The 57671-nt window shown below is 69.1% G+C and carries 49 protein-coding genes and 1 tRNA gene (2 of these 50 running past the window's edge); 36 read left to right on the top strand and 14 right to left on the bottom strand.

Going from position 1 to position 57671, the window contains the following annotated elements:
* The 11 genes from JM664_RS14575 to JM664_RS14525 all read left to right on the top strand — a co-directional run.
* Positions 1 to 1360: the end of an efflux RND transporter permease subunit gene (locus tag JM664_RS14575; protein WP_227420648.1), read on the top strand. Its footprint begins 1757 nt before the window's first position; only the last 1360 of its 3117 coding nucleotides appear in the window; the start codon falls outside the window, past its left edge; the stop codon is at positions 1358 to 1360.
* The gene (locus tag JM664_RS14570; protein WP_227420647.1) at positions 1357 to 2523 is read left to right on the top strand and encodes an RsmB/NOP family class I SAM-dependent RNA methyltransferase; all 1167 of its coding nucleotides are present in this window, start codon (positions 1357 to 1359) and stop codon (positions 2521 to 2523) included. Before JM664_RS14575 ends, JM664_RS14570 begins: the two co-directional genes overlap by 4 nt.
* Positions 2524 to 2649: 126 nt before the next feature.
* On the top strand, positions 2650 to 4926 hold the full coding sequence (locus JM664_RS14565; protein ID WP_227420646.1) for a hybrid sensor histidine kinase/response regulator: 2277 nt from the start codon (positions 2650 to 2652) through the stop codon (positions 4924 to 4926).
* A 133-nt stretch (positions 4927 to 5059) separates the two neighbouring features.
* Positions 5060 to 6139: a recombinase RecA gene (recA, locus tag JM664_RS14560; RefSeq protein WP_319637545.1), complete on the top strand. Its 1080-nt coding sequence runs from the start codon at positions 5060 to 5062 to the stop codon at positions 6137 to 6139.
* Positions 6140 to 6251: 112 nt separating this feature from the next.
* Positions 6252 to 8903: an alanine--tRNA ligase gene (alaS, locus tag JM664_RS14555; RefSeq protein ID WP_227420645.1), complete on the top strand. Its 2652-nt coding sequence runs from the start codon at positions 6252 to 6254 to the stop codon at positions 8901 to 8903.
* A gap of 478 nt (positions 8904 to 9381) precedes the next feature.
* Entirely contained in the window at positions 9382 to 10788 is a 1407-nt protein-coding gene (locus tag JM664_RS14550; RefSeq protein ID WP_227420644.1) for a cryptochrome/photolyase family protein, read from the top strand.
* A gap of 137 nt (positions 10789 to 10925) precedes the next feature.
* Positions 10926 to 12131: a class I SAM-dependent methyltransferase gene (locus JM664_RS14545; RefSeq protein WP_264465720.1), complete on the top strand. Its 1206-nt coding sequence runs from the start codon at positions 10926 to 10928 to the stop codon at positions 12129 to 12131.
* A gap of 362 nt (positions 12132 to 12493) precedes the next feature.
* Complete coding sequence (locus JM664_RS14540; RefSeq protein WP_227420642.1) at positions 12494 to 13600, top strand: NUDIX domain-containing protein; 1107 nt, start codon at positions 12494 to 12496, stop codon at positions 13598 to 13600.
* A 57-nt stretch (positions 13601 to 13657) separates the two neighbouring features.
* Entirely contained in the window at positions 13658 to 14041 is a 384-nt protein-coding gene (locus tag JM664_RS14535) for an NADH:ubiquinone oxidoreductase subunit NDUFA12 (RefSeq protein WP_227420641.1), read from the top strand.
* Positions 14041 to 14490 (top strand): outer membrane lipid asymmetry maintenance protein MlaD, encoded by a 450-nt coding sequence (gene mlaD / locus JM664_RS14530; protein ID WP_227420640.1) that lies wholly within the window; start codon positions 14041 to 14043, stop codon positions 14488 to 14490. Before JM664_RS14535 ends, mlaD begins: the two co-directional genes overlap by 1 nt.
* Positions 14487 to 14834, top strand: a complete 348-nt coding sequence (locus JM664_RS14525) for a DUF2155 domain-containing protein (RefSeq protein WP_227420639.1) — start codon at positions 14487 to 14489, stop codon at positions 14832 to 14834. The genes mlaD and JM664_RS14525 overlap by 4 nt, the downstream gene beginning before the upstream one ends.
* Here the strand turns inward: JM664_RS14525 and aat are convergent.
* From aat to accB, 3 genes are read right to left on the bottom strand one after another with little or no spacing between them, the layout of a single operon-like run.
* Complete coding sequence (aat, locus tag JM664_RS14520; protein ID WP_227420638.1) at positions 14798 to 15442, bottom strand: leucyl/phenylalanyl-tRNA--protein transferase; 645 nt, start codon at positions 15440 to 15442, stop codon at positions 14798 to 14800. The two genes, JM664_RS14525 and aat, sit on opposite strands and share 37 nt — an antisense overlap.
* A gap of 11 nt (positions 15443 to 15453) precedes the next feature.
* A complete protein-coding gene (gene accC, locus JM664_RS14515) occupies positions 15454 to 16800 on the bottom strand; it encodes an acetyl-CoA carboxylase biotin carboxylase subunit (RefSeq protein ID WP_227420637.1) in 1347 nt (448 codons plus the stop codon).
* Positions 16801 to 17295, bottom strand: a complete 495-nt coding sequence (gene accB / locus JM664_RS14510) for an acetyl-CoA carboxylase biotin carboxyl carrier protein (RefSeq protein WP_227420636.1) — start codon at positions 17293 to 17295, stop codon at positions 16801 to 16803.
* 243 nt (positions 17296 to 17538) lie between these two features.
* Between accB and JM664_RS14505 the strand changes: the two genes are divergently transcribed.
* Positions 17539 to 17913 carry a VOC family protein gene (locus JM664_RS14505; protein WP_227420635.1) on the top strand — a complete coding sequence of 125 codons (375 nt, stop codon included), beginning with the start codon at positions 17539 to 17541 and terminating at the stop codon, positions 17911 to 17913.
* Positions 17914 to 17930: 17 nt separating this feature from the next.
* Here the strand turns inward: JM664_RS14505 and JM664_RS14500 are convergent, their stop codons facing one another.
* Positions 17931 to 18275 (bottom strand): hypothetical protein, encoded by a 345-nt coding sequence (locus JM664_RS14500; protein ID WP_227420634.1) that lies wholly within the window; start codon positions 18273 to 18275, stop codon positions 17931 to 17933.
* Between the two features lie 212 nt (positions 18276 to 18487).
* Here JM664_RS14500 and JM664_RS14495 point away from each other — a divergent pair, with 212 nt between their 5' ends.
* From JM664_RS14495 to JM664_RS14465, 7 genes are all read left to right on the top strand, one after another.
* Entirely contained in the window at positions 18488 to 19813 is a 1326-nt protein-coding gene (locus tag JM664_RS14495) for an aspartate aminotransferase family protein (RefSeq protein WP_227420633.1), read from the top strand.
* A 4-nt stretch (positions 19814 to 19817) separates the two neighbouring features.
* Positions 19818 to 21068: a Zn-dependent hydrolase gene (locus tag JM664_RS14490; protein ID WP_227420632.1), complete on the top strand. Its 1251-nt coding sequence runs from the start codon at positions 19818 to 19820 to the stop codon at positions 21066 to 21068.
* Between the two features lie 120 nt (positions 21069 to 21188).
* Entirely contained in the window at positions 21189 to 22460 is a 1272-nt protein-coding gene (locus JM664_RS14485; protein ID WP_227420631.1) for a helix-turn-helix transcriptional regulator, read from the top strand.
* Positions 22461 to 22547: 87 nt separating this feature from the next.
* Complete coding sequence (locus JM664_RS14480; RefSeq protein WP_227420630.1) at positions 22548 to 22928, top strand: response regulator transcription factor; 381 nt, start codon at positions 22548 to 22550, stop codon at positions 22926 to 22928.
* Positions 22912 to 23160 carry a hypothetical protein gene (locus tag JM664_RS14475; protein WP_227420629.1) on the top strand — a complete coding sequence of 83 codons (249 nt, stop codon included), beginning with the start codon at positions 22912 to 22914 and terminating at the stop codon, positions 23158 to 23160. Before JM664_RS14480 ends, JM664_RS14475 begins: the two co-directional genes overlap by 17 nt.
* A complete protein-coding gene (locus tag JM664_RS14470; protein ID WP_227420628.1) occupies positions 23160 to 25847 on the top strand; it encodes an ATP-binding protein in 2688 nt (895 codons plus the stop codon). The genes JM664_RS14475 and JM664_RS14470 overlap by 1 nt, the downstream gene beginning before the upstream one ends.
* A gap of 72 nt (positions 25848 to 25919) precedes the next feature.
* On the top strand, positions 25920 to 26984 hold the full coding sequence (locus JM664_RS14465) for a FliM/FliN family flagellar motor switch protein (protein ID WP_227420627.1): 1065 nt from the start codon (positions 25920 to 25922) through the stop codon (positions 26982 to 26984).
* Here JM664_RS14465 and JM664_RS14460 read toward each other — a convergent pair.
* Positions 26981 to 27403, bottom strand: coding sequence for a TIGR01244 family sulfur transferase (locus JM664_RS14460; protein ID WP_227420626.1), 423 nt, complete (start codon positions 27401 to 27403; stop codon positions 26981 to 26983). The two genes, JM664_RS14465 and JM664_RS14460, sit on opposite strands and share 4 nt — an antisense overlap.
* A gap of 203 nt (positions 27404 to 27606) precedes the next feature.
* Between JM664_RS14460 and JM664_RS14455 the strand changes: the two genes are divergently transcribed.
* Positions 27607 to 27810 carry a hypothetical protein gene (locus tag JM664_RS14455; protein ID WP_227420625.1) on the top strand — a complete coding sequence of 68 codons (204 nt, stop codon included), beginning with the start codon at positions 27607 to 27609 and terminating at the stop codon, positions 27808 to 27810.
* Positions 27811 to 27822: 12 nt separating this feature from the next.
* On the opposite strand, the gene JM664_RS14450 is transcribed toward JM664_RS14455, so the two are convergent.
* On the bottom strand, positions 27823 to 28038 hold the full coding sequence (locus JM664_RS14450) for a hypothetical protein (protein ID WP_227420624.1): 216 nt from the start codon (positions 28036 to 28038) through the stop codon (positions 27823 to 27825).
* A gap of 116 nt (positions 28039 to 28154) precedes the next feature.
* Here JM664_RS14450 and JM664_RS14445 point away from each other — a divergent pair, with 116 nt between their 5' ends.
* The 14 genes from JM664_RS14445 (at position 28155) to mnmH (ending at position 45092) form a co-directional block, all read left to right on the top strand.
* Positions 28155 to 28421, top strand: coding sequence for a DUF2312 domain-containing protein (locus JM664_RS14445; protein WP_227420623.1), 267 nt, complete (start codon positions 28155 to 28157; stop codon positions 28419 to 28421).
* Positions 28422 to 28549: 128 nt separating this feature from the next.
* A tRNA-Thr gene (locus JM664_RS14440) sits at positions 28550 to 28625 on the top strand.
* A 182-nt stretch (positions 28626 to 28807) separates the two neighbouring features.
* The gene (locus tag JM664_RS14435) at positions 28808 to 29896 is read left to right on the top strand and encodes an ABC transporter ATP-binding protein (RefSeq protein WP_227420622.1); all 1089 of its coding nucleotides are present in this window, start codon (positions 28808 to 28810) and stop codon (positions 29894 to 29896) included.
* A gap of 3 nt (positions 29897 to 29899) precedes the next feature.
* Positions 29900 to 30997 carry an ABC transporter ATP-binding protein gene (locus tag JM664_RS14430; protein ID WP_227420621.1) on the top strand — a complete coding sequence of 366 codons (1098 nt, stop codon included), beginning with the start codon at positions 29900 to 29902 and terminating at the stop codon, positions 30995 to 30997.
* Entirely contained in the window at positions 30994 to 31866 is an 873-nt protein-coding gene (locus tag JM664_RS14425) for a carbohydrate ABC transporter permease (protein WP_227420620.1), read from the top strand. The genes JM664_RS14430 and JM664_RS14425 overlap by 4 nt, the downstream gene beginning before the upstream one ends.
* The gene (locus JM664_RS14420) at positions 31863 to 32741 is read left to right on the top strand and encodes a carbohydrate ABC transporter permease (RefSeq protein WP_227420619.1); all 879 of its coding nucleotides are present in this window, start codon (positions 31863 to 31865) and stop codon (positions 32739 to 32741) included. Before JM664_RS14425 ends, JM664_RS14420 begins: the two co-directional genes overlap by 4 nt.
* Before the next feature lie 5 nt (positions 32742 to 32746).
* A complete protein-coding gene (locus JM664_RS14415) occupies positions 32747 to 33019 on the top strand; it encodes a DUF2160 domain-containing protein (protein ID WP_227420744.1) in 273 nt (90 codons plus the stop codon).
* A gap of 30 nt (positions 33020 to 33049) precedes the next feature.
* A complete protein-coding gene (locus tag JM664_RS14410; protein WP_227420618.1) occupies positions 33050 to 34765 on the top strand; it encodes an ABC transporter substrate-binding protein in 1716 nt (571 codons plus the stop codon).
* 92 nt (positions 34766 to 34857) lie between these two features.
* Positions 34858 to 35976 carry an iron-containing alcohol dehydrogenase gene (locus JM664_RS14405; protein WP_406675814.1) on the top strand — a complete coding sequence of 373 codons (1119 nt, stop codon included), beginning with the start codon at positions 34858 to 34860 and terminating at the stop codon, positions 35974 to 35976.
* Positions 35977 to 36056: 80 nt separating this feature from the next.
* Positions 36057 to 39374 (top strand): transglutaminase family protein, encoded by a 3318-nt coding sequence (locus JM664_RS14400; protein ID WP_227420616.1) that lies wholly within the window; start codon positions 36057 to 36059, stop codon positions 39372 to 39374.
* A gap of 1 nt (position 39375) precedes the next feature.
* The gene (locus tag JM664_RS14395) at positions 39376 to 41766 is read left to right on the top strand and encodes a circularly permuted type 2 ATP-grasp protein (RefSeq protein ID WP_227420615.1); all 2391 of its coding nucleotides are present in this window, start codon (positions 39376 to 39378) and stop codon (positions 41764 to 41766) included.
* Positions 41767 to 41776: 10 nt separating this feature from the next.
* Positions 41777 to 42655 (top strand): transglutaminase family protein, encoded by an 879-nt coding sequence (locus JM664_RS14390; protein WP_227420614.1) that lies wholly within the window; start codon positions 41777 to 41779, stop codon positions 42653 to 42655.
* An 88-nt stretch (positions 42656 to 42743) separates the two neighbouring features.
* The gene (locus JM664_RS14385) at positions 42744 to 44000 is read left to right on the top strand and encodes a glycerate kinase type-2 family protein (protein WP_227420613.1); all 1257 of its coding nucleotides are present in this window, start codon (positions 42744 to 42746) and stop codon (positions 43998 to 44000) included.
* Positions 44001 to 44045: 45 nt separating this feature from the next.
* Positions 44046 to 45092, top strand: coding sequence for a tRNA 2-selenouridine(34) synthase MnmH (gene mnmH, locus JM664_RS14380; protein ID WP_227420612.1), 1047 nt, complete (start codon positions 44046 to 44048; stop codon positions 45090 to 45092).
* 6 nt (positions 45093 to 45098) lie between these two features.
* Here the strand turns inward: mnmH and selD are convergent, their stop codons facing one another.
* The 8 genes from selD to JM664_RS14340 all read right to left on the bottom strand — a co-directional run bounded on the left by selD (position 45099) and on the right by JM664_RS14340 (position 55299).
* Complete coding sequence (gene selD / locus JM664_RS14375; RefSeq protein WP_227420611.1) at positions 45099 to 47252, bottom strand: selenide, water dikinase SelD; 2154 nt, start codon at positions 47250 to 47252, stop codon at positions 45099 to 45101.
* Positions 47253 to 47310: 58 nt separating this feature from the next.
* Positions 47311 to 48366, bottom strand: coding sequence for a lipocalin-like domain-containing protein (locus JM664_RS14370; protein WP_227420610.1), 1056 nt, complete (start codon positions 48364 to 48366; stop codon positions 47311 to 47313).
* Entirely contained in the window at positions 48356 to 50761 is a 2406-nt protein-coding gene (locus JM664_RS14365) for an ABC transporter permease (RefSeq protein WP_227420609.1), read from the bottom strand. The genes JM664_RS14370 and JM664_RS14365 overlap by 11 nt, the downstream gene beginning before the upstream one ends.
* A gap of 10 nt (positions 50762 to 50771) precedes the next feature.
* Positions 50772 to 51455 (bottom strand): ABC transporter ATP-binding protein, encoded by a 684-nt coding sequence (locus JM664_RS14360; protein WP_227420608.1) that lies wholly within the window; start codon positions 51453 to 51455, stop codon positions 50772 to 50774.
* A 134-nt stretch (positions 51456 to 51589) separates the two neighbouring features.
* Complete coding sequence (locus JM664_RS14355; RefSeq protein ID WP_406675813.1) at positions 51590 to 52633, bottom strand: TRAP transporter substrate-binding protein; 1044 nt, start codon at positions 52631 to 52633, stop codon at positions 51590 to 51592.
* Between the two features lie 25 nt (positions 52634 to 52658).
* Positions 52659 to 54137, bottom strand: a complete 1479-nt coding sequence (locus JM664_RS14350) for a TRAP transporter large permease (protein ID WP_227420606.1) — start codon at positions 54135 to 54137, stop codon at positions 52659 to 52661.
* Positions 54138 to 54719, bottom strand: coding sequence for a TRAP transporter small permease (locus JM664_RS14345; protein ID WP_227420605.1), 582 nt, complete (start codon positions 54717 to 54719; stop codon positions 54138 to 54140). It lies immediately after the preceding gene.
* Positions 54720 to 54801: 82 nt separating this feature from the next.
* Positions 54802 to 55299 carry a flavin reductase family protein gene (locus JM664_RS14340; RefSeq protein ID WP_227420604.1) on the bottom strand — a complete coding sequence of 166 codons (498 nt, stop codon included), beginning with the start codon at positions 55297 to 55299 and terminating at the stop codon, positions 54802 to 54804.
* Between the two features lie 146 nt (positions 55300 to 55445).
* On the opposite strand from JM664_RS14340, the gene JM664_RS14335 reads away from it, so the two are divergent.
* Entirely contained in the window at positions 55446 to 56255 is an 810-nt protein-coding gene (locus tag JM664_RS14335) for a bifunctional allantoicase/(S)-ureidoglycine aminohydrolase (protein WP_406675812.1), read from the top strand.
* 52 nt (positions 56256 to 56307) lie between these two features.
* Positions 56308 to 57671: the 5' portion of an acyl--CoA ligase gene (locus JM664_RS14330; protein WP_227420602.1), read on the top strand. The gene runs 151 nt beyond the window's last position; 1364 of the gene's 1515 nt are visible here — the first part of the coding sequence; the start codon lies at positions 56308 to 56310; its stop codon lies off the right edge, out of view.

Genomic DNA, 57671 nt, shown 5'->3' with positions numbered 1-57671 from the left:
GGTCGAGCGGCGGCTGCTGGAGTATGGCGAGATCGCCAGCGTCTATGCTCGTTCGAGCGCCGACAGGCAGTCCGACGAGGAGGTCATCGGCACGATCCAGCTCGAACTGATGGAGTGGGACGAGCGCCGCACCGCCGACGAGATCGGCGAGGAGATCCGGCAGGAGATGGCCCAGATTCCCGGCATCGACGTGCAGGTGCAGACCCAGTCGGGCGGTCCGACGGAGGGAAAGCCGGTCAACCTGCAGATCATCTCGAACGACCGGCAGGCGCAGGAACAGGCGGTCGAGGCTGCGCTGGCGGCGATGCGCCGGATCGGAGGCTTCACCGACATCGCCGACACCCGGCCGTTGCCGGGCGTGGAGTGGCGCCTGGCGCTGGACCGGTCGGAGGCCGCGCGCTTCGGCGCCGACGTGACGCTGCTGGGGCAGGCGGTGCAGCTCCTGACGCAGGGCATCACCGTCGCGGACTACCGCCCCGGTGACGCGGAGGGGCCGGTCGATATCCGCGTCCGCTTCCCGAACGAGAACCGGACACTGCAGGAGCTGGAGAGCCTTCGCATCCCGACGTCGGCGGGCCTCGTCCCTATTTCCAACTTCGTCAGCTTCGAGCCGTCGCCCCGCACCGGCCGCATCCAGCGGATCGACCAGCGGCGGGTGCTGACGATCGAGGCGAACGTGGCGCCGGGCCTCCTGGTCAACGACCAGATCAACGCGCTCCGCAATGCGCTGGAGGCAACCGACCTGCCTGCCGGCGTCGACTGGTCATTCGCGGGTGAGGCGGAGGACCAGCAGGAGGCGATGCAGTTTCTCGCAGCCGCCTTCCTGTCTGCCATCGGACTGATGTTCGCGGTTCTGCTGATCCAGTTCAACAGCTTCTACCAGGCGCTGATCGTGATGTCGGCGATCATCTTCTCGGTCGCCGGCGTGCTCCTCGGGCTAATGGTGACGGGACGCCCCTTCGGCGTGGTCATGGGCGGCATCGGAGTCATCGCGCTCGCGGGGATCGTCGTGAACAACAACATCGTCTTGATCGACACCTACAATGACCTGCGCCGCACAGGGCAGTCGCCGCGCGAGGCGGCGCTGAGAACGGGTGCGCAGCGCCTGAGGCCCGTCGTGCTGACTTCGGTCACGACCGCACTCGGGCTCTTGCCGATGGTGATCGGCGTCAACATCGACTTCTTCGCCCGCACCATCGTCTACGGGGCGCCCTCGACTCAGTGGTGGACCGAGCTGTCGTCGGCCATCGCCGGCGGGCTGGTGATCGCGACGGTGATGACGCTGGTGGTGACGCCGGCGATGCTGATGCTGCGGGACGCGCCGAGGCGGCGGCGGTCAGGCGCGGCGGTGCCGGCGTGACACCGGAGGCGCGGGTCGCGGCGGCGATCGAGGTGCTGGATGCGATCCTCAAGGGCGCGCCCGCCGAGCGGGTTCTGACCAACTGGGCGCGAGGCAACCGTTTTGCCGGCTCGGGCGACCGCGCCGCCATCCGTGACCATGTCTATGACGCGCTGCGCCGGCGGCGCTCGCTGGCTGCATGGGGCGGGTCTGAGACCGGCAGGGGCCTGATGCTCGGTCACGTGCGCGCCACAGGACTCGATCCAGCGCAGGTCTTCGACGGCGCCCGCCATGCGCCGCCGCCGCTCGACGCCGAGGAGGCGCCGGCGCCGCACGGTCCCTGGCCGCGCGAAACCGAACTCGACTGCCCCGATTGGCTGCTGCCGCGCCTCGACGAGGCGCTAGGTCACCTGGCCGAGCCGGTCCTTCGGGCAATGCAGTCGCGCGCGCCGGTCCATCTGCGCGTCAACCTGCGGAAGGCGGACCAGGACGAGGCGCTGCGGGCGGTCGCGGCCGAGGGCATCGTCGCGCAGCCTCACGACCTGTCCCCGACGGCGCTCGAGGTGCTCGAGGGCGCGCGCCGCATCCGTAACTCGCGAAGCTATGGCGAGGGGCTGGTGGAAGTACAGGACGCCGCCTCGCAGGCCGTGGCGGACGCGGTGCCGGTCAAGCCCGGCGCTCGGGTGCTGGATCTCTGTGCGGGTGGCGGCGGCAAGACCCTCGCCCTCGCCGCGCGGCAGGATGCGGAGTGGCACGCGCACGACGCGTTTCCGCGGCGGATGGCCGACCTGCCGGAGCGCGCCCGCCGCGCCGGGGTTGTGGTCGCACTGCACGACCGGCCGCCGGTGCGCGACGTCTTCGACGTGGTGCTGGTGGACGCGCCTTGTTCGGGGTCGGGGACGTGGCGCCGAGATCCCGCGGCGAAGTGGTCGCTAACACCTCGGCGCCTGTCCGAACTGCGCCGCACGCAGACGGAGATCCTCGACCAAGCGGCGGAGCTGACGGCGGCGGACGGCACTCTCGCCTACGTCACCTGCTCGCTGCTGCGGGAGGAGGACGAAGAGCAGATCGCCGGCTTCCTTGAGCGCCACTCCGACTGGTCGCAGCAGGAGGCGCAGCGCCTCACGCCGCTGGACGGGGGCGACGGTTTCTTCCTGTCTATCATGCGGCGCGAGTTGAAGTAAGAAAACACAACTTGTACATGATTCAAGGTGGCGCGCTGCCGAGCGTTCTCGGTCGGCGAGGCGCGACACGTTCATCGAGGTTGACACTTGCCGCATCCCTCACTCGCTCCAAGGTCCATCGACAAGATGGCCGAGTCCACCATGCCGCGGCTGTGGCTTCTGCTCGTCCCTGCGCTCCTGCTTCTTGGGGCCGGGATTATTGCGCCGTTGCCGCAGACGGGCCCGTTCCTCCTTGCGGCGGGCAGCGCGGTCCTTGCGGTTGCGGCAATAATGGGGGTATTCGGGCTCCGGCGCAGGCAGGCCAAGCGGGAGCTCTTTCGCGCCGTCGCAAGGTTCGTCGAGCACGACAAGACGCCCACCTTCACGACCGACGGCGAGGGGCGCGTCGGCTACCGCAACGCCGCGGCGGTCGAGCGCTTCGGCGACAACGTCGAAACGCTTCTCGGTGCGCTCGGGGACGCCTTCGCCGCGCCGGCCGCGGTGCTCCATCGCCTGCAGGAGCAGGCCGCCAGCCGGGGCCGCGCGGAGGAGGAGGTCGTCACCCGCCAAGGCCGCATCAGGCTGAACACGCATCGCATGGGCAGGGACGGTTTCCTGTGGCGGCTCGAAGATCTCGCCCTCGACGGGGGTGGGAGGGGCAGCGACGACGCGGCCCTGCCGGTGCTCGCGGCCTCGCGCACCGGCACCATCCTCTACCGCAACACCGCGATGCGCGAGGTGATCGGCGATTGCTCAAACACCCTGGACGAGGTCTTCCCCGACCTGCCGCTCCGCTCTGGCGAGATTCACGAGGTGACAGGGCCGGGCGGCGCGAGGCGGTGGACGGTCGTCGAGACAGCGAGCGCGGCAGGACGGCGCGAGGTTTATCTGCTGCCGGCGCGCACGCTCGCCACAGCGCCTGACCGGCAGCTCTTCGACGCGCTTCCGGTGCCGCTCCTCGAGATCGCGGCGACCGGCGAGGTCGAGATGGCTAACCGGCTCGCCCGCGACCTGCTGGCCGATCAGATGGCTGTGGGGACGCCGATGTCCTCCCTCGTCGAAGGTCTGGGGCGGCCGGTCGGCGAGTGGATTGCGGATGCTCTAGAGGGACGCGGCCTGAACAAGCCAGAGGTCGTCCGCGCCTCGCGTCCCTCCAAGGAGGTTTACCTCCAGATCACGCTGGGCCGGATCGAGCAGGAGGGCGAGCCAATGCTGGTCGCGGTCCTGAACGACGCGACCGAACTCAAGACGCTCGAAGCACAGTTCGTCCAGAGCCAGAAGATGCAGGCGATCGGCCAGCTGGCCGGCGGTGTGGCGCACGACTTCAACAACCTGCTGACGGCCATCAGCGGTCACTGCGACCTTTTGCTGCTGCGGCACGACGCTGGCGACCCCGACTACTCGGACCTCAGCCAGATCGCGCAGAACGCGAACCGCGCCGCGAGCCTGGTGCGGCAGCTGCTCGCCTTCTCGCGCAAGCAGAACCTCAAGCCGCAGTCGCTCGACCTGCGCGAGAGCCTCTCCGACCTCGCCCACCTGCTCAACCGGCTGGTGGGCGAGAAGGTGACGCTCGAGCTGAGTCACGATCCGGAGCTGAAGATGATCCGGGCGGACAAGCGGCAGCTGGAGCAGGTCCTGATGAACCTGGTCGTCAATGCGCGTGATGCGATGCCGTCGGGCGGCAGGATCGAGATCTCGACGAAGGTTCTGACGCTTCGCGAGCCCATGCGCCGCGACAGGGCCGTGGTGCCCACGGGCGAGTGGGTGGTGGTTCGGGTCGTCGACCAGGGCGTCGGCATTCCGCCGGACAAGCTGCCGAAGATCTTCGAGCCGTTTTTCACCACCAAGCGTACCGGCGAGGGCACCGGCCTCGGGCTCTCGACCGCCTATGGCATCGTCAAGCAGACCGGCGGTTTCATCTTCGCCGACAGCGTGCCTGGGACGGGGACCGAGTTCTCGCTCTACTTCCCTGCGCACGACGCGCCCTCCGAGCCCGAGGCGGAAGCTGCGAAGCAGGTGTCTGAAGCGCCGCGGCAGGGCGACGGGGTAGTCCTTCTGGTCGAGGACGAAGCGCCGGTCCGCGCCTTCGCCGGACGGGCCCTGCGGATGCGGGGCTATACCGTGCTCGAGGCGGAAAACGCGGAGGAAGCGCTGAAGCTCCTGGAGGACGAGACGCTGCGCGTCGACGTCTTCGTAACCGACGTGATCATGCCGGGGATGGACGGGCCGAGTTGGGTGCGCGAGGCGCTGAAGGCGCGGCCGGACACGCGGGTGGTGTTCGTTTCTGGTTACGCTGAGGACAGCCTTGCCGAGGACCAGGCGCGGATCCCGAACTCGAAATTCCTGCCCAAGCCGTTCTCGCTGACCGACCTGACGTCGACGGTTCATGCTCAGTTCGACGCGCTGGCCAAACGCGGCGATTAACCATGCTCTGCCGCGCATCCACGTGCGGCTTGCAATGTTCCTGTTACGGTCCCATAAGGGTTAACGGAACATCAAGTGAACATGGGCAGTCATTGCCGCTCGGCGGCTGCTGTGAAATAAGGATCGGCACCCAATGGCCACGGCGAACATCCTCGACATGACCGACAAGCGAAACAGCGACCGGCAGAAGGCGCTCGACAGCGCGCTGAGCCAGATCGAGCGGCAGTTCGGCAAGGGCTCGATCATGAAGCTCGGCGGTGACAACCCGATCGCCGAGATCGAGTCGACGTCGACGGGCTCGCTAGGGCTCGACATCGCGCTCGGCATCGGCGGCATCCCGAAAGGGCGCATCGTCGAGATCTACGGGCCGGAAAGCTCGGGCAAGACGACGCTGACGCTGCATTGCGTGGCCGAGGAGCAGAAGAAGGGCGGCGTGTGCGCCTTCGTCGATGCCGAACATGCGCTCGACCCGCTCTACGCGCGCAAGCTGGGCGTGGACCTCGATGAACTCCTGATCTCGCAGCCCGACACGGGCGAGCAGGCGCTGGAGATCACCGACACGCTGGTGCGCTCCGGCGCGGTTAGCATGGTCGTTGTCGATTCGGTCGCGGCGCTGACGCCAAAGGCCGAGCTTGAGGGCGACATGGGCGACGCGCAGGTAGGCGCCCAGGCGAGGCTGATGAGCCAGGCGATGCGCAAGCTCACCGGCTCGATCAGCCGCTCGAAGTGCACGGTGATCTTCATCAACCAGATCCGCATGAAGATCGGCGTCATGTTCGGCAGCCCGGAGACGACGACGGGCGGCAACGCGCTCAAGTTCTATTCCTCAGTCCGGCTCGACATCCGCCGTATCGGCTCGATCAAGGACCGCGACGAGGTGGTCGGCAACACCACGCGGGTGAAGGTGGTCAAGAACAAGGTCGCGCCGCCGTTCAAGCAGGTCGAGTTCGACATCATGTACGGCGAGGGGATCTCGAAGGTCGGGGAGCTGCTGGACCTCGGCGTCAAGGCCGGCGTGGTGGAGAAGTCGGGCTCGTGGTTCTCCTACGGTGACGAGCGTATTGGACAGGGCCGCGAGAACGCCAAGACCTTCCTGAAGGAGAACGCGCGCATCGCGATGGAGATCGAGGACAAGATCCGCGCGGCGCACGGCCTCGAGTTCGACATGGGTGCCGGTGACGACGAGGTCGGCGACGCGTTGCTGGAAGGCTGAGTGGCCGAGCTGCGACCGTCCCCTCCTGACGCGGGCGGGGGCGGTCCGCGCGCGTGTGGACAGGCGGACGGCGCGCGGCTAAAGGGGGCTGATCCCTGAACCCGGACCTTCCATGCCCTCGCTCAACGACATCCGATCGACGTTTCTCGACTACTTTGCCGGCAAGGGCCATCAGGTGGTCGAGAGCTCGCCGCTCGTGCCACGCAACGACCCGACGCTGATGTTCGTGAACTCGGGCATGGTCCAGTTCAAGAACCTGTTCACCGGCATCGAGACGCGCGACTACAAGCGCGCCACGACCGCGCAGAAGTGCGTGAGGGCCGGCGGCAAGCACAACGACCTCGACAACGTCGGCTATACAGCGCGACACCACACCTTCTTCGAAATGCTCGGCAACTTCTCGTTCGGCGACTACTTCAAGGATGCCGCCATCCCGTTCGCCTGGGAGATGGTGACGCGGGAGTACGGCATCGACCCGTCGCGCCTTCTCGCCACCGTCTTTCACACCGACGAGGAGGCGGCGGCGATCTGGCGCAAGGTCGGCCTGCCGGACAACCGGATCATCCGCATCGCGACCGACGACAACTTCTGGATGATGGGCTCGACCGGTCCATGCGGTCCGTGCTCCGAGATTTTCTACGACCACGGCGACCATATTCCCGGTGGCCCCCCGGGCAGTCCGGACGAGGACGGCGACCGGTTCATCGAGATCTGGAACCTCGTCTTCATGCAATACGAGCAGTTCGAGGACGGCACCCGCCGAGAACTCTCGGCGCAGTCGATCGACACCGGCATGGGCCTCGAGCGGATCGGCGCGCTGCTGCAGGGCAAGCACGACAACTACGATACCGACCTGATGCGGGCGCTGATCGAGGCGGCGGCGCACGCCACTTCGACCGAGCCGGACGGCCCCGGCAAGGTGCATCACAGGGTGATCGCCGACCATCTGAGGTCGACATCGTTCCTCATCGCCGACGGCGTGATGCCCTCGAACGAGGGGCGAGGCTATGTGCTGCGCCGCATCATGCGGCGCGCGATGCGTCACGCCCACCTGCTGGGTGCGCAGGAGCCGCTCATGCACCGGCTGGTCCCCGAGCTCGTGCGGCAGATGGGGCAACCTTATCCGGAGCTCGTTCGCGCGCGGCCGATGATCGAGGAGACTTTGAGGTCGGAGGAGACGCGCTTCCGCCAGACGCTGGAGCGCGGCCTGCGCCTGCTCGACGAGGAGCTGGCGGACCTGCCCGACGGCGTCGAGTTGCCCGGCACGACCGCCTTCAAGCTCTATGACACCTATGGTTTCCCGCTCGATCTCACGCAGGACGCGCTGCGCGAGCGCGGCCGCGGCGTTGACGTCAACGCGTTCCAGCAGTCGATGGAGGAGCAGAAGGCGAAGGCGCGCGCCGCCTGGGCCGGATCGGGCGAAACGGCCGACGCCGGCATCTGGTTCGACATCGCCGACCGCCACGGCTCGACCGAGTTCCTGGGTTATGACACGGAGACGGCGGAGGGACAGATCCTCGCGCTCGTCAAGGACGGCGCACCCGCCGACGAGGCCACGGCAGGCGAAGGCGTGCTGATCGTCGTGAACCAGACGCCGTTCTACGCCGAGGCTGGCGGCCAGGTGGGCGATGCCGGGATGCTGCGCACCGCCAGCGGTCGCGCGCAGATCACCGACACGCGCAAGACGGCCGGCGTCTTTATCCACTATGCCGAGGTGGTCGAGGGACGCGTCAAGACGGGTGAGGCGGCGGCTCTCGAAGTGGACCATGCGCGGCGCTCGACGATCCGGGCAAACCACTCGGCGACGCACCTGCTGCACGAGGCATTGCGGCAGGCCCTGGGGCCGCATGTTGCGCAGCGTGGCTCGCTGAATGCGCCGGACCGGCTTCGCTTCGACTTCAGCCATGCGGCGGCGCTCAGTCCCGATGAGGTCACTCAGGTCGAGCGGGAGGTGAACGCCTTCATCCGGCAGAATGCGCCGGTCGAAACCCGGGTCATGACGCCCGACGATGCCCGAGCTCTGGGAGCACAGGCGCTCTTCGGCGAAAAGTACGGCGACGAGGTTCGCGTCGTCTCGATGGGCGAGGCCGACACCGGCAAGGGTCCGGGCGGGCGCACCTACTCGATCGAGCTCTGCGGGGGCACCCATGTCCGGCGGACCGGGGACATCGGCGTCTTTGTGACGCTGGGCGATAGCGCTTCGTCGGCCGGCGTGCGTCGGATTGAAGCTCTGACTGGCGCGGCGGCGTTCGAGTATCTCGCCGGGCAGGGCCACCACTTGGCCGAAGTCTCGGCGGCGCTCAAGTCACAGCCGGATCAGGTGCCCGCGCGCATCCGCGCGCTCCTGGACGAGAGGCGGGCGCTGCAGAACGAGGTGGCGCAACTGCGGCGCGAGGCCGCTCTGGGCGGACCGCGGCAGGCGGAGGAAGCGGCGCGGCAGGTCAACGGGATCTCGTTCGTGGGGCAGGTGCTGCAGGGCGTCAGCGGCAAGGACCTGCCGGCGCTCGTCGACGAGCACAAGGCGCGGCTTGGATCTGGCGCGGTGCTGCTGATCACCGATGCCGGCGGCAAGGCGGCGGTAGCGGCCGGGGTTACGACGGACCTGACCAGCCGGATCTCGGCCGTGGATCTTGTACGCGCAGCGGTCGGGGAACTGGGCGGTAAGGGCGGCGGCGGTCGGCCGGACCTCGCGCAGGGCGGAGGCAAGGATGCGGCGAACGCGAGTGCCGCCATCGCCGCCGCCGAAAGGGTGCTGGAGAGTTGAGCGAGGGCTCGACGGGCGCATTGCGTTAGACTGGGAACGTCTCAAGATACGCGGCCAAAGGCAGGTTCCGCGCGCAGGTGAGCACGCGGACGACACTTTTCAAGCCGAAGAACCGCTTGCTGCCTGCTTTGAGGCCGCAGGATGACCATGCGCAGGATGCGGCGAACATTTGCGTCGCTATTGGAGCTCCGGAAAACGAAACGGCGCGTCGTCAGGACGGCCGGGCGTCGGGCGCGGGCAGCTGCGATCGGGACGGCAGCGCGGTGTGCCGTGGCTCGCCAACCTAAAATGCGCGGCTTTGGTGCTGCACTGCGATTTCGGTTGGTCTTGCTGACACGCGCATCCAGCGGCTCGGCGCAGCGAACGTCGCGGGCCGTTCCCTTGCATTGGAGCAGCGGCTGCGTGGAGAACCATCCGGCGGCGCGTTGATCGGCGGGCGACGGCGCTAGATCGACGGCAAGCTGAAGCGGAGGACCAGATGCCGGATGATCGGCCGATAATCGCATGGCTGCGGCGGGACCTGAGATTGGGCGATCACCCCATGCTGCACGCTGCCTTCGAGAGCGGCCGCCCAGTCATTCCCGTGTTCCTGCGCGACGAGGTGATCGAAGGTCAAGGCGCCGCGCCGCGTTGGCGGCTATCGTTGAGTATCGGCGCCTTCGGGCGCGAACTTGAGGCCATCGGGTCACGCCTCGTGCTTCGACATGGCCGCGCCGCCGAAGCTCTCGCACGGCTGGTGGACGAGACGGGCGCGGCGGCGATCTGGTGGACCCGCGCCTACGATCCCGCCTCTCGCGCACGTGACGAAGAGGTGGAGCGAGAAAGCAGCGTCGAGACGCGGGTGTTTCCGGGCCACGTGCTGTTCGAGCCCTGGTCGATCGAGACTGGATCCGGCGGCTACTACAAGGTCTACACGCCCTACTGGCGCGCGACGCGGCATTGGGAGGTGCAGGACCCGCTGCCGCGGGTGCCCCGCCTGAGGCCCCCCGAGCGCTGGCCCCGGAGCGATACCTTGAACGACTGGGCGCTGGGAGCGGACATGCAGCGCGGGGCCGAGGTCGTGGCGCGGCATGTCCGCGTCGGCGAGGCGGCGGCTCAGGACCGGCTCGCCGGCTTCATCGAAGATGGTATCGCCGACTACGAGGCGGGGCGGAACCTGCCCGCGGTCAATGGCACGTCGGGGCTGTCGGAGAACCTGACCTACGGAGAGATCTCAATCCGCACCTGCTGGCACGCGGCGCGGCGGGCGGAGGAAGAGGGACGCTCCGGCGCCTCGACCTGGCTCAAGGAGCTGATCTGGCGCGAATTCGCCTACCACCTGCTCTGGTACACGCCGCGACTCGTCACCGGTAACTGGCGGCCGGAATGGGATGACTTTCCGTGGCGCGACGACAATGGCGACGCGATGCTCTGGCGGCAGGGCAGAACGGGCATGCCCTTCGTCGACGCGGCGATGCGGGAGATGTTCGTCACCGGGCGGATGCACAACCGGTCTCGGATGATCGTCGCCTCCTACCTCACCAAGCACCTGATGACGCACTGGCGCGTCGGCTGCCGCTGGTTCGAAGAGTGCCTGACGGACTGGGACGTGGCGAACAATGCGCTCGGCTGGCAGTGGGTGGCGGGATCGGGTCCCGACGCGTCGCCGTTCTTTCGAGTGTTCAACCCAGCGACTCAGCTACAGAAGTTCGATCCCGAACGCGCCTATGTCGGTCGCTGGATCGCGGAGGGTCAGAGGCGGCCCGGCGAGGATGCGCTGAGTTATTTCGATGCGATCCCGCTGAGATGGAACATGTCGCCCGACGATGCCTATCCCGCGCCCTTGGTCTCCGCGGCCGCCGGCAGGCAACGCGCACTTGACGCCTACGCGGAGCGCAGGGACTGACGGCCAACTCGGCGGAGGCGCCTTCGGCGCCATTTCTTTCCTCTCGCGACCTCGCGGTCGCTCGGGTGGGTCTCGGCGGAGTTGCTGGAACTCACTTCGGCCGGTAGCTTCCTGATCGGGTTGGGAAAGGAGTGGGCATGCTCAGCACGACGGAGGGACAGGATGACCTGCCGCGCTATTTCGCACCGGTCTTCACCACGGCCTGCGGGATGGAGCGCGGGCGCCTCGACTTCGTCCTGCCGGACGGAAGACGGTTCCGCGCCGATGGACGCGAGAAGGGGCCGGAGGCGGAGGTAGTCGTGCACGACCCCGACCTTTTCGCGAGGCTGATCCGCGAGGGCGACATGGGCTTCTGCGAGGCCTACCTAGACGGTGGATGGTCGACGCCGGATCTGCAGGCCTTTATGGACGTGATTCACGTGGCGGGAGACGATCTCTACGACGGCTTCCCCGGCATGCGGGTCCTGCGCGCCTACGAACGTCTGCGCCACCTCCTGCGCGGCAACACGCGGTCGCAGGCCAAGCGGAACATCGCGGCGCACTACGACCTCGGAAACGACTTCTACCGCCTTTGGCTCGATTCCACGATGACCTATTCGTCGGCGAAATTCCAGACAGGCGAGGAGAGCCTCGAGGCGGCGCAGGCGGCGAAGTACGCCAGCCTGATCGACCAGATGGGCGTGCGCGAGGGCGACCATGTTCTGGAGATCGGCTGTGGCTGGGGCGGATTTGCCGAGTACGCCGCGCGCGAGCGGGGCCTTCGGGTGACGGGTCTAACCATCAGCCGGGCGCAGTTCGACTTCGCCCGGCAGCGGATCGCGAACGCCGGTCTGGTAGAACAAGTGGAGATCGCCTTCCGCGACTATCGCGACGAGGCGGGGCGGTACGACGGGATCGCGTCGATCGAGATGTTCGAGGCGGTAGGCGAGAAGTACTGGCCCGTCTATTTCGATGCCGTGCGCGAGCGACTGCGGCCCGGTCGCAATGCGACGCTGCAAATCATTACCCTGCAGGACCGGCGGTGGGAAGTTTATCGCCGCGGGGTGGACTTCATCCAGAAGTACATCTTTCCCGGTGGCATGCTGCCGAGCCCGACGGTGCTGCGCGCGGAGATCGAGCGGGCGGGCCTGAGGGTCGCGCAGTCGGTCGAGTTCGGCGAGAGCTACAGCCAGACGCTGAGACGCTGGCATGACGCCTTCACGATGCGCTGGGACGAGATCGCGAGCCTCGGCTTCGACGAACGGTTCCGGCGGATGTGGTCGTTCTACCTGACCTCGTGCGCGGCTGCGTTCCAGAGCGGGAACTGCGACGTCACGCAGATCACCGTGCAGCGCCCGGGCTGAGGATGCCGACATCCGCCAAGGCAACGGCCGTGCTCCTCTTCGCGAAGTTGTCTCCGGTCGTCGTACTCGCGATGCCGGAGCGGGACAGCGTGGCCGGCGTCGACGCGATCGGGCCGGCTACGGCGGTAACGGCTGCGTCTCGAGTTCTTTACACGCGACGCATGCGATGCTCCTGCGCTCGCTCGATTTCGCCCCGAAGACCCGGTAGGGGCGGTGCAGGACGTGGTGGCGCTGATGGCGGCGTCGAGCGGCCCCCTGCTGCACCATGCTGCGCTGCTGCTGGTCGTCGCGCGTTGCCGGCCGGCTGGATCACGGGGAAGGTGGCGCGGCGGCGGTCTTGAGTCGAACCCGGGGGAGAGGTGATGGAGCGGGCATTCTTCTACGGCACGCTGCGCGACGACGATCTGCGTCGTATCGTGCTCGGCGCCGAGGTGGCGGTCGAGCCGGCGACCCTTGACGGCTTCGCGGTGCGCGCGACGGCGGATGTCCCCACCCTCGTCGCCAAGGAGGGCGCATCTGCGGATGGGTTGATGACGGCGTCGCTCGGCGAGGAGACGCTCCGGCGCCTGGAGTTCTACGAGGCGAGCTTCGGGCATGGACGTGAGCCTGCGCTGTTGGGCGGCATTCCGGTCATCATTTGGCGCGCCGATGTGGAGGCATCGGCCGTCGATCCGTGGCGGCTGGACCATTGGCAGGAGAAATGGGGGTCGATCCTGCGCGAAGCCGCGCGGGAGACGATGGAGTATATATCCAGCCGCTCGCCCGACTGGGTCGCCGGCCACCGCCCGATGATCCTGCAGCGCGCGGATTCGGCGGCCCGCGCCAAGGCAGTCCAGGCGCCAGCCGAGGTGCGGCGCGGGTTCGACGGCGCCGACGTGGAGGTTCGGGCGCACCGACGGCCCTACGCCGACTACTTCACGCTCGTCGAGCAGGACTTGCGCTTTCGCCGCTTTGACGGTTCGTGGAGCGAGACGGTGACGCGCTCGGGACTCATCGCGTCGGATGCGGTGACGGTGCTGCCCTACGATCCGAGGCGCGACGAGGTGATGCTGCTGGAGCAGTACCGCTACGGCCCATGGCTTCGCGGGGACGAACGCGCCTGGACGCTGGAGCCGGTGGCGGGGCGGATCGATCCGGGCGAGACGCCAGAGGCGACCGCGCTGAGGGAGACGCGTGAGGAGGCGGCGCTGGAGATCGCGCGGCTGGAACGGGTCGGCGGCTATTACGCGTCGACCGGGTGCCTCAGCGAGTACGTGCACTCCTATGTCGGCATCTGCGACCTTGCGGCGCGGGGCGGCGAGGTGGGCGGCGCTATGGCCGAGCAGGAGGACATCCTGAGCCACGTGCTCCCGTTCGCGCGGCTGATGGAGCTGGTCGCGTCGGGGGAGGCGGAGGATGCGCCGCTGCTTGTCACGGCGTGGTGGCTGCAGGCGCATCGCGCACGGCTGCGAGATGCTGCTGCGGCGTGAGCCGCTGGACGGCGCCCGGCGGAACGGGCATACCTGCCCCACGCAGTCGGAGGCGGAATGAGCATCGGCACCTACATCACGCGCGCGCTGACCTGGTGGCACGGCCAGACGATCGGCACGCAGCTTTTCACCTGGCGCAGCGGCGTGAGGGTCGGCGAGGATGAGGCCGGCAACGCCTTCTACCGAACGAAGGACGGCAAGCGGCGCTGGGTCATCTATAACGGCGAGTCCGAGGCGAGCCGCGTCAGCCCCGACTGGCACGGCTGGCTGCACCACACCTGGGACGAGCCGCCGTCCGAGCGGCCGCTGCGCCACCGGTCGTGGGAGAAGCCGCACCTGCCGAACTTGACCGGTACGACGCTGGCCTATGCGCCGCCGGGCTCGATCCGCCGGCCCGAGCCGGCATTGCGCAGCGACTACGAGGCCTGGACGCCGGAGTGATGCGGGAGAATCCGGTCGAGGTCGCAACCGGGGCGCTCGTCGTCCTGATCGCCGTGGGGTTTCTCGTCTACGCCGCGCAGTTCGCCGGCGGCAGCGGCGTCCGTGCCGCCAGTTATCCGCTCACTGCGAGCTTCCGCTCGGCCGAGGGCGTGACCGTAGGCACCGACGTAAGGCTCGCGGGCGTCAGCATCGGCACCGTCACGGGTCTGGCATTGAACCCCGAGACCTATCGGGCGGACACGCTCTTCGCCATCGACGACGGGGTGCGCCTGCCGGAGGACACATCGATTGCGGTGGCGTCCGAGGGCCTGCTCGGCGGGACCTTCATCGAGGTGCTGCCGGGCGGCTCGCCGTTCGACATCGATCCGGGTGGCGAGATCGAGGACACGCAGAGCGCCGTCAGCCTGATCACGCTCCTCCTGCGCTTCGTGACAGGGAGCGAGGGGTGAGGGCCGTTGCATTCGCCGTCGCGCTTCTCACGGCCCCGGCCGCGCAGGCGCAGGTGGTCGAAGCGCCGGGGGCCGTTCTGCGCGCGCTCGACAAGATCGACGGGCGTGTCGCGGACGTGACCGTGCACGTGGGGGAGACAGCCAGCTTCGGCCGCCTCGGCATCACGCTCGTCGAATGCCGGTATCCGTCGCAGAACCCTTCGGGCGACGCCTTTGCCTTGCTTGAGGTCCGGCAAGAGGAGGCGTCACTCTTCAAGGGCTGGATGGTCGCGTCGAGCCCGGCGCTGAACGCGCTCGATCATCCGCGCTACGACGTTTGGGTGATGCGCTGCAGCACGAGCTGAGGCGCCGGCGCCGATCCCGCGGCGCCGAATTCCGCCGGCAGGTCCAGCGCCTCGGCAAGGCGCAGACGGTATTCGCCACGCGAGATCTCGGTCGCACCGAGCGATCGCAGGTGCGGCGTAACGAACTGCGTGTCGAGCAGCATGAAGCCTCCCTGCACCAGCCGGTCGACCAGGTGGACGAGGGCGATCTTTGACGCATCGCGCATGGTGCTGAACATGCTCTCGCCGAAGAAGGCCGCGCCGATCGCCACGCCATAGACGCCGCCGACCAAGGCACCTGAGTGGCGGATCTCGACGCTGTGCGCGTGCCCTCGCCGGTGGAGCTCGGCGTAGAGCTGCCGGATCGTGTCGTTGATCCAGGTCTCCGGCCGCGCGGCGCATCCAGCCACCACGCCGTCGAAATCGGTGTCGTACGTCACCTCATAGCCGCCGCGCAGGATCCGGCGCCGCAGCGAGCGCGAGACGTGGAGGCGGTCGAGTGGGATGATCCCCCGCCGCAGCGGGTCGACCCAGAAGATCTCCGGGTCATCGCGCCGCTCCGCCATGGGAAAGATACCTGTGGCGTAGGCGCCGAGCAACAGGTCGGGAGTAAGAGCGCCGTCGGTCATGTCTGTCGCAGTCAGCCGGGGCGCTGCTCCAACCAGTGCTCCAGCCAATGGATGTCGTAGTCGCCGGAGAGGACTGCCGGCTCGCGGAGCAGCGCGTGGAAGAGCGGTATGGTGGTGTCCACGCCGTCAACGATCAGTTCCCCCAGCGCACGGGCCAGCCGCGACAGCGCCTCGGGTCGGTCGCTGCCATGCACGATCAACTTGCCGATCAGGCTGTCGTAGTAGGGCGGGATCCGGTAGCCGTCGTAAAGTGCGCTGTCGACACGCACCCCGAGGCCGCCTGGCGCGTGGTACTGGCTGATCCGGCCCGGTGACGGCGAAAAGTTGGGCAGCTTCTCGGCGTTGATCCGCACTTCGATCGCGTGACCCCGCGGCGTCAGCGCGTCCTGGTCGAACGACATGGGTTGTCCCGCCGCGACGCGGATCTGCTCGCGCACGAGATCGACGTCGTAAACCGCCTCAGTCACCGGATGCTCGACCTGCAGGCGGGTGTTCATCTCAATGAAGTAGAACTCGCCGTCCTCATAGAGGAACTCGATTGTGCCCGCACCGGCGTAGTTGATCGCTCCCACCGCGTCGGCGCATATCCGGCCGATGCGGGCGCGCGTCGCATCGTCTATGGCGGGGCCGGGCGACTCCTCCAGTACCTTCTGGTGGCGCCGTTGAAGCGAGCAGTCACGCTCGCCCAGATGCACCGCCCGTCCCTTGCCGTCGCCGAAGACCTGGATCTCTATGTGGCGCGGCTTGCTGAGGTACTTCTCGATGTAGACCTCGTCGTTGCCGAAGGCCGCCTTGGCCTCGGCCCGGGCGGTGCGGAAGGCGCGCTCGAGATCCTCTGCCGAGCGCGCGAGCTTCATGCCGCGCCCCCCGCCACCGGCCGTCGCCTTGACGATGACTGGATAGCCGCTCTCGTCGGCGACCGCACGGGCCGCGTCGAGGTCCGGCACTCCTCCGGCCGATCCGGGCACACATGGAACGCCGAGTTGCCGCATCGTCTCCTTCGCGGTGATCTTGTCACCCATGACGCGGATGTGCTCCGCTCGCGGGCCGATGAAGGTGAGCCCATGGTCCTCGACGATCTGCACGAAGTTCGCATTCTCGGAGAGGAAGCCGTAGCCGGGGTGGATCGCCTCGGCGCCCGTTATTTCGCAGGCCGAGATAATGGCGGGAACGCTGAGATAGCTTTGGGAAGAGGACGGAGGCCCGATGCAGACGCTTTCGTCCGCCATGCGCACGTGCATCGCGTCGGCGTCGGCCGTGGAATGGACGGCGACGCTGCGGATGCCCATTTCGCGGCAGGCCCGGACGACGCGCAGGGCAATCTCGCCCCGGTTGGCGATCAGGATCTTCGAGAACATTCAGTCGACGATCATCAGGGGAGCGCCGTACTCCACCGGCGCGCCATCCTCGATCATGATCCGGCGGACGGTTCCGGCCCGCGGCGAGGGGATGTGGTTCATTGTCTTCATCGCCTCGATGATGAGCAGCGTCTGTCCCTCTGTCACCCGGTCACCGATCTTCACGAACGCGTCGCTGCCCGGCTCGGCCTGCAGGTAGGCGGTGCCGACCATGGGCGAGGTCACCACGCCCGGATGGCTTGCCGGATCTTCGGTCTCGGCAGGCGCCGCGGCGGTCGGCGCCGGTGTCGAAATCGCGGGTGCCGCCGGGATGGGCACCGGCGGTGCGGGAGGCGCGGCGGGCGGCGGAGCGGTCAGGCGGCTGACCCGCACGTTCAGGCTGTCGTCCTCGGCGTATTCGCGTTTGACCTGCAGTTCCGTCAGGTCGTTCTCGCGCAGCAACTCCGCCAGCGCCCTGATGAAGGCGACGTCCGTCTCGTGGGTCTCTCTGGTCATCCGCGTCCCGATCGGTCCATTAGCGCCCGTCTGCCACGGGTCCGTTTCTCGATTGACGTGCTTATAGTCGAGGCAACGGACAGTTGAAAGTCATGCATGCCAGGACGGTCGCCACGGCACGCCTCATAGTTGTCCTGACACCGCACATGCCTCTCCTTGCGTCAGTTTCGGATTGCGCACACTGGGTTGCGCAGGGCAGGTAGAAGCCGTCACGCGGACAATTTTTGACGGCGATCCCAAGTCATGAGCATATTCAGTCACATCAGCTTCGTTTCCGTGCCCGTCACCGACATAGTTCGTGCACGCGACTTCTACCGGGACAAGCTTGGCCTGCGGGTCCTGACCGACGCACCCTTCGGCGACAGCCGCTGGGTCCTGCTCGAGGTGGCGGACTCCCGCACCCAGATCCATCTTGACGACAAGCCGGGCCGCAGCGTGTCCAAATCACGGCTGGCGCTGCCACTCGTGGTACATGACCTCGACGAGGCGCTGGAAGTCTTGCGCGACAACGGCGTCGAGATCGTGCAGGAGCCGAAATCGGCGGCCTGGAACCCGCTGGTAGCCTACGCCCTGATCAGGGACAGCGAGAACAACGTCCTGCTCGTCGCTGACGGATAGCCCGTGCCCTTCGCGCGTCAACGCCGAAGGTCGATGGTCGGCGGAGCCACCATGTCTACGGTGCGAAGCAGCAGGACATCGCCGCCGATCCGCGGAGACGTCCGCGGGATTTCCTTTGGGGCGTTGCGCTCGGCCCGCGCCGTCGCGGCGGGATCGTCCGGCCAGATCGCGCGTGCCCGCTCGAGGAACGTATGCTCGAACGTGGGCCGGGGTCCAGTCGGCGCGTCCGGATCCGCGACCGGGCGCGGCGTTTCTGCATGCGGCTGTACCTGCAGCCTCGCCTGGCTCGCCGGCTGGGCCGGATGAACCACGGCTCCAGGACCCGCGGCCAGCACCCGCCCAATCACTCCAATGTCAGTCATACCTCCGCTCCGTGCGCGAGGCCCCCAATCCACGGCGAAGATCGTCCTGACATTCTTAGCCGGCGGTAAATTGCGCCGGTGCATCCGCCGCGATGGTTAACGCCGGCAAGGGCGCCTCGGCTTGACTGGCCGAAGGCCTCTGCTAGCCTCGCCGCGACCTGACGATCACGGCCCTGCAACGCGGCCCGCGCGGCCGCTTCTGGAGACTTTCCATGGCGCTAGACCGGCCGAACGTGCCGAACGACCTCTCGGCATTCTGGATGCCTTTCACGGCCAACCGCCAGTTCAAGCAGGCGCCGCGCATGTTTGTCGCGGCCGAGGGCATGCATTACACTACCGCGGACGGACGGCAGGTTCTGGACGGCACCGCTGGCCTCTGGTGCTGCAACGCCGGCCACGGGCAGCCGCGCATCGTCGAGGCAATCCAGCGCCAGGCGGCGGGGCTCGACTACGCGCCCGCCTTCCAGATGGGCCACCCGAAGGCGTTCGAGCTGGCCAACCGCCTGCGCGACCTCGCGCCAGACCCGTTGAACCACGTCTTCTTCACCAATTCTGGGTCCGAGAGCGTCGACACCGCGCTCAAGATCGCGCTGGCTTACCATCGCGCGCGAGGCGAGGGCAGCCGGACCCGCCTGATCGGGCGGGCGCGCGGCTATCATGGCGTGAACTTCGGCGGCATCTCCGTCGGCGGGATCACCAACAACCGCCGCTATTTCGGGCATCTGCTGGCGGGCGTCGACCACCTGCCGCACACGCAACTTCCGGGTCAGACGTTCACCCGCGGCCAGCCGGAGGAGGGGGCGCATCTCGCCGACGAGGTCGAGCGTCTGGTGGCGCTGCACGGCGCCGAAACCATCGCCGCCGTCATTGTCGAGCCCGTGGCCTGCTCGACCGGCGTCCTAGTGCCGCCAAAGGGCTATCTTGAGCGGCTGCGCGAGGTCACCGCGAAGCACGGCATCCTGCTCATCTTCGACGAGGTCATCACCGGCTTCGGCCGGCTCGGCGCGCCCTTCGCGGCCGACAGGTTCGCAACCGTGCCCGACATGATCACCTGCGCCAAGGGCCTGACCAACGGGGCGGTGCCGATGGGCGGCGTGCTGGCCAGCGACCAGATCCACGACGCCTTCATGCATGGCCCCGAGCACCTGATCGAACTCTTCCACGGCTACACATATTCCGGCTGCCCGATCGCGTCGGCGGCAGGTCTCGCGACGCTCGAAACCTACCGCGAGCTCGCGCTCTTCGACCGCGCGGCCGAGATTCAGAGCTACTGGGAGGAGGCGCTGCACTCGCTGAGCGACGCGCGCCACGTGATCGACATCCGCAACCTTGGCCTGATCGGCGCCATCGAGCTCGAGCCGATGAAGGGTGAGCCCACGCGCCGCGCCTTCACCGCCTTCCTCGACGCCTACGACCGCGGCGTCCTCGTCCGCACTACGGGCGACATCATCGCCCTCTCGCCGCCGCTCATCATCGAGAGGGAACAGATCGACCGCATCGTCTCCACCCTGCGCGACGTCCTGAGCCGGCTCGACTGAACCCGTGACTGCCCCCGCTCCAAACCTGCAGATCGACGGCGCCCGCCTCTGGGAGAGCCTGATGCAGATGGCGCAGATCGGGCCGGGCGTCGCCGGGGGCAACAACCGCCAGACGCTCACCGACGCCGATGCCGATGGTCGGGCGCTATTCCGCGAGTGGTGCGAGGCGGCGGGCTGCACCGTCGGCGTCGATGGCATCGGGACCATGTTTGCCCGCCGCGAGGGCACTGAGCCTGACGCCGCGCCGGTCTATGTGGGCTCGCATCTCGACACGCAGCCGACCGGCGGGCGGTTCGACGGTGTGCTGGGCGTGCTCGGCGGGCTCGAGCTGGTGCGGACGCTGAACAACGCGGGCATCCGCACCCGCCGGCCCGTCGTCGTCACCAACTGGACTAACGAAGAGGGCACGCGCTTCGCGCCAGCGATGCTGGGCTCCGGAGTGTTCATCGGCGAGCACGAGCTGGAGTGGGCCTACGACCGGACCGATGCCAACGGCCGGCGCTTCGGCGACGAACTGGGGCGCATCGGCTGGAAGGGCGAGGAAGAGGTCGGAGGCCGTCCGATCCACGCCTATTTCGAGCTCCACATCGAGCAAGGCCCGGTCCTCGAGGCCGAGGGCACGGACGTCGGCGTCGTGACCCATGGCCAGGGGCTCTGGTGGCTCGAGGTGCGGCTGACAGGGCGCGATGCACACACCGGCTCGACCCCGATGCAGATGCGCCGCGACGCGAGCCTCGGCATGGCGCGCGTCATCGAGTCCGCGCACCGCATCGCCATGGACCACCAGCCGGAGGCGGTCGGTGCGGTGGGGCACGCCGACCTCCACCCGAACTCGCGCAACGTGGTTGCCGGCCGCGCGGTGTTCACCATCGACTTCCGCACGCCGGATCTCGGCAAGCTCACCTCGATGCGCGAGCGGCTCGAGGCGGAGGCCCGGGAGATCGCCTCGGGGCTCGGACTTGAGATCGAGATCGAGCCAACAGGGCACTACGACCCCGTGACCTTCGACACGGGATGCGTGGGTGCGGTGCGCGAGGCGGCCCGGCGGCTCGGCTACAGCCACAGGGACATCGTGTCGGGCGCTGGGCACGACGCCTGTTGGATCAACCGCATCGCGCCGACGGCGATGATCTTCTGCCCCTGCAAGGACGGGATCTCCCACAACGAGGCGGAGGAGATCATGCCGGACTGGGCCGCGAAGGGGACCAACGTCCTCCTGCACGCCGTTCTCGAGACCGCCGGCATCGCAAGCTGAACCGGCGCCGGGAGGGCCGTTTTCTTCGCGCCGGGAACGGCTAGACTTCGATCTGCGGCACCGCGTCGGCGTTCCTGAGTCGGACGGGGCCGCGGACGCCAGCGACAGGACAGTGCCGCCTTGCCCCGAACCGCACTCACCGGAAGCCGGATCCGCGACCGGAGGCTCGATCGAAAGATGAGGCAGGCGGACCTCGCGCGCCAGGCAGGCATATCGGCCTCATACCTCAACCTCATCGAGCACAACCGGCGCAGGATCGGGGGAAAGCTGCTCAACGACATTGCGCGCGCGCTCGACGTGGAGCCGGCAGCCCTGTCCGAAGGCGCCGCGGTCGACCTGATCGCGACGCTGCGCGACACCGCCGAAGCCTCGCGCGCAAGCGAACCGGAGGTCGACCGGGTCGAGGAATTCGCCGGACGGTTCCCTGGCTGGGCAAGGCTGATCGACACGCAGGCACGTCGCATCGAGGCGCTCGAACGGAGCGTCGAGGCGCTGAGTGACCGACTGACCCACGACCCGTTCCTGCAAACGTCGTTGCACGAGGTGCTGTCGAAGGTCACCGCGATCAGGTCGACGGCCGCAATCCTGACGGAGGCCGCCGGAATCGACCCGGAGTGGCAGGCGCGGTTCCACCGCAACCTGCACGAAGACAGCCGCAGCCTAGCCGAGAGCAGCCGCGCCCTCGTCGCCTACCTCGACACGACCGCCGATGTAGACCGAACGCGGCTGGCGCCGCACGAGGAGGTCGAGGCGTGGCTGGACGATCTCGGCTGGCGTCTGCCCGACGGCGCAAGCGCTGACGACATGCTGTCCGAGAACGCGTTCGGCTCCCGCGCCGGCCGCCTGCTCGCCCAGCACTGGCTCGGCCGCTTCGCGACCGACGCAGCGGCGATGCCGCACGAGCTCTATGCCGAGGCGAGGGCGGCGTCACCGGACCCCGCCGCGCTGGCCCGGCGCTTCGGCGTCGACGTGGCCGCAGTTTTGCGGCGGTGGGCGCTGGTGCCCGACGAGACGTCGAGCGGTCTCGTCATCTGCGACGGGTCAGGCACGATGACCCTGCGCAAGGCGATCGACGGCTTTCCGATGCCGCGTTTCGGCGCTGCATGCCCGCTCTGGCCTCTTTACCGGGCGCTGGCCGGGCCGGGCGTGCCCATCCGCTCGGTTGTCGAGCATCCGGGCCGGCGGCCGCAGCGCTTCCTGACGTTCGCCAGCGCCGCGGCCTCGCGTCCCGCCGGGTTCGACGGTCCGGTCGTGCACGAGGCGACGTTGCTGATCCTGCCTGATCCGCCGCCAGACGCACCCGCGGAGCCGATCGGCACCAGTTGCCGCATCTGCCCGCGCGAGGCCTGTGTCGCGCGACGCGAGCCTTCGATCCTCTTGGACGTTCTTTGACACGTCCTTGTCTTGGGGTGATACAGGTGCGAAAGGGGCGGAAAAGACCGCAAGGCGAGCCCCTGGGATCGGGAGGGGAGGTCGGCAATGGGCGGTACGGTCCTGCTGATCGAGGACGAGCCGAACATAATGGAGGCGATGCGCTTCATCCTGTCGCGGGACGGCTGGCACGTGCATTGCCATTCGGACGGCGCGACCGCGCTCGATGCGGTGCGTCAGCGCGACCCCGACGTGGTGGTGCTGGATGTGATGCTGCCCAACCGCTCGGGCTACGACATTCTGAGGGACCTGCGTGGGGATCCAGCCACCGCCGCGCTGCCGGTGCTGATGCTGACTGCACGCGGACAGAAGCGCGACCGCGAGATGGCCGAGCGGCACGGAGCGAGCCTCTTCATGACGAAGCCGTTCTCGAACGCCGAGGTGCTCGACTCGCTCCGCCATCTCCTCGGCCGTGAAGGCGCCGCGTGAACCGCTGTTCCTGGCGCGGCGCGGCTATCGCCGGCGCCGGATCATGGATGCGGCTCGGATCCTGCCCTACTTCGGACTCTTCCTCTTCATGCTGCCGGTGCTGCGCGGCGGCCACGCCTCAAGCATAGCTGTCAGCGCGATCTACCTCTTCGGTGTCTGGTTCGGCTTGATCCTCGCGGCCTTCGTGCTGTCCGGCCGGCTCAAGCGCATCGACCCCGAGGATGACGGCTGATGCTGTCGCTCCACCTCCTGCTCGCGGTCTGCCTCCTCTATGTGGGCCTGCTCTTCCTGGTCGCGTGGGCGGCCGAGAAGCGGGCGTCGCGAGGGCAGGCGGGCTGGCTGCGCTCGCCGGCGGTCTACACGCTCTCGCTCTCCATCTACTGCACGGCGTGGACGTTCTACGGCGCAGTCGGCTACGCGGCACGGTCCGGACTGGAGTTCATGACGATCTACCTCGGGCCGACGCTGGTGATGGTCGGCTGGTGGGGCGTGGTGCGCAAGCTCGTGCGGATCGGCCGGAGCCAGCGCATCACATCGATCGCCGACCTCGTCTCGTCGCGATATGGCAAGTCCAACCTGCTGGGCGCGCTCGTCACCGTCCTCGCCGTGCTGGGCTCGACCCCTTACATCGCGCTGCAGCTTCAGTCGGTCACGCTGTCGGTGTCGGTCTTCGCGGCCGAGGAGCCGGGTTTCATGCGCGCACCCGAGACGTCGGGGAGCGCGCTCTGGGTGGCGGCGGGGCTGACGCTCTTCACCATCGTTTTTGGCACGCGCAAGCTGGACGTGAACGAGCGGCACCATGGTATCGTGACCGCCATCGCGCTCGAGGCGGTGGTCAAGCTGGTGGCGCTACTGGCTGTCGGCGTCTTCGTCGTCTGGGGTGTGGCGGGCGGCGTCGCGCCAATGTTCGACATGATCGACACCTCGCGGCTTGCCGAGTGGCAGGTCCGGCCCAGCCGCTGGATCGGCTACACGCTGCTGGCAGGGGTCGCGTTCCTGACGCTGCCGCGCATGTTCCAGGTGCTTGTGGTCGAGAACCCCGACGAGCGCCACCTCGCCACCGCCTCGTGGGCGTTCCCGCTCTACCTCATGGCGATGAGCCTCTTCGTGCTGCCGATCGCGGTGGCGGGGCTGGCCGTGATGCCCGCCGGGTCGAACCCTGACCTCTTCGTACTCACGGTGCCGCTGGCGCAGGGGCGCGAGGGGCTTGCGCTGCTGGCGTTCCTCGGCGGCTTCTCGTCTGCGACGTCGATGGTGATCGTTGCGGCCATCGCGCTTGCGACGATGGTCTCGAACAACATCGTTCTGCCGATCTGGCTCAGCACGCGGTCCGGTGGCGGAGTACGGTCGGGCGACGTGCGCGAGGTGGTACTAGCCTCGCGCCGCCTGTCCATCGGCGCGGTGCTGGCGCTCGGATACGCCTACTACCGCGTCACGGGTGGCGGCGAGGCGCTGGCCGCGATCGGTCTGATCTCCTTTGTCGGCGTGGCGCAGGTCGCGCCGGCGCTGGTCGGGGGTGTTTTCTGGCGCGGCGCGACCCGCATCGGTGCGGTGGCGGGCCTCCTCGCAGGCTTCCTCGTGTGGGTCTACACGCTGTTCCTGCCGAGCTTCGGCGAGGGTGTGCTGATCCCAGCGGTGATGCTGGCCGAGGGTCCATGGGGCATTGGCTGGCTCAGGCCGCGGGCCCTCTTCGGCATCGAGGGCCTCGATCCGGTCGTGCACGCGATGTTCTGGAGCCTCTCGATCAACATCTGTCTCTTTCTCGCGGGCTCGATCCTGACCTTTCCGAAGCCGCTGGAGCGGCTGCAGGGGGCGACCTTCGTCAACGTGTTTCGCCACGCCGCCGAGCCGCGCGGCTGGAGCGGTGGTTCGGCCGAGGCAGAGGACTTGCTGATGATGGCGCAGCGCATCCTCGGCTCGGCCGAGGCGCAAGCCCTCTTCAGCCGCGAGGTCGCGCGGCAGGGCCGCGTGGGCTTCCTACCCGACCCGACGCCCGCCTTCCTCGAGCGGCTCGAGCGCGAGTTGGCGGGCTCGGTCGGCGCCGCGACGGCGCATGCTATGCTGGGCCAGATCATCGGCGGCAGCTCCGTCTCGGTAGAGGACCTGATGCGCGTCGCCGACGAGACTGCGCAGATCATGGAATATTCCGCCCAACTCGAGGCCAAGTCGTCCGAGCTCGAGCGTACGGCGCGGCAGCTGCGCGACGCGAACGAGAAGCTGACTGCCCTCAGCCACCAGAAGGACGCGTTCCTGAGTCAGATCAGCCACGAGCTGAGGACACCGATGACCTCGATCCGCGCCTTCTCAGAGATCCTGCGCGACGGTGCCGAGCTGGGCGAGGCCGATCGGCTCCGCTACACCGGGGTGATCCATGACGAGGCGGTCCGACTGACGCGGCTGCTCGACGACCTCCTCGACCTCAGCGTGCTGGAGAACGGTCAGGTGATGCTGAACGTCGCCGACACGACGTTGAGGCGCGTGATAGACAGGGCCGTATCGGCGGCGGGACTCGAGGCTGGCCGGGTGCGGTTGCGCCGTGATCTCGCCTCGGAGGCGGTGGCGATCCGCACGGATCCCGACCGCCTCGCGCAGGTCTTCATCAACGTCCTGTCCAACGCAGCCAAGTACTGCGAAGCCCCGCGGCCCGAACTCGCCGTCCACGTGCGAAGCGGACAGGGGCAGGTGACGGTCGACTTCATCGACAACGGCCGCGGCATCCCCCGCGAGGCGCAGAACCTGATCTTCGAGAAGTTCTCCCGCCTCACCGACCAGCGCGCGGCGGGCGGCGCAGGCCTCGGCCTCGCCATCTGTCGCGAGATCATGGCGAATCTCGGCGGCGACATCGCGTACCTGCCAGGCCAGGGCGGCGCGGCATTTCGCGTGACGCTGGCGACGGCCCGCGCGCAGGCGGCTGAGTGAGGGGCGTAACCCCGCATTAACGGCGTTCTGCCAGACCGGACGCAGGTTCCGGGACGGATGGAAGGCGGGGTGATGGTCAGCGACGGCGCGCTTCGAGCGATGCGGCGCAAGGCGGGCGAGGGGCGACCGGCGCCCGAGCTTGGCCGCATGACGACGCTGCGCGCCTGGAAGATTGCCGTTCCGCAGGCCGCCGACAAGGCCGCGTCGCTGGTTGCCATGACGCGCTCCGTGACGGAAGAGCGGGTGGTGCGCGACGCTCTGGTCGAGGATCTGCCGCCCGGCGCGCTCCTCACCCTGCTGGAGGGACCGGCGGAGCGTTACGGGCTCGCCATTCTCGATGCGCAGATCCTGGGCGGCCTGATCGAGGCGCTGACCTCCGGCCGTGTCACGGCGCGGCAGGCGGAGCCGCGCAAGGCGACCGCGACCGACGCGATGCTATGCGCCGACATGCTCGACGCGCTGCTCGAGGAGTTCGAGCGATCGCTGTCGCAGATGCCCGAGCCTCCTGCGTACAGCGGCTATCGCTACGCGGCGCCGCTGGTCGATGCCCGCGCGGCGACGATGACACTTGCGGAAGGGCCCTACCAGGTCTTCCGGCTCGAGCTGGACCTCGGAGGCGGCGCCAAGTGCGGTGCACTCACGGTCGCGTTCCCCGTCGCGCCGCAGTCCGGTGCGACGGCGCCGGACCAGCGGGCGTTTTCCGCAGCGTTTCAGGCTCAGATCCTCGGCGCTCCGGCCAGCGTCGATGCGGTGCTGCACCGTGCGCGGGTGCCGATTGCCACTGTGTCAGAGTGGCAGGTGGGCGACGTGGTGCCAGTGCCGCTCTCCGCTCTCGCCGCCGTCACGCTCGAGACGGCGGAGGGCGAGGTGCTGGCGACTGCGCGCCTCGGTCAGCAGGGCGGCTTCCGCGCGATCCGCATCGTGGCGCTCGGAGCGTGCGAAAAGCGCGACGGCGACGAGGCGTTTGAGGACGCCGCACCTGCCACAATGCGGGCGCTGCCCGCGGCGGCTGGCGGCAGTCTCGATCTGTCCGGAGAATGGAGCGGCGACGGGGTCGATGCGGACACTGATGCTCTGCCGCTCGATCTCGATCTTGGTGACTTCCCGCCGATGCAGATCGCAGACCTGCCCGACTAGCGGTTGCGCCGCGCCTCGAGTTGCGGCCGCAGGCCATCGAGCGCATAGCCTGCCTCGCCGGTCGCGGAGAGGATCTGGTCCACGCTCAGATCCTCGCGCCCCAACGCCCACACCACCGCGGAGCGTGTGCCCGAGCGGCAGTAGGCGAGCACCGGCCCCTCGGCCTCAGCCAGCACGCGCCGCTGCTCCTCGATGTTCTGCTCGCTCATCGCGCCGTTGCGGACCGGATTGTCGTGGAATCGCAGTCCCGCGCCCTCGACCGCGGCGCGGACGGCCTGCGAAGCGACCTCGTCCTGCACCTCCTCGTCTGGCCGGTTGCAGACGACGTCGGTGAAGCCGGCCTCCCGCAGTTCCTCCGCGTCACGTGGGAGGATCTGCGGCGCAACGGCGAATTCGGGTGTGATACGGGCGAAATCCATGCGCCTTTTCTAGCCGCCGGCGGTGGCACGGTCCAGTTCGCATTCTGCCTCTCAACGGGCAGCGCGGACAGTACTGCCCGATTGAGCAGCCGGTGCGGCAAGCGCGCCAGAATGGCGCAGCAATTGTCATCCAGAATACGACTTCGATGTGTTACGAGGGAGTCGCCACGAGGGCGCCGACTCTGTGCAGGGAGGACGACGATATGAAGGCAGAGCCGAAGAGGATCTTCCTCGATGAAGTCGATACCATAGTGGACGCGATCCTCGCCGACCCGGCGCGCGCCGGAGAACTCAAGCACAGGCTGCGCATGGTGGTCGCCAATCCGAAGCCCGTGACCGGGAAGCGGAGCCGCAACGTGCCGAAGCAGGATCCGCTCGACGAGCTCTGGAACAACGTCCCGCTCTGACGGCCGGAACGACTAGCCCAGCAGTAACCCCGTCACGATCATCAGCAGTCCGAGGATCGAAGTCAGGAACGCGGCGAGGTTCACCCCGACCGCGTGTTGCAATGTCTTGCGCAGCTCCTCGTCGGACATGCCGCGGCGTTTGGCGCTTATGACACGCGTCACGCACCAGAGCAGTATGGCCAGCCCCGCCAGCGAGACGATCACACCCGGCCAGATGAGCCACTGCATCGCGACCTCCCGAAAACTCCGGGCGGAGATGAAGCGCATGGCGGCAGAATGCAAGCCTTGCGACGGTCCCGACGGCCAGTTACGACACCTGCCGATCCACCGGGCAGGAGGCAGAAATGGACGACGTCGTCGAGACGGGCGCAGAAGCCAGCTATCGCGTCACGGCCGAGGAGCTGCGGCAGTTCATCGAGCGCTACGAGCGGCTTGACGCCGAGAAGCGCGACATCGCCGAGCAGCAGAAGGAAGTTATGGCCGAGGCCAAAGGCCGCGGCTACGACACTAAGGTGCTGCGCAAGGTGATCGCGCTGCGCAAGCGCGACAAGGATGACATCGCCGAAGAGGAAGCCGTCCTGGACATGTACCGCCAGGCGCTCGGCATGTAGCGCGGCACATTCACCGGCGCGCAGACGCCTTGGTCCTCCGGCGGTGGCGGTTCGCCTCGGTGCGGATTTCGCCTGGGCGCGGATCTTGTGCGCCGCGGGGAATCGTCCTATCGCGGGTGCCGCCGGATGCCGGTTTAGCTCAGCTGGTAGAGCAGCGGTTTTGTAAACCGAAGGTCGGGGGTTCGAGTCCCTCAACCGGCACCACCCTTCCTTTCGATGCAGCTGAGACATGCAAGGGGCTAGCTGTCCCTGATCGTTGCGACTATCGTTCCTGAAAGGCGCGCTGAGAGACGCCGACGGGCCCGGAACGGCGCGAGACGAAGGGGGGCGATGCATCTGTCTCGGCGAATGGCGGAAGTCTGTCTCCCGACCACGGGAGGGCGGTCGTGACGCTCGAGCTGCGGGGACTGGCCAGGCGGGTCGGCGCGGACGCGCACATCCATCCGACCGACCTGACGCTCGAGGCGGGAACGATGAACGTCCTGCTCGGCCCGACGCTCGCGGGCAAGACGACGCTGATGCGCCTGATGGCGGGCCTCGACGCTCCCTCGGAGGGGCGACTCTACTGGCGCGGCGAGGACGTGACTGGCCGGCGGGTGCAGGACCGCGACGTTGCGATGGTCTACCAGCAGTTCATCAACTACCCGTCGATGAGCGTCTACGACAACATCGCCTCGCCGCTGCGCCTGATGGGCAGGTCCGCGGACGAAATCGACCGGACGGTGCGCGAGACGGCGTCGATGCTCAAGCTGACGCCGATGCTGGGGCGAAGGCCGCTGGAGCTGTCGGGCGGGCAGCAGCAGCGCTGCGCGATGGGGCGGGCGCTGGCCAAGGGGGCGGGGCTCGTCCTGCTCGACGAGCCGCTCGCGAACCTCGATTACAAGCTGCGCGAGGAGCTGCGCGAGGAGATCCCGCGCATCTTCGCCAAGTCAGGCGCCATCTTCGTCTACGCCACGACCGAGCCGGAGGAGGCGCTCCTGCTCGGCGGCAACGCGGCAGCGCTCTGGGAGGGGCGCGTGACGCAGTTCGGGCCGACGCCGCGTGTCTATCGACGCCCTGCCGACGCGACCACCGCACGCGTCTTCAGCGATCCGCCGATGAACTTCATGTCGCTCGAGAAGCGAGCCGGGATGCTCCGCTTCGGCGCGCAGGACGAGGTACCGGCGGCAGGGCGCTACGAGGCGCTGCCCGACGGGCGCTACAGCGCCGGTTTCCGGCCGAACCATCTGGAGCTCGAGCGGCACAATGCGGGCGCGCTGGAATTCGTCGCGCGCGTCGCGGTGAGCGAGATCACGGGATCGGAGACGTTCGTGCACCTCGACTATGCCGAGTGGCGCTGGGTCGGACTGATGCGCGGGGTGCGGCACCTGCCGCAGGGTTCGGAGGTGCGCGTCTACCTTTCGCCCGCCCACATCTATCTCTTCGACGGCGAGGGGCGCCTGGCGTCGGCCGCCCCATACGCGCAGGCGGCCTGACCCGTGGCCCGCATCACCCTCTCCGGCCTCGCCCATTCCTATGTCCCCGACCCGGCGGATCCGGACGACTGGGCGCTCAAGGAGCTGAACATGACGTGGCAGGACGGCAGCGCCTACGCGCTGCTCGGCGCGTCGGGCTGCGGCAAGTCGACCCTGCTCAACATCATCTCCGGCCTCCTGGCGCCCTCGCGCGGGCGCGTCTTCTTCGGCGAGACGGACGTCACCGACGCGCCGACGGCCGAGCGCAACATCGCGCAGGTGTTCCAGTTTCCCGTCGTCTACGACACGATGACGGTCCGCCAGAACCTCGCCTTTCCGCTGCGGAACCGCGGCGCCGACGCCGATTACGTGCGCAGGCGGGTGGAGAGCATCGCGGCGATGATCGGGATGGAGGCGGAACTCGACCGCAAGGCGCGGGGGCTGACCGCCGACGCCAAGCAGAAGATCAGCCTCGGCCGCGGCATGGTGCGCGAGGACGTGAGCGCTATCCTGTTCGACGAGCCGCTGACGGTCATCGACCCGCACATGAAGTGGGAGCTGAGGACCCAGCTCCGCGCCCTGCACCAGCAGTTCGGCCATACGATGATCTATGTCACCCACGACCAGACCGAGGCGCTGACCTTTGCCGACCGCGTGGTGGTGATGCACGACGGGCGCGTGGTGCAGACAGGCACGCCCGAGGAGCTCTTCGAGCGTCCGGAGCACACGTTCGTGGGCTACTTCATCGGCTCGCCCGGCATGAACCTGCTCGACGCGCAGGTCTTCGGCGACACCGCTTGGGTCGGCGATCACGCAGTGCCTCTCTCCGGCAACTATCGGCCGGTCCGCGGCCGGGTGCAGATCGGCATCAGGCCGGAGTTCGTCTCCCTGACCTCGGACGGCGAGGGGCTGCCCGTCGAGGTCAGCCGGGTCGAGGACGTCGGTCGCTACCGGATCGCACGCGCGCACCATGAGGGGGAGCCCGTCAACGCAGTCGTGGCGGAGGGTGCCGCCGTGGGCACCGGCCGGGCGCGGGCGGTCTTCGCACCGGAGCGCATCAACGTCTACGTCGAGGACTGGCGCGTCGCGCCCGAGGCGGAGCAGGGGAGGGCCGCGCGATGAACCGGACCGTCAACCAGAAGGCGTGGTTCCTGGTGCTGCCGGTCCTGGTGCTGGTGGCCTTCTCCGCTGTCATACCGCTGATGACGGTCGTCAACTACTCGGTGCAGGACTCGTTCGGCAACAACCAGTTCTTCTGGGCCGGGCTCGAATGGTTCGAGGAGATCCTGACATCGGAGCGGGTGCACAACGCCCTCGGGCGGCAGATCGTCTTCTCGGCGATCATCCTCGCGATCGAGGTGCCGCTCGGCATCCTCGTGGCGCTCTCCATGCCCAAGCGCGGCTTCTGGGCCTCGCTCTCCCTGGTGCTCATCGCGCTGCCGCTCCTGATCCCGTGGAACGTCGTGGGCACGATCTGGCAGATCTTCGGCCGGGTCGACATCGGCCTGCTTGGCTGGACCCTGCGCAATCTCGGCGTCGACTACAACTACACGCAGAACGCCCTCGACGCCTGGATAACCGTCATCGTCATGGACGTCTGGCACTGGACATCGCTCGTGGCGCTGCTGGCGTACGCCGGTCTGCAGTCGATCCCCGAGGCGTACTACCAGGCGGCCAAGATCGACCAGGCCAGCCGGTGGAGCGTTTTCCGCTATATCGAGCTGCCCAAGATGCAGGGCGTTCTGCTGATCGCGATCCTGCTGCGCTTCATGGACAGCTTCATGATCTACACGGAACCCTTCGTCGTGACCGGAGGCGGTCCCGGAAACGCGACCACGTTCCTGTCCATCGACCTCGTCAAGATGGCGCTGGGGCAGTTCGACCTCGGCCCCGCTGCGGCGTTCAGCCTGATGTACTTCCTCGTCATCCTGCTGATCTCGTGGGTGTTCTACACGGTGATGGTCAACCTCGACCGGCGGGGCGAGCGATGAGCAGCGCCGACACGACCGATATCCCCGGCGATCTGGCGCCGGACCGGGCGCGCGCACGGTCCGCGCGGCGCTGGCGGCCCTCCGGCTCCACGCTCGTGATGGTGCTCTACATCCTGTTCCTGATGCTGCCGATCTACTGGCTCATCAACATGAGCCTCAAGACCAACGCCGAGATCCTGGGCACCTTCTCGCTCTGGCCGCGCAACCCGACGCTGGCGAACTACCGCACGATCCTGACCGACGCGTCGTGGTACATGGGCTATGTGAACTCGCTCATCTACGTGGTGATGAACACGGTCATCTCGGTCGCCGTGGCGCTGCCCGCGGCCTACGCCTTCAGTCGCTACAGCTTCATGGGCGACAAGCACCTGTTCTTCTGGCTGCTCACCAACCGGATGGCGCCTCCCGCGGTCTTCGCGCTGCCGTTCTTCCAGCTTTACTCGTCGGTCGGGCTCTTCGACACGCACATCGCCGTGGCGCTGGCGCACTGCCTCTTCAACGTGCCGCTGGCGGTCTGGATTCTCGAGGGCTTCATGCGCGGCGTACCGCGCGAGATCGACGAGACCGCCTACATCGACGGCTACTCGTTCCCGAAGTTCTTCGTGAAGATCTTCATGCCGCTCATCGCGTCGGGAATCGGCGTCGCCGCGTTCTTCTGCTTCATGTTTTCGTGGGTCGAGCTGCTGCTGAGCCGGACGCTGACCAGCGTCGACGCCAAGCCGATCGCCGCCACCATGACCCGGACCGTCTCGGCGTCGGGCCTCGACTGGGGCGTCCTTGCCGCCGCCGGCGCGCTGACGCTGATTCCCGGTGCGCTCGTAGTCTTTTTCGTGCGCAACTACATCGCCAAGGGCTTCGCCTTGGGGAGGGTTTGATGGACTTGTCGTGGATGGCATGGACGTGGCCGACGGCGGCGTTCTTCGGCTCCATTGCGGCGGTCCTAGTGGGTTTCACCATCCTGGCGATCCGCTACCCCGAGACACCGCGAGTGGGCGTGTTGGGGATCGAGACGACGCGGGGCGACCGGCTCTTCATCACGCTGCTCGGCTCGGCCTTCATAAATCTCGGCTGGCTCGGACTGACCGACCTGCCGCAGTGGCAGGCGCTGATACTTTGTGCGCTCTACGCGGCGGCCGTGTTCCGCTGGGTCTGAAGATAGTCAATAAAGAGGGAGGAATGAGAAATGATACCCGGACTGAGAACGACGACGGCCCTCGGGCTCGTCGCGGGCTTGCTGGCCGCGCCGGCCTTCGCCGGCATGGAAGAGGCCCGGCAGTTCCTCGACGAGGAGATCGGCGACCTGTCGGTGCTCTCCCGCGAGGAGCAGGAGCAGGAGATGCAGTGGTTCGTCGATGCCGCGGAGCCCTTCGCCGGCATGAACGTCAACGTGGTGTCCGAGACGATTACCACGCATGAGTACGAGAGCCAGGTCCTCGCCCCCGCCTTCACCGCGATTACCGGCATCAACGTCACTCACGACCTGATCGGCGAGGGCGACGTCGTCGAGAAGCTGCAGACGCAGATGCAGTCGGGCGAGAACATCTACGACGCCTACGTCAACGACAGCGACCTGATCGGCACCCACTGGCGCTATCAGCAGGCGCGCAGCCTGACCGACTGGATGGCGAACGAGGGCGCCGACGTGACGAGCCCGACGCTGGACCTCGAGGACTTCATCGGCCTGCAGTTCACCACCGGGCCCGACGGCGATCTCTACCAGCTGCCCGACCAGCAGTTCGCCAACCTCTACTGGTTCCGCCACGACTGGTTCACCGACCCCGAGATCATGGCCGAATTCGAGGAGGAATACGGCTACGAGCTCGGCGTTCCGGTCAACTGGTCGGCCTACGAGGACATCGCGGAGTTCTTCACCGGCCGCGAGATCGACGGCCAGCAGGTCTATGGCAACATGGACTACGGCAAGAAGGACCCGAGCCTCGGCTGGCGCTTCACCGACGCCTGGATGTCGATGGCCGGCATGGGCGACAAGGGCGAACCGAACGGCCTGCCGGTCGACGAGTGGGGCATCCGCGTCAACGAGGCGAGCCAGCCGACCGGCTCGTGCATGGCGCGCGGCGGCGCGACCAACTCGCCGGCGGCGGTCTACGCCATCGAGAAGTATGTCGACTGGCTCAAGAACTACGCGCCTCCGGCCGCGGCGGGCATGACCTTCTCCGAGGCGGGGCCGGTTCCCGCGCAGGGCAACATCGCCCAGCAGATGTTCATGTACACGACCTTCGTCCCGTCGCTCGTGGAGGAGGGGCTGCCGATCATGAACGAGGACGGCACGCCCAAGTGGCGACTCGCTCCGTCGCCGCACGGCGCTTACTGGGAAGAGGGCATGAAGGTCGGCTATCAGGACGTGGGCTCCTGGACGATCCTCAAGTCCACGCCCGAGGACCGCGCCAAGGCCGCCTGGCTCTACGCGCAGTTCGTGACGTCCAAGACCGTGGACACCAAGAAGAGCCACGTCGGCCTGACCTTCATCCGAGAGTCGACGATCGATCACGAGAGCTTCACCGAGCGTGCGCCGAAGCTCGGCGGCCTGGTGGAGTTCTACCGCTCGCCCGACCGCGTGCGCTGGTCCCCGACGGGAACGAACGTTCCGGACTACCCGCGCCTCGCGCAGCTCTGGTGGCAGAATATCGGCGACGCCTCCTCGGGCGCGAAGTCGGCGCAGGAGGCGCTCGACGCGCTGTGCGAGCAGCAGGAGCAGGTGCTCGAGCGGCTCGAGCGGGCCGGCATCCAGGGGGAGCTCGGTCCAAAGCTGAACGAGGAGCAGGACCCGGAATACTGGCTGAGCCAGCCCGGCGCGCCGAAGCCGAAGCTCGAGAACGAGGATCCGGAGCCCGAGACGATCACTTACGAGGATCTGATCCAGTCGTGGCAGCAGGGCTGAGCATTGGCGAAGGCGGCTGATTGCCTGCCAACCGGGGCGCGGGAGGTCACTTCCGCGCCTCATCTTTGCCGCTCCGCGAGGATCTGGGCATGATCGCGCCATTTACCTTCGCCACTGTCGACCGCCTCAGGTTCGGGCGCGGCGTCGCGGCCGAGGCGTCGGATGTGGTGGCCAGGCGGGGAGAGCGTGTGCTGCTGGTCCACGGGCGCAGCACCGCGCGCGCGGCGTGGCTGGTCGAGGCGCTCGACGCTCGCGGCCTGCTTGCGCAGACGTACGCCTGCACCGCAGAACCGGACCTCGACATGCTGCTCGCGGCGCTCGACGTCGCGCGTGAGGCGCGTGCCGACTGCGTCGTCGCACTCGGTGGCGGCGCGGCCGTAGACCTCGGCAAGGCGGTTGCCGCTCTGGCACCCGCTGCCGGCGCGCCGCTTGACCATCTGGAGGTGGTCGGCGCCGGCCGCCCGCTCGAGGCGGAGCCGCTGCCGTTCGTCGCCCTGCCGACCACAGCCGGAACCGGCGCCGAGATGACCCGCAACGCGGTCATTGGCGTGCCGGAGCATCGGCGAAAGGTCAGCCTGCGCGACGAGCGGATGCTGGCGGACGTCGCGTTGGTGGACCCGGCGCTGACCGATGGCTGCCCACGCGCAGTGACGCTCGCAAGCGGCCTCGATGCTCTTGTGCAGGTGATCGAGCCCTACTGCTCGACGCGCGCAAACCCGCTCACCGACGCGATCTGTAGGCCGGCGATCCCGATGGCGCTCGACGCGCTGCCCCGGCTGATGGAGGACGAAGACGCTGAGGCACGCGACAGGATGGCGTGGGTCAGCGTGGCGGGTGGGATCGCCCTCGCCAACTCGGGCCTGGGCGTGATCCACGGACTGGCGGGGCCGATCGGCGGTATGACCAGCGCGTCGCACGGTGCCATCTGCGGCGCGCTCCTGCCGCACGGGCTCAGGGCGAACCTCCGCGCGCTCGGCCGGACCGGCCGGCTGGACGAGGTGGAGCGCCTCATCGCCGGCCGCTTCGGCGGCATCGACGGGCTGGAGCGCTGGATGCACGACAGCGGCCTGCCGCGCCTGTCGGCACTCGGGGTCCGAGCCGCGGACCACGTGGCGCTCGCGGAGGCCGCGCTCGGCTCGTCCTCGATGAGGGCGAACCCTGCGCCGCTGAATCAGCGTGCCGTCGCGGCAATCCTCGCGGACGCGGGATGAGCGCCGCAAGACGAAAGCCTGTGGTGCCGCGGCGGGAAGTGTGAAAGCCTCGCCTCAGTTCAGAAACGAATGTCCTGCCCATGTCGATCAAGGCCGCGATCCACCACCTGACCCACTACGTCTACGACCGGCCGGTGACGCTCGGCCCGCAGATCATCCGGCTCCGCCCCGCGCCGCACAGCCGCACCCGCGTCATCAGCCACAGCCTGAAGGTCAGCCCCGCCGGACACTTCGTGAACCACCAGCAGGATCCCTACGGCAATTGGCTGGCGCGCTATGTCTTCCCCGATCCCGTGCGGGAGCTGCGGATCGAGGTCGACCTCGTCGCGGACATGACGGTTTACAACCCGTTCGACTTCTTCGTGGAGGAGCGGGCGGAGACCTGGCCCTTCGACTATCCCGAGGAGCTTGCGGGCGACCTTGCCATTTATCTTGCGAGGGAGCCGGCTGGACCGCGCCTGACCGAGTGGCTGGCCGGCGTGGACCGGACCGAGTTGAGGACGGTGGACTTCGTCGTCGGCCTCAACAGCCGGCTCTCGAACGAGATCGACTACCTGATCCGCATGGAGCCCGGCGTGCAGACGCCGGAGGAGACGCTTGAGCGCGGATCCGGCTCGTGCCGCGACACGTCGTGGCTGCTGGTGCAGATCCTGCGGCACCTCGGCCTCGCGGCGCGGTTCTGCTCAGGCTATCTGATCCAGCTCAAGCCCGACGTCGAGGCGCTCGACGGGCCGAAGGGAACGGACCATGACTTTACCGACCTGCACGCCTGGGCCGAGGTGTTCCTGCCGGGCGCCGGCTGGATCGGCCTCGACCCGACCTCCGGCCTGCTGACGGGCGAGAGCCACATTCCGCTCGCCGCCACGCCGCACTACCGCAACGCCGCCCCGATCAGCGGGATGGCGAGCGCTGCCAACGTCGATTTCCACTTCGACATGAGCGTCGAGCGGGTGGCCGAGCATCCGCGCATCACCAAACCCTTCGACGACGACGCCTGGGCCGATCTCGACGCGCTGGGCCACAAGGTGGACGAGGCGCTCAAGGACGGCGACGTTCGCCTGACGATGGGCGGCGAGCCGACCTTCGTCTCGATCGACGACTTCGAGAGCGACGAGTGGAACACCGCCGCCGTCGGTCCCCGGAAGCGCGCGCTGGCCGACCGGCTGATCCGCCGGCTGCGCGACCGCTTCGCGCCAGGCGGGTTCCTGCATTACGGGCAGGGCAAGTGGTATCCGGGCGAGACGCTGCCGCGCTGGACCTTCAGCCTCTACTGGCGCCGCGACGGCCAGCCGATCTGGCAGGACCCGGCGACGATCGCGCCGGAGGAGACGGACGCGCAGCCGACGCCGGCCGACGCCGAGGCGCTGACGGTGGGCATCGCCGAGGAACTGGGGCTGGAGCCGGACTACGTGGCGCCGGCCTACGAGGACCCGGCGGAGTGGCTGCTCAAGGAAGCGCGCTTGCCCGACAACGTGACGCCCGAGAACAGCGAGCTCGAGGACCCCGAGGCGCGCCACCGCATCGCCGCGGTGTTCGACCGCGGCCTGACCACGCCCGCGGGCTACGTCCTGCCGGTGCAGCGCTGGCAGGCTCGCGACGCCGGGCGCGGCTGGCGCTCGGAGCGGTGGAAGCTGCGCCGCGACAAGATTTACCTCGTGCCGGGCGACAGCCCCGTCGGCTACCGCCTACCGCTCGAGTCGCTGCCCTACGTGCCGCCGTCGCAATACCCCTACACCAACATCGCCGACCCGACCGAGCCGCGCGGGCCGCTGCCCGACACGCCGGGGCAGGAGGGGCGGGCGCAGATGGCCGCGCATTTCGCCGGCGAGAGCGTGCGCCAGGACCGGGTCGAGCAGCATCTGGGAGAGATCGGCGGCGCCGTTCGCACCGCGATCTCGGTCGAGCCGCGCCACGGCCGCCTGACCGTCTTCATGCCGCCGGTCGAGCGGGTCGAGGACTATCTGGAGCTGATCGCCGCAGCCGAGGCCGCGGCGAAGACGCAGGGCGTCCAGGTCCACATCGAGGGCTACGCTCCGCCGCCCGACCCGCGGCTGAACGTCATCCGCGTGGCGCCCGACCCCGGCGTGATCGAGGTCAACGTCAACCCGGCGGCGAGCTGGGACGAGTGCAAGGAGATCACGCACGGGGTCTACGAGGAGGCGCGGCAGTCTCGTCTCGGCGCCGACAAGTTCATGATCGACGGCAAGCACACCGGCACCGGCGGCGGCAACCACGTCGTCGTCGGCGGGCGCACGACGCTCGACAGCCCGTTTCTGCGCCGGCCGGACCTGCTGAAGTCGCTCGTCCTCTACTGGCAGCGGCACCCGTCGCTCAGCTACCTCTTCTCCGGCCTCTTTATCGGCCCGACAAGCCAAGCCCCGCGGGTCGACGAGGCGCGACACGACGGCCTCTACGAAATGGAGATCGCGCTGGCGCAGATCCCTGCGCCGGGGGAAGGCGAGACGCCGTTTCCGTGGCTCGTGGACCGGCTGCTCAGGAACATGCTGGTCGACGTCACCGGCAACACCCACCGGGCCGAGATCTGCATCGACAAGCTCTATTCGCCCGACGGGCCGACGGGACGCCTCGGCCTCGTCGAGTTCCGCGGCTTCGAGATGCCGCCCGACCCGCGCATGAGCCTCGCCCAGCAGCTCCTGATCCGGGCGATCATCGCCCGCCTGTGGCAGGACCCGCTGCGCGGTCAGCTCACCCGCTGGGGCACCACGCTGCACGACCGCTTCATGCTGCCGCACTACGTCTGGGCCGACTTCCTCGAGGTGCTGGACGACCTGACCGACCACGGCTTTCCGATGCGCCCCGACTGGTTCGAGGCGCAGGCCGAGTTCCGCTTCCCGTTCTGTGGCGAGACCGAGGCCGACGGCGTCCGGCTCGAGCTGCGCCAGGCGCTGGAGCCGTGGCACGTGCTGGGCGAAACGGGCGCGATCGGCGGGACGGTCCGCTATACCGACAGCTCGACCGAGCGGCTTCAGGTCAAGCTGAGCGCCGCCGACCCCAGTCGCTACGCCGTCACCTGCAACCGCCGCCGCGTGCCCCTGACGCAGACCGAGACGAACGGCGTCAGCGTCGGCGGCGTGCGTTACAAGGCGTGGCAACCGGCGAGTGCGCTGCACCCAGTGCTGGAGCCCGACGCTCCACTGACCTTCGACATCTTCGACACCTGGACCGGCCGCGCGCTCGGCGGATGCGTCTACCACGTGGCGCATCCGGGCGGGCGCAGCTACGACACTTTTCCGGTCAATAACAACGAGGCAGAGGCTCGCAGACTGGCGCGGTTCGAGCCGCACGGCCACACGCCCGGCGCCTATGCGCCAGCGCCCGACCGGCCCCACCCCGAGTTCCCGATGACGCTGGACCTGCGCCGGCCGGCCGGTCTCTGAAGTGGCGGTTGCCGCGCCCGAGGGCGACCGGCTCGAGGGCCTGCTTCACGGGTATCGGCCGGTCGACGGCACTCCGGACGAACTCATCGGACCGGACGGAAAGGTGCGGCCTGTATGGTCGACCCTGATCGAGCAGATTGCCTCGGCCTCCGGCGACGATCTCGGCCGGCGCGCCGCTCGGGCGGACCAGTATCTGCGCGACGCCGGCGTCTTCTTCCGCAGCTACGACACGAGGACTGCGCCAGAGCGGGCATGGCCGCTCTCGCACCTTCCCGTCCTGATTCACGAGCGGGAGTGGCGCGGCATTGAGGCGGGGCTGAAGCAGCGCGCCGACGTGCTCGAGGCGCTCTGCGCCGACCTCTACGGTCCTAACCGGCTGGTGGAGGAGGGGCATCTGCCCGCGTCGCTCGTGGGGGACAATCGCGAATGGCTCCGCCCCCTCGTCGGCGTACGACCGCGGGGGGGGCACTTCCTCCACTTCGTCGCGTTCGAGATCGGCCGCGGCCCGGACGGCGCCTGGTGGGTGCTGGGCGACCGGACGCAGGCGCCCTCGGGCGCGGGTTTCGCGCTCGAAAATCGCATCGCCACCACGCGGGCCTTCTCCGACGTCTACGGCCAGCTGAACGTGCACAGGCTGGCTTCGTTCTTCCGCATCTTCCGCGAGGCGCTGCTTGGCCTGCGCGGCGATACACCGAGCCGGGTCGCGATCCTGACGCCGGGGCAGGGGAGCGACACCTATCTCGAGCAGGCCTACATCGCCCGCTATCTCGGCCTGATGCTGCTCGAGGGCGAGGATCTGGCCGTGCGCGACGGTCAGCTGATGGTCCGCACCGTCTCTGGCCTGAAGCCGGTCAGCGTGATCTGGCGTCGTCTCGACGCCAACTGGTGCGACCCGCTCGAACTCGACGAGAGCTCTCAGATCGGTACGGCGGGCCTGGTCCAGGCAATCCGCGGCGGCTGCGTCACCTCTGTCAACGCGCTTGGCGCGGGCGTCCTCGAGACGCGCGCCTTCCTCGCCTTCCTGCCGCGTATCGCGGAGGTCCTGACGGGGCAGCCGCTCAGGATGCCCAACATCGCCACATGGTGGTGCGGCGGCGAGGCCGAGCGGGCGCACGTCAAGGCCAACGCCGACGCGATGACGCTGAGCGACGCGCGCTCGAACCGGCTGCCCTTCGAGTCCGACGCGCCGTTCGACTTCGGCGGCTTCGAGGGTTCCGGGCGCGCCGCCTGGATCGACGCCGAGGGACCGCGGCTGGTGGCGCAGGAGGCGGTCCGCCTCTCGAGCACGCCGGTGCTCACGCGCGATGGCCGGATTGCCCCGCGCCCGATGAGCCTTCGTGTATTCCTCGCGCGGACGCCGGACGGCTGGCACGTGATGCCGGGTGGTTTCGCGCGCATCGGCACGCCCGGAGATCCGCTGGTGGTCGCCATGCGGCGCGGCGGGCAGGTGGCCGACGTCTGGATCGTGGCGGACGAGCGCGTGCCGGCAGAGACTATGCTGCCTACCGCCGCCGACCCCTTCAGCCGGAGCCAACCCGGTCTGCTGCCGTCGCGCGCCGCCGACAACCTCACATGGATGGGCCGCTACGTTGAACGGGCGGAGGCGCTCCTGCGCCTGCTGCGCGCCTACCACGCGCGCCTCCACGACACGGGAGCGAACGAGGCGCCGCTCGTCGCGCTCATCGAGGAGCACCTCGAGGAGATGGGTGCCGATGCCTCGCAAACCATCCCCGACGCCCTGCACGACGCGCTCGCCTTCGCGGTGGGCAGCGCCAGCCGGGTGCGCGACCGCTTCTCGCCCGACGGCTGGACCGCGCTGACCCAGCTCGTCGCCGCGGCGAACGACGCGGCAGAGACCGCGCGTCCGGGGGACGACGCGGTGCGCGCGATCGGGGACTTACTGCGCCGGCTCTCGAGCTTCCACGGGCTGGTCCAGGACAACATGTACCGCTTCATCGGCTGGCGATTTCTCGGCATCGGCCGCGCGCTGGAGCGGGGCTGGACGATGGCCGGCGCGCTCGCGACATTCGCCGACCCGGACGCGCCGCCGGGCGGACTCGACCTCGCGATCGAGCTCGGCGACAGCGTCATCTCGCACCGCCGCCGCTATGCCGTCTCGACCAACCGCGAGACGGTGATGGACCTCCTGGCGCTAGACCCGCTCAACCCGCGCTCCGTCCTGCACCAGCTGGACCGCATCCGCGAGCACATGGACTTCCTGCCCGGCGCCGCGCCGCACCGGCAGATGACCGAGCTGCAGCGCGCCGTCCTCGTGGCCCACACCGGGCTTGCCGTGCAGACGCCGGCCGAGCTCGACAGCGCCGGCCTGCGGGAGGTGCAGCGGCGGATCGAGGGGCTGGCCGACATCCTCTCCGCCACGTACCTGAAGTGAAGGAGCGCGCGTGCTCTACGACGTCGGCCTGACGATCAGCTACGAGTATGACGGCCCCGCCAGCTCGGGTCGCCACGTGCTGCGCCTGCGGCCCCTCGAACTCGGGGCGGAGCAGCGGGTGATCGCCTCGCGCCTCATGGTAGAGCCGGAGCCGACGGAGAGCGTGGAGGCGACGGACTTCTTCGGCACCGCGACGCGCACCGTCGCCTTCGATCGCCCGCACGAGCACGCGCTGTTCCAGCTCAAGGCGCGGGTCCGGCGCGAGCCGCGTGGCGCGCTGCTCGACATGTCGCCCGATGCGGCGGGGCTGGCGCGCGAGATCGCGCTGCATCGCAGTCTTTCGCCCGACGCGCCGCACCATTTCGCCGGCGCCTCGCCGCGCGTCGTGGTGGACACGGTGATGACGGACTGGGCGCGCCGTACCGCGCGCGAGGCGCGAACGGTCTACGAGGCGGTCCAGGCGGTGGGCCGGGCGTTGATGGCCGAGATGAAGTTCGACCCCGACGCGACGCAGGTCGACACGCCCGCGCGCGAAGCGTTCGACGCGCGTCACGGGGTCTGCCAGGATTTTACCCACATCATGATCGCCTGCCTGCGCGGCATCGGCATTCCGGCGGGCTACGTCAGCGGCTTCATCCGCACGATCCCGCCACCGGGGAAGGAGCGGCTGGAGGGTGCGGACGCAATGCATGCCTGGGTCCGCGCCTGGTGCGGCATCGAGATGGGCTGGGTCGAGTACGACCCGACGAACGCAATGCTGGCAGGTGCGGACCACATCGTCGTCGCCTACGGTCGGGATTACGCCGACGTCGCCCCGGTCCGCGGCGTGACGCGCAGTGCCGGCGGCCAGTCGACGACGCACGCGGTGGACGTGATCCCGCTCGACTGACCGCGCTTGTGCCGCCGCTCCCCTCCATGCGAGATGCCGCAACTTTTTCTCCCGCCCGAAGAGGAGCGGGACCGTACGGAGGAAATCGATGGAGCGGCGTGACTTCCTGCGGAGGCTCTTCGACACCGCTGTCGCGGCGGCCGACCCGATGCGGATCATCCCCGAGGCGCTGCCGGAGCGGCCGGATCGGGTGACGGTGATCGGCGCGGGCAAGGCCTCCGCGCGCATGGCCGAGGCGGTGGAGTCCGCGTGGGGGCCTTGCCCCGGCCTAGTCATCACGCGCTACGGGCACGCGCGTCCCTGCGAGGGGATCGAGGTGGTGGAGGCAGGCCACCCGACGCCGGACGAGGCGGGCGTGGAGGTGACGCAGCGGATCCTGCGCCTCGTGCGCAAGTTGGGGGACGGGGACACGCTGCTCGCGCTGATCTCGGGCGGCGGCTCGGCGCTTCTCTGTGCACCTGCGCCTGGCATCACGCTGACCGACAAGCAGGAGGTCAGCGCCGCGCTGATGGCGGCGGGTGCGCCGATCGGCGAGCTCAACGCGGTGCGGAAGCAGCTGAGCGCGGTCAAGGGCGGCCGTCTTGCCGCCGCCGCGTGGCCCGCGCGCGTGCTGACGCTGATGATCTCGGATGTTCCGGGCGATGCGGCCGGCGACATCGCCAGCGGTCCGACGGTGGGCGAGCCGGGCAGCGCGGCAGGTGCGCTGGAGATCCTGCGCCGCCGCGGGGTCGAGATCCCGGAACGGGTCGAGGCCCTTCTCGGCGGCGGGACGACCACGGTTCCCCCGGGAGATGCGCGCCTTCTGCGGACCGAAAACCGGGTGGTGGCGGAGCCGGGACGCTCGCTCGCCGCCGCGGCTGAGCAGGCCCGGGCCGAGGGCGTGGAGCCGGTCGACCTCGGCGACACGCTCGAGGGCGAGGCGCGCGAGCTCGCGGTTCGGCAGGTGCGCGAGGCGCTGGACCGCCAGAGGCGCATGGCGTCCGGCGACCGGCCGCAGGTCCTGCTGAGCGGCGGCGAATGCACCGTCACGGGCCGTGGCGACGGGTCGGGCGGGCCGAACGCCGAATTCGCGCTCGCGGCCGCGCTCGAGATCGGCGGGCGAGGCGGCATCCACGTCCTCGCCTGCGACACCGACGGCGTCGACGGCGCGGCAGAGATCGCGGGCGCCGTCGCTGGACCGGACACGCTCGAACGCGCCCGCGCCGCGGGACGCGACCCGGAGGACGCGCTCAGGCGACACGACAGCCACGGGTTCTTCGCCGCCATAGGCGGCGGCGTCGTCACCGGGCCGACGCTGACGAACGTCAACGACTTCCGCGCGATCCTGGTGGAGCCAGCGGCCTGATGCTCGCGCTTCCGCTCCGGGCCTCGCGCGGCTAAGGGGAGCCATATGTCACTCCCCGTCCGCGCGCCTTCCGACCTGCTGCACCACGGCTTCGACACGCTGATCGACGTGCGCTCGCCCTCGGAGTTCGCCGAGGACCGGGTGCCGGGCGCGGTCAACCTGCCGGCGCTCAGCGACACTGAGCGGGCGCGCGTGGGCACGATCTACGTTCAGGAGGACCCGTTCCTCGCGCGCAAGATCGGCGCGGCGCTGGTGGCGCGCAACGCCGCGGCGCACCTTGAGGGGCCGCTTGCCGACATGGGCGGCGGGTGGCGGCCGCTCGTCTATTGCTGGCGCGGGGGCCAGCGCTCCGGCTCGATCGCCACGATCCTGTCGCAGGTCGGCTGGCGCGCCGAGACGGTTGAGGGCGGCTACCAGAGCTGGCGCCGCGCGGTGGTCGAGGCGCTGTACCGGCAGGCGTGGCCGGGCCGCGTCGTCCTGCTCGACGGCAACACGGGAACGGCCAAGACCGACATCCTGAGCCGCTTGGCGAGGCGCGGCGTGCAGGTGCTGGACCTCGAGGGGCTCGCGGCACACCGCGGCTCGGTCTTCGGCGCCGTTTCCCGGCCACAGCCGAGCCAGAAGGCGTTCGAGACTGCCATCGTCGAGGCGACCGACGCGCTCGACCCGGCGCGGCCGCTGCTGGTCGAGGCGGAGTCGAGCAAGATCGGCGAGCGGCTGATCCCGCCTGCGCTCTGGAAGGCAATGCGGGGTGCGCCGCGGATCGTCGTCGAGGCGCCGGTCGAGGCGCGAAGCGCGTACCTCGTCCGCGCCTATGCCGATGTAGCCTCCGACCAGGACACCCTCCTGACGACAATCGGCAACCTCAGGCGCCTCTGCGGCGCGGAAGTGGTGGTTCGCTGGGAAGGGCTGGCACAGGAGGGCCAGCACGGCACCCTCGCTCGGGAGTTGATGGAGCGGCACTATGACCCGCGCTACGCCAAGTCGCGCGGCGAGATCGACGTGGCGGCAACGGTGTGGAGCGATTCGCTGGACGATGCATCGCTCGACCGCCTCGCGGGAGAGGTCGAGCGGGCACTGCAACAGCTCTGAGCGGCGTCAGTCCACGCGGAGCGACGGCGGACCCGAGATGACCTCCCCCACGCGAGCGGCCGAGTAGCCCGCCTTCGTCAGCCGCGAAAGGATGTCATCCGCCAGGGTGGCGGGCACCGCTGCGAGGAGGCCCCCCGCCGTCTGCGGGTCGTAGAGCAGCGCTTCGCGCGGGTCCGTCGGCTCGGCGGCGCCGGCATGACGAAGGTTGTCGGCAAAAATGGTCGAGCGTACCCCGCGCGCCGCGAGGTCGAGCGCCCCCGCCATCGCCGGCACCGCGTCCAGTCGCAGACGCACCGCCACACCAGATGCGCGGGCGATGTTCATCAGGTGCCCGGCCAGGCCGAAGCCGGTGACGTCGGTCATCGCACGCGCGCCGGCCAAAATGTCCGCGGCCGCCCCCTGCGGGCGCTGCATTTCTGTCAGACAGGCGGCGACCCACGGCCCCCGCGCCTCGAGTGCCATCTCGGCGGCGAGGATCGTGCCCGAGCCGATCGGCTTGGTCAGGATCAGGACGTCGCCCGGCTGCGCTCCGGCCAGCGTCAGCGGCTCGCTATCGCAGAGGCCGGTCACGGTGAACCCTAGCGTCAGCTCGGAGCCGAGCGATGTATGGCCGCCGACGATGGCGGCTCCCTCGGCCGAGCACACCTCGGTCGCGGCGGCCATGATCTCGCCCAGCCAAGCCTCCTGCAGCGCTGTGCTCATCCGGGGCAGGACGATCATGGCCAGCGCCGCCTGCGGCTTCGCCCCCATCGCCCAGATGTCGCCCATGGCGTGGATCGCAGCGATGCGCGTCATCGTCCACGGGTCCTCGGTGAAGGCGCGCAGATGGTCGGTCGTCACGACCTGCCGTATGCGGCCAATCCGCAGGATCGCGGCGTCGTCCCCCGACAGGCTCTCCACGTCGTCACGCGGAAACGCGGGAAGCGTGGAAAGCGCACGCGAGAGCGCGTCGCCGCCGACCTTCGCGCCGCAGCCGCCGCACATCGGCTTCTGGTCAAGCGCCTCGGCCACGCCGCGTGCCATTTCCGTTGGCAGGGGCGGCTGCGCCATCGGCTTCAGGTCTTCGAGTCCGTGCATGAAGCGCCGGTCGATGCGGTCCTTCCACCGCCAGAGCGCCGGCGCGGCGGCTGACATCTTCCACTTCTCCGCCAGCGCCGCCTGACGGCCCAGCGAGATCAGCCGGAGGTAGTCACGCTGCGGCCGGTAGCGGCGGCGCGTCCGTCCGGTCAGCTCCGCACGCAGGTTCGCCGTCAGGATTGGCGCCTCGCGCACCGCGTAGACGCCTGCCTTGGGCCGGGGCGCGTGCCGGAGGTGCGCGCAGTCGCCGACGGCGTAGAGCGCCGGATCGCTCACCGAGCGCAGCGTCTCGTCCACTGTCACGTAGCCGTCCGTCAGGTCCAGCCCCGTCTCCGCCAGCCAGCCGTAGGGCCGCGCGCCCGCCGCGCTTACGACCAGATCCGCCGGTATCTCGCGGTCGCTGAGGTGCAGCGCGTCCGCCGACACGGCCTTGACCTTGGCGTGGTTCACCAGCTCCACCCCTAGCGCTGCCATCTGCGCGGCAAGCCGGCGCGCCGCGGCGGGCGAGATGCCCGTCGGACCCTCGCCCGCCTCCACCACCGTCACCGATGGCCGCCGGTCCCGCAGGCGCCAGATCATGGCCATCGCGAGTTCGCAGCCAGCCACGCCGCCGCCGATGATCGCGATGCGCGGTTGCTCAGGCGGATTGGCGACAAGACGACCCCAGCGCCGCGCCAGCCGGTCGAGCGGCTTGGCGGACACCCCATGCTCGGCGAAGCCCTCCAGCTGCGGCAAGTCGGACGTCACCCCGATGTCGAGCGACGCGATATCGTGGGAGATCCAGCCGCGCCCGGCGACGTGTACCCGCCCGGCGCTGCGGTCGATCCCGTCGACGCGCCCGAGGATCAGCCGCGCCCCGGCGTGCCGCGCGAGACGGACGAGGTCGATCTCCAGCTCCTCGCGCCGGTAGTGCCCCGCGACGAAGCCCGGCAGCATGCCGGTGTAGGGCGCCGTCGACTCGGGATTGATCAGCGTCAGGCGTGCCCCGGGAAGCGGCCGCATTCCCCACTGCTTGAGCAGCAAGGCATGGGTGTGGCCGCCGCCGATCAGCACAACCTCCCGTGTCAGCGGCACCTGGTTCATCATGGCCTCCCGTCGGACCGCCGGTTCGTAGCGGCCAGCGCTGCCGGCGCCAAGCGCCTCACTCGTAGCCCGTCATCTCGAGATAGCCGCGGCCCTCGTGGCTCCCCATCACCGTCACCGGCCCTTCCCAGTAGGAGAAGGTGGTGCCCATCCAGCTCTGCGGGTTGAGCGCGCGCACTTCGACGTCGAGGTCGCGCGGCGGCAGGCGGAGGCGCCATGCGACGGGAATCTCGCGATCCTCCACGGTCGCTGTCTCCAGCGGCTCGGCCTCCAGCACGCCTTCCGGCAGCGGCGTGCCGGTGCCGTCCGGCGCGATCCATGTCGCCACCGCGTAGGGGGCGCCGTCGGTCTGGCGCATGAAGTAGCCCATCATCGCGGCTCCGTTCTCGAAGTGGAGCGAGAACCAGTCCCAGCCAGTCTGCCGGTCGCTCAGGGGCTGCGAGGACCATTCGCGGTCGAGCCAGGCGCGGCCTTCGACCTGCACCTCGCCCTCCGGCAGGGTCAGCGTCCCGCGTGCAAGGTAGGAGGGCTGGGAGTAGTAGTGGCTCGCCTGTCCCTCGTCGGACTTGACCGAGTAGCCATCGTCGCCGTGCAGCACCAGCGGCCCCTCCGCCTGCAGCTCCAGCCGGTAGGCGAAGTCGTCACCCGCCGCCGTCAGCGTGACATCGGAGATTGTCGGCCCCCACATCCGCCACTCGTCGATCCAGGCGTCGAATGGCGCGGCCTCCACGCCGGCCTGGCCGATGCCGCCGCGCGCGAAGCGCTCCGAAAAGAGATGCGTCTCGGGAGTGGTCACGGCGGCGTGTCCGAACCAGATCTGCGGGCTGGCCCACGCCTCGGCCTCGCCGGGACGGAGCGCGGTGCGGAAGAGCGTCCACTGGATGCCGTAGTTCGTGCCGTCGGGCCCCTCGAGGTTGGCGGTGACGTACCACCACTCGATGCGGAAGTCGGGATGCGGGCCGTGGTCAGCCGGGAACTCGAGGCGGTAGTCGGGGTGGGGCAGGGCAAAGCCCTCGGCGTCGCTCGCGAGGCCGGCGTAGCCTTGGCCAAAAGCTGCGTTCGCGGCGAAGAGCGCTAGGGCGACGGCGGCGCGGATGGTGTGATCAACGCTCATGGGCGAAGACCTTGACGAGGTCGGCCGGCGGCCGCGTTGCCAGCCGTCGCGCCGGCCAGAGCCCGGCCACGCCCGCGGCGAGGAGAGAGAGGAGCGCGAGGCGCGCCCAATCGGCGGGGAAAACGTGCATCGGCAGGCTCCAGCCGAACGCCTCGACGTTGATGACGGAGAGCAGCACCCAGGCCAGCATCAGCCCCACCGGCACCGCCGCACTGAAGGTCAGCGCCGCGAGCACCAGCGCGCGCGTCAGCTCCAGCGCCGCGAGGTGGCGTCGCGTCAGGCCAAGCGCCCAGACCGGGGCGAGCTGCGGCAGCCTGAGCGTGGCGAGCGTCAGGAGCGACGTCAGGATGGCGAAGCCCGCGACTGTCAGGGTCAGCACGTTGAGCGCCGCGGTGACAGCGAATGTCCGCTCGAAGATGTCGAGCGAAAGCCGCTTGAGCGCCGCCTGGTCGACGATCTGGTCCGGCGAGAGGCTAAAATCGTCCACCAGCGCGGTCCGCAGCGCCTCGGCCCGCTCGGGCGCGATCCTCACGCCGTAGTCGCCGCGCCGGTAGTCGGGAAAGCGGTCGTAGAGCTCGTCGAGGCCGATCAGGACCTGCGCCGCCGGGTTGCCGTAGTCCGAATAGATCCCGCCGACGCGCGTGCGCCAGCCGTCCGGCAGGTCCAGCGGATCGCCCGGTCGCAGCCCCTCGCGCCGCGCCAGCTGCTCGTTGACGAGCACCGCGTTGCCGGCGGCCACGGCGTCCCAGACCTCCGGCTCGGCCGCTAGCAGGGGCCAGTTGTCGCGGTAGGTCGGGTGGTCGGCCACGCCGTAGATTTCAGCCGGCGCTCCGGCGACACGCTGGTCAGTCCGGGCGATGGGGAGGACGGCGTCCGCCCGCGCCTCGAGCCAGGGAACCAGCCGCGCCGCCTCGTCGTCGTCGCGCGCGGTCACGTAGAGCTCGGAGGCGAGGCGCTGGTCGAGCCAGCCGGTGAAGGTCAGGCGGAACGAGTCGACCATCGTGCCGACGCCGATGTTCGCCGCCAGCGCAAGCAGGAGCGACATCAGCGCGAGGCTGAGGCCCGGAAGCTGCTGTCGGGTGTCGGCCCAGAACCACTCGGCCAGCGCGCCACGAGCAAGGCGCTGTCCGCCGGCGAGGCAGGCCGCGAGCCAGAGTGGGAGAAGGAGGGCTGCCGCTAGAAGGAGCGCGCCGAGCATCAGAAAGCCCGCCACGAGGCCGGAGCCCGCCACCGCGAGCACGACGGCGGCGAGGGCGAGAAGCGCCGCCGCGGCCCCCTGCAGACGCCGGGTCCGCGCCGATGCCAGTGCCCAGGCACGTGGCTGCGCCGGTGCCAGCGCCGGCAGCCGTGCAACCTTCCAGAGCGCGCCGGAGGCGGCGACGGCGGTGCCGAGGACGGCGATCGCAATGCCCGCCGCCCACCATGCCGGCCGCAGCGTCAGCGACCCCTCGATGGTGGCGCCGTAGAGCCCCCTAAGCGTGGCCGCGACGTCCGGCAGGAGCGCGGCGGCGATGAGGCCGCCGAGCCCCATCCCGATGGCTCCGGCCGCGAGCGAGAGGATCAGGAGCTCGACCGCGAGCAGCGTGACGAGGCTGCGCGCCGTGAGGCCCAGGGCGCGCAGCGTGCGGAAGGTCGGGCGGCGCTGCTCAAATGCGAGGCCCACGGCGCCGTTGACGATGAAGAGCCCGACCACGAAGGAGAGCAGACCGAACGCCGTCAGGTTGAGGTGAAAGCTGTCGGTCAGGCGCGCCACGCCGCCCTGCCTGTCCGGCGCGCGCTCTTCGAGGTCGGGTGCGATCTCCGAGAGCGGTGGGCGGCCGAGCGGCTGGTCGGGCAGCACCAGAAGACGGTCGATCCGCGCCTCGCCCAGCACGCGCTGCGCGACGCCGATGTCTGCGAGGGCAAGCCCCGGCGCCACGCCCTCGACCGCAACGACCGGCGGCAGGTCCGGCGACGCGAGGCGCGCCGCGATCTCCGGCGCGGCGAAGAGCCGTCCGGACTCGCCCAGCGCATCGATCGGCTCCACGTCCCCCGCCAAATCGCCCTCCAGCGCAGGGGGCGGGGCCGTCAGGAGGTCGACGCCAAGGAGCCGGACCTCGCCGCCCGTCATGCGCAGCGTGCCCTCGACCACCGGAGTCACAAGCCAGCCCGCGCGGCGCAGCGCGACGTAGGTGTCGAGCGGGATGGCTGCGCCGCGGGCCTGGTGGAGCGACGGCAATCCGTCGCCGCCGATCGCGCGGGCCGCGGCATCGTAGCTCGCCCGCGCCTCGGCGTTGATCGCCTGCACGCCGGACCAGAGCGCGGTGGCGAGCGACAGGCCGAGGATCAGCGTCGCGAGCTGGACCGGGTGCCGACGCCAGTGAGACAGGATCGCCGTAAGACCGGCAGCTTTCATCGCGATGCTCTCACTCCGCCGCTCGGCGCTCGATCCGAGTGGCGACGCGGCCGTGCGCCAGGTGCAGGCGACGCTCAAGTCGTGCAGCGAGGCGTTTGGAGTGGGTGACCATGAGCAGCGCCGCGCTTGCGTCAGTCACAAGTTCGAGCATGAGGTCGAGGACGCGGGCGCCGGTCTCCTCGTCGAGATTTCCGGTGGGCTCGTCGGCGAGGACCAGACGCGGCCGGCCGGCGAGGGCGCGGCCAATGGCCACGCGCTGCTGTTGCCCTCCGGAGAGCTGCTCGGGGTATTTGGCGCGGTGGTCGACGAGGCCCAGCCGCTCGATGAGCCGCGCATCGGCCTCCGGGCTGTGCCGTCCGGCGAGGCGGGCCTGGAGTGCGACGTTCGCCGCGACGTCGAGCGAGGGGACGAGGTTGAACTGCTGGAACACGACGCCAACGTCGCGGCGTCGCAGCTTCGCGCGCTTGCGGTCGTTCATTGCGGCGACGTCGGCGCCGTCGAAAAGGATCTGGCCGCCGTCCGCCTCGTCGAGGCCGGCGACGAGGTGGAGGAGCGTGCTCTTGCCTGACCCGCTCTCGCCGGTCAGGGCGAGGGTCACGCCCGCCTCGAGGTCGAACGATACGCCGCGGAGCACGTCGACTGGGCGCTCGTCGCCGGGAAAGGTCTTGATGAGGTCGCGAACCTGAAGCAGCATTGCCGGAGACATAGGCTTGCGGCGCCGCGGAAACAGGCGGCAGGATCGTCAAGAGGGACGTACCGCCTCGGGCTGGGCCTGAGGGCCCCGCCGCTCGGCGGCACGGCGCCTTTCGGCGCGGCACCCGGAGGACGTCAGTTCAGCTCGGCAGCGTAGCCCGCGTCGATGTCCGCCTCGGCCGCGTCAACGGCTTCGCGCAGGGCCGTCAGCACCTCTTCGCCACCGTCGACGCTTTCGCTGAACCAGTCGTAGACTGGGGTGACGGCCTCGGCAAACGCCTGCATCTCCGCGGGCGAGGGGACGTAGATTTCGCCGCCGGCCTCGACGAAGTCGCGGTAGGCTTGGATCGACTTGCGCTTGGGCGAGGCGAAGGTCGCCTGCTGGAGCTGGGTGAAGCCGTCGACGACGACACGCCGCAGATCCTCGGGCAGCGACAGGAACGCGTCGTTATTCATCACCCAGATCGCCGCCATGTAGGCGTGCCCGTCGAGCGTGAGGTAGGTCAGCCCGGCATCGGGGAACTTCATGTTCATGATGTCGGTGATGCCGTTCTTGGTGCCCTCGACGACGCCGGTCTGGAGCGAGGTGAAGAGCTCGGGCCAGGAGATCGGGGTGGGCGAGCCGCCGAGCGTCTCGACAAGCTGCTGCGGCAGGTCGGCGACGACGGTGCGGATCTTCATGCCCTCAAGGTCGTCGGGCGAGTCGATGGTCCGCTGCGTGTTGGCGAAGTTGCGCCAGCCGCCGGTGTTGCCGATGGTCATGATCCGGATCGCGCCGCCCGAATCTTCTAGCGCCTTCTCGCGCAGGAGGCGGGTGAAGTCGCCGTCGGTCAGCACCGCCTCGGCCACGCGGTCATCGCGCATCACGTATGGCAGGTCGAAGACCTGGACGTAGGGAAAGATGCCCGCGGCGCCGCCGGAGGTGGTGACGAAGATGTCGATGGAGCCGTCGGCCACGCCCTGCAGGCACTCCGCCCCGCTCGCGCAGAGCTGGGTGCCGATGAAGAGCTCGACCTCGATGGCGCCGTTCGACGCCTTCTCGACGTAGTCCTTGAAGACCACGAGGCCGTCGTAGTCCTCGTCCTGCTCGTTGGAGTTGGCGGTGGCGCGCAGCGTGTATTCCTGCGCCGCGGCGGGCAGTGCGACGGCTGCGGCCAGCAGCAGTGCGGCGATCGTCATTCTCGGCATGGTTCTCCCTCTCGGTTCAGTTCACGAAGCCTGTCAGGCGCGGGATCGTCAAGGAGATCGCGGGCACGTAGGTGATCAGCAGGATCACGAGCACTTCGACCGCGAGGAAGGGAAGGATCGCGCGGCTGATCGTCTCGACCCGCTCGCCCGAGACCGAGGAGGCGACGAAAAGGACGAGGCCCATCGGCGGCGTGGCGAGGCCTACGGTCAGGTTGACCGACATGATCATCGCGAAGTGCACCGGGTGGACGCCGAGGTCGGTGAACATCGGGCCGAGGATCGGGCCGAGAATGATGATCGCCGGACCCGCATCGAGGAACATGCCGACCACGAAGAGCAGCAGGTTGATGAGGAAGAGGAGCGTCAGCGGGTTTTCCGAAAGGGAGAGGATGAAGTCCGCGAGGATCTCCGGTGCGTGGCTGAGGCTGACGACGGTCTTAAACGCGACCGCGGCGCCGACGAGCAGGAGCACAGTGGCCGACGCCATCGCCGAGCGGGCGAGGACGGGGCCGAGGTCGGACAGCGACATGGAGCGCAGGACGCCGAACGCGATGAGGAGCGCGTAGGCGACGGCGATGGCGCTGGCCTCGGTGGGAGTGAAGACGCCGAAGACGATACCGCCCAGGATGATGATCGGCGTCTGCATCGGCGCGACCGCTTTCTTGCAGACGGTGCAGAAGTCGGGGTCGACCCGGCGGCGCCAGGCCAGCAGCATCAGGTGCGCGGCAAGGAGGAAGGCGGCGAAGAGGACGAGGTCGAGTGCCGCGCTCTCGGGCAGGCCGACGAACGATGCGAGCCACAGCATCAGCCCGGCGATGTTCAGCCGGAGCAGCGCGAAGGAGATCCAGTGCTCGGTCCCGGAAAGCGGCTGCGTCTGGCGCACCACGCGCTCGGCCTGCGGCAGGCCGTAGCGGTCGGCCATCAGGCGCACCACGATCATCAGGCCCACGCCCACCAGAACGCCGGGCACGATACCGGCGAGAAAGAGCGCCGCGACGCTCTCGCCCATCACGTAGGCGTAGATGATCATGATGCCCGAGGGCGGAATGATCGGGCCGATCACCGAGGAGGCGGCGGTCACGGCGGCGGCGAAGCGACGGGTATAGCCCTGCTTCTCCATCGCCGGGATCAGGGTCGAGCCGAGGGCCGAGGTATCGGCCACGGCGGAGCCGGAGAGACCGGCGAAGAGGATCGACGACAGGATGTTGACGTGGGCGAGGCCACCGCGGAGGTGGCCCATAAAGGCCTGCGAGAAGTCTACCAGCCGCTCGGTGATGCCGCCGCGGTTCATGATCTCGCCCGCGAGCAGGAAGAACGGCAGCGCCATCAGCGGAAAGCTGTCCATCCCGTTGTAGAGATTGCGGTAGAGCAGGTTGATGTCGCGCTGGCTGCCGTCGAGCGCGAGCAGGAGGCCGGGTGCCGCCAGCAGGCCGAAGAAGACCGGCAGGCCCAGCATGAGGAACAGCAGGAAGAGCGGCAGGAACCAGATCAGCATCTATTCCGCTTCCGGCAGCGCCGCGTGGGCGAGGGGCTTCGGCTGGCCCCCGGCAAGGGTGACGAGGGCGCGCAGGATCAACTCCACGTTGACGATGGTCAGCAGCACCATGCCGGTCCAGATCGAGAGGTACATCCAGGCCAGCTTGAGCCGCACCGTCTCGCCGCCGAACCAGTCGAGCGGTAGGCGCAGTGAGGAGGAGGCGAAGAGCCAGCCCGAGTTGACGTGACGCCATCCGAACCAGACGGCGGTGACGAGGACGGCGAGCGAGATCAGGAGCAGCGTCAAAGCCAGCGCGGCGGCGGCCGGCCGCGGCAGCGCGCGCTCGACCATGTCGATGGCGACGAAGCCGCCCTGGCGGTAGGCCAGCGGCGCGATCAGCCCGGTCATCCAGAGCATGAGGAAGCGCGCGGCCTCGTCCGGCCAGGGCAGCGCGTCGCCGAGGACATAGCGAAAGAACACCTGCAGAAGGGTCACGATCACCATCAGCGCCAGTGCCGCGACGGCCAGCATGCGGCCCAGCGGCAGGACGGCATCGTTGAAGGCCTCGAGCGGCCAGAGCAGCGCCTTCAGGAGCGTCATCCTCCTCCTCCCCCGGGAACGAGCGGCCGCCCGGCGTCGGCACATTATCTTCCGCTGTGGGGCCGCGGCAAGCGCAGGGCGGTCAGACGTCAGGGGTGAAGCGGCCGTAGGAGCCATCTGCGAAGAGCAGCGGCCGCCCGCCCGGGCCGCGCGTGACCGACGTCACGAGGCCCACGACGATCGCGTGATCGCCGCCTTCGTGCACGGCGTGGCGGGTGCAGTCGAAGCGGGCTAGGCAGTCGCGCAGGACGGGGATGCCGTCCGGGGTGCGCATCCAGCGAATCTCGGTCCAGTCGTCGCCGGTGTGAGTGAAGCGCATGCAGGTTTCGACCTGCTCCTCCGACATGACGTGGATGGCGAAGCGTTCGGCGCCGGTGAAGGCGTCGAAGCGCGCCGAGCTGCGGGCGGGCGACCAGAGGACCAGGGGCGGGTCCAGCGAAACGCTGGCGAAGCTGTTGGCGGTGATGCCGAGGGGGCCCAGTTCGCTCTCGCAGGTCACGACCGTCACGCCCGTCGCGAAGCGGCCGAGCGCCCGACGCAGATCGCGTTGCGTCTCGGGTCCGGGTACGAATGCCTCCATGCGGACGAAGGGACCTCGCTTGCCTGTCGCCTGCCGGGGTTAGGAGCATGAATGGCGGGCGAGGTCCACCGTCGCGACGTCGCGTGGGTGGCCGCTGCGCCACGCTGCCCCTTGCGGCCGCGGGCCAGCGGCGTTTGATGACGCGCATGACAAGCTATGCCATACCGCCGGGCGGCCTGCCGGGACAGAGCGAACTGCTGACCGGCCGCGCGATCTTCACCGACGCCTACGCCGTGATACCGCGCGGCACGATGCGCGACATCGTGACCTCATTTCTTCCCGGCTGGCGGGGAACGCGGGCGTGGATCCTGGCGCGGCCGCTGAGCGGATTCGCCGAGACGTTCTCGTGGATCGTGCTGGACGTCGCCGCGCGGGGCGGGGCGGACGAGCCCGAGACGGATTCCGGTGCCGAGGCCGCGCTCTTCGTCGCCTCGGGGCGCATCGAGATCGAGGTCGGAGACGAGCGGCATGTGCTCGGCCCCGGGGGCTACGCCTACCTGCCGCCGCAATCGGGCTGGTCGCTACGGGCCGAGGCGCAGTCGGTCGTGCACTGGGTCCGCAAGCGCTGGCAGTCCGCGCCCGGCTACGCGCCGCCCGAGCACTTCGTCGCGGACGAGGCGGAGGTACCGCCGGACCCGATGCCGGACACCGAAGGCCGCTGGGCGACGCAGCGCTTCGTCGCGCCCGACGACCTGGCGCACGACATGCACCTCAACATCGTGACGTTCCAGCCCGGCGCCGTGATCCCCTTCGCCGAGACGCACGTGATGGAGCATGGGATCTACGTGCTGCAGGGCAAGGCGGTCTACCGGCTGAACGGCGACTGGGTCGAGGTCGAGGCGGGCGATTTCCTCTGGCTCCGCGCCTTCTGCCCGCAGGCCTGCTACGCCGGCGGACCGGAGCCGTTCCGCTATCTTCTCTACAAGGACGTCAATCGCCTGCCTTCGCTGGGCTGAGGCTGGTCCGTCCCCACGCGCCGCGCTATCAGGTCCGAAAGGGGAGGAACCGATGCCCGAGACATCGAGCGAGACGATCCGCGACCTGATCGCGGGACGCGAGGGGCCGGCGCTGCGGCAGCCAGGCCGGCCGGATCTGGATTATCCCGGCCTATTGGGTCTGGTCGACCGGACGGGGCGCCAGCTGGCCGGCCTCGGCCTCGGGCCAGGCGCGGACGTGGCGATCGTGCTGCCGAACGGACCCGAGATGGCGGCGGCGTTTATGGCGGTGGGCTCTCACGCCGTCGCCGCTCCGCTGAACCCGGCCTATACGGGCGACGAGTTCGCCTTCTACATGGAAGATCTCGGCGCGCGGCTGCTGATTGTGGCAGACGGCGTCGAGACCCCGGCGCGCGGCGCCGCCGCGCGGCTGGGCGTGCCTGTCGTCGCGCTGCGGACCGGCGAGCGGGCGGGAGACTTCACGCTGGTCGACGCGGACGGTGACGCGCTACCGGAGGCCGAGACGCGCACGAACGGACCCGACGACGTGGCCCTCGTGCTGCATACCTCGGGCACCACGTCGCGGCCGAAGATCGTGCCCCTGAGTTCAGCCAACGTCTGCGCCTCGGCGCGCAACATCGCGCGGACGCTGGAGCTTTCGCCGCAGGACCGATGCCTGAACGTCATGCCGCTCTTCCACATCCACGGGCTCATCGCGGCGGTACTGTCTTCGGTCAGCGCGGGCGCGGCAATCTCCTGCACCTCCGGCTTCGATGCGCTGAGGTTCTTCGGGTGGCTCGATGAGGTGAAGCCCACCTGGTACACTGCGGTCCCGACGATGCACCAGGCGATCCTGAGCCGCGCCGCCCGCAATGCCGAGATCGTCGGGCGCAATCGCCTGCGCTTCGTCCGATCGTCGTCCGCCTCGCTGCCGGTGCCGGTGTTCCGCAAGCTCGAGGAGACGTTCGGCTGCCCGGTGATCGAGGCCTACGGCATGACCGAGGCGGCGCACCAGATGGCGTCGAACCGGCTCGACCAGCAGAAGCCCGGAACTGTCGGAACCATGGGCGGTCCAGAGGTGGCGATCATGGGCGACGACGGGCGTCTGCTCGGCGCCGGCGAGGTCGGCGAGATCGTGATCCGGGGCCCGAACGTGACCGGCGGCTATCGCAACAACGACAAGGCCAACGCCGAGGCGTTCTCGGGCGGCTGGTTCCGCACCGGCGATCAGGGCGACATGGACGCGGACGGCTTCGTCACCATCCGCGGCCGGCTCAAGGAGATCATCAACCGCGGCGGCGAGAAGGTGAGCCCGCGCGAGGTCGACGACGTGCTGATGGAGCATCCGGCGGTGGCCCAGGTGGTGACCTTCGCCATGCCGCACGACAAGCTGGGCGAGGAGGTGGCTGCTGCGGTGGTGCCGGTCGACGGCCAGAT

The sequence above is a fragment of the Roseitranquillus sediminis genome (genome assembly GCF_016918935.1).
In the GTDB taxonomy this organism is placed as follows: Bacteria; Pseudomonadota; Alphaproteobacteria; order Rhodobacterales; family Rhodobacteraceae; genus Roseitranquillus; species Roseitranquillus sediminis.
Note: the sequence above shows the minus strand (reverse complement) of the source record. Positions and strands in the feature narration are given on the sequence as shown.

Coding starts and splice junctions, on each gene's coding strand:
- JM664_RS14565 (WP_227420646.1), top strand. CDS start 2,650: ATGGCCGAGTCCACCATGCCGCGGCTGTGGCTTCTGCTCGTCCCTGCG.
- recA (WP_319637545.1), top strand. CDS start 5,060: ATGGCCACGGCGAACATCCTCGACATGACCGACAAGCGAAACAGCGAC.
- alaS (WP_227420645.1), top strand. CDS start 6,252: ATGCCCTCGCTCAACGACATCCGATCGACGTTTCTCGACTACTTTGCC.
- JM664_RS14550 (WP_227420644.1), top strand. CDS start 9,382: ATGCCGGATGATCGGCCGATAATCGCATGGCTGCGGCGGGACCTGAGA.
- JM664_RS14545 (WP_264465720.1), top strand. CDS start 10,926: ATGCTCAGCACGACGGAGGGACAGGATGACCTGCCGCGCTATTTCGCA.
- JM664_RS14540 (WP_227420642.1), top strand. CDS start 12,494: ATGGAGCGGGCATTCTTCTACGGCACGCTGCGCGACGACGATCTGCGT.
- JM664_RS14535 (WP_227420641.1), top strand. CDS start 13,658: ATGAGCATCGGCACCTACATCACGCGCGCGCTGACCTGGTGGCACGGC.
- mlaD (WP_227420640.1), top strand. CDS start 14,041: ATGCGGGAGAATCCGGTCGAGGTCGCAACCGGGGCGCTCGTCGTCCTG.
- aat (WP_227420638.1), bottom strand. CDS start 15,442: ATGACCGACGGCGCTCTTACTCCCGACCTGTTGCTCGGCGCCTACGCC.
- accC (WP_227420637.1), bottom strand. CDS start 16,800: ATGTTCTCGAAGATCCTGATCGCCAACCGGGGCGAGATTGCCCTGCGC.
- accB (WP_227420636.1), bottom strand. CDS start 17,295: ATGACCAGAGAGACCCACGAGACGGACGTCGCCTTCATCAGGGCGCTG.
- JM664_RS14505 (WP_227420635.1), top strand. CDS start 17,539: ATGAGCATATTCAGTCACATCAGCTTCGTTTCCGTGCCCGTCACCGAC.
- JM664_RS14500 (WP_227420634.1), bottom strand. CDS start 18,275: ATGACTGACATTGGAGTGATTGGGCGGGTGCTGGCCGCGGGTCCTGGA.
- JM664_RS14495 (WP_227420633.1), top strand. CDS start 18,488: ATGGCGCTAGACCGGCCGAACGTGCCGAACGACCTCTCGGCATTCTGG.
- JM664_RS14480 (WP_227420630.1), top strand. CDS start 22,548: ATGGGCGGTACGGTCCTGCTGATCGAGGACGAGCCGAACATAATGGAG.
- JM664_RS14470 (WP_227420628.1), top strand. CDS start 23,160: ATGCTGTCGCTCCACCTCCTGCTCGCGGTCTGCCTCCTCTATGTGGGC.
- JM664_RS14465 (WP_227420627.1), top strand. CDS start 25,920: ATGGTCAGCGACGGCGCGCTTCGAGCGATGCGGCGCAAGGCGGGCGAG.
- JM664_RS14460 (WP_227420626.1), bottom strand. CDS start 27,403: ATGGATTTCGCCCGTATCACACCCGAATTCGCCGTTGCGCCGCAGATC.
- JM664_RS14455 (WP_227420625.1), top strand. CDS start 27,607: ATGAAGGCAGAGCCGAAGAGGATCTTCCTCGATGAAGTCGATACCATA.
- JM664_RS14450 (WP_227420624.1), bottom strand. CDS start 28,038: ATGCAGTGGCTCATCTGGCCGGGTGTGATCGTCTCGCTGGCGGGGCTG.
- JM664_RS14445 (WP_227420623.1), top strand. CDS start 28,155: ATGGACGACGTCGTCGAGACGGGCGCAGAAGCCAGCTATCGCGTCACG.
- JM664_RS14425 (WP_227420620.1), top strand. CDS start 30,994: ATGAACCGGACCGTCAACCAGAAGGCGTGGTTCCTGGTGCTGCCGGTC.
- JM664_RS14420 (WP_227420619.1), top strand. CDS start 31,863: ATGAGCAGCGCCGACACGACCGATATCCCCGGCGATCTGGCGCCGGAC.
- JM664_RS14410 (WP_227420618.1), top strand. CDS start 33,050: ATGATACCCGGACTGAGAACGACGACGGCCCTCGGGCTCGTCGCGGGC.
- JM664_RS14400 (WP_227420616.1), top strand. CDS start 36,057: ATGTCGATCAAGGCCGCGATCCACCACCTGACCCACTACGTCTACGAC.
- JM664_RS14385 (WP_227420613.1), top strand. CDS start 42,744: ATGGAGCGGCGTGACTTCCTGCGGAGGCTCTTCGACACCGCTGTCGCG.
- mnmH (WP_227420612.1), top strand. CDS start 44,046: ATGTCACTCCCCGTCCGCGCGCCTTCCGACCTGCTGCACCACGGCTTC.
- selD (WP_227420611.1), bottom strand. CDS start 47,252: ATGAACCAGGTGCCGCTGACACGGGAGGTTGTGCTGATCGGCGGCGGC.
- JM664_RS14370 (WP_227420610.1), bottom strand. CDS start 48,366: ATGAGCGTTGATCACACCATCCGCGCCGCCGTCGCCCTAGCGCTCTTC.
- JM664_RS14365 (WP_227420609.1), bottom strand. CDS start 50,761: ATGAAAGCTGCCGGTCTTACGGCGATCCTGTCTCACTGGCGTCGGCAC.
- JM664_RS14360 (WP_227420608.1), bottom strand. CDS start 51,455: ATGCTGCTTCAGGTTCGCGACCTCATCAAGACCTTTCCCGGCGACGAG.
- JM664_RS14355 (WP_406675813.1), bottom strand. CDS start 52,633: ATGACGATCGCCGCACTGCTGCTGGCCGCAGCCGTCGCACTGCCCGCC.
- JM664_RS14350 (WP_227420606.1), bottom strand. CDS start 54,137: ATGCTGATCTGGTTCCTGCCGCTCTTCCTGCTGTTCCTCATGCTGGGC.
- JM664_RS14345 (WP_227420605.1), bottom strand. CDS start 54,719: ATGACGCTCCTGAAGGCGCTGCTCTGGCCGCTCGAGGCCTTCAACGAT.
- JM664_RS14340 (WP_227420604.1), bottom strand. CDS start 55,299: ATGGAGGCATTCGTACCCGGACCCGAGACGCAACGCGATCTGCGTCGG.
- JM664_RS14335 (WP_406675812.1), top strand. CDS start 55,446: ATGACAAGCTATGCCATACCGCCGGGCGGCCTGCCGGGACAGAGCGAA.